The following is a 56,768-nucleotide window of genomic DNA, read 5'->3' on the forward strand; positions in this document are numbered from 1 at the left end:
ACTACGACCCGGTCGGTTATCCACGGACGATCACCAACCCGTTGACCGAGGTCACGAAGTACACCTACTCGTCGATCGGCAGCGTGCTCACCGTCACCGACCCGAAACAGCACACTGCGACCTACACGTACGACAGCCTCGGTCGTCCGTTGACGCAGAAGGTTCCGAAGGACGCCGCAAACGGCGTCTACATCACCACCCCGGCACCGGTCTACGACAAGAACGACAATGTCACCGACCAGACGTCACCGACCGGCGCGGTGACCACCGCGGTCTACGACGCGCTGGACCGGCCGAGCACGGTCACCACACCGAAGGACACCTCCACCTCCGAGGCGTCGACCACCAAGTACGAGTACGACCAGGTGGGCAACGTCATCAAGGTCACCGAGCCGAAGGGCATGCTGACTCCGGCCGACACGCTGGACTACGCCACCGTGTACGTCTACGACGAGCTGAACCGGCCCAAGGAGGTCACCGACGCGCTGACCGGGCGGGTCACCATCGACTACGACCTGGCCGGCAACGTCAGGCAGCAGACCGACCAGCGAAAGAACGCGACGTCCGATCCCAACGACTGGACCGCGCAGTTCACCTACGACCTGAACCGCCGGATCAAGACGACGATCGACCCGAAGGGCAACTCCACGGGCGTCGAGTACGACCGGGACGGCAACCCGACCGTCTCGATCGACCAGGACGGCAACCGGGCGCAGATGAGTTACGACGAACGCTCGGCGCTGATCGAGGAGAAGGTGCCGTACCAGTCGGTCAGTGGCACGATCACCTACCGCACCACAAAGTACGAGTACGACGAGGTCGGCAACCTCAGCCGGCAGATAAGCCCGCGCGGGGTCGAGACCACTGACGATCCGGACGACTTCGCGACCGTCACGCTCTACGACAAGCTGAACCGGGTCCGTGAGGTCCAGCAACCGTACGACCGGGACGACTCTCAGTTTGTCACGCCGCCGGTCACGACGTACCACTACGACGCAACCGGAAACCTCGAGCGAATTTCCGCGCCGCCGTCGAACGGGCAGTCGGCCCGCAACGACACCACGCAGACGTTCTTCGACAACGGCTGGATTCGCAGCTCGAAGGATGTCGGCTGGAACATCACCACCACGTACGGCTACGACGACAACGGTGCGCAGACCTCTCGGTCGGTCGCCGGCGCCAGCGGCACGCCGCGTCAGATGAACTGGACCTACTTCCCCGACGGCAAGAAGAAGACGCAGTCCGACAACGGCGCCGGCTCCAGCACGCCCAGCAAGAACTTCGCCTACGAGTACGACGTCAACAGCAATCTCGCCAAGATGCTGGACACGAGCACCGGGGCGGCGATCGACACGTATGCCGTGTCGTACGACCAGATCAACCGCGTCGCCAGCGTGGAGGAGAAGAAGAGCACGGCGGTCAAGAACACCACCACCTTCACGTATGAGCCCAACGATCTGCTCAAGAAGCGCACCCACGACACGCAGATCTCCGAGTACACCTACGAGGCCGAGCGGGATCTCGCCTCCGAGATCAAGAACTCGACGTCGCCGACGGACCCGAAGCCGAAGTACACGCGCTACACCTACACCAAGCGCGGGCAGACGGCGACCGAGACCAAGGGCAACGGCAATGTCGTCACCACCGACTACTTCCTCAACGGCTCGGTGCAGAGCCAGGTCGAGAAGAAGTCCGGGGGCGCGGTGGTCAACCAACACACGTACGAGTACGCGGCCAACGGGCAGAAGTCCAAGGATGTCTCGCACAAGCAGAACGCGGACAACCGCACCGCGTACGTCGACACCACCAGCACCTTCGCCTACGACCCGCAGGACCGGGTCCGTACGGTCACCAAGACCGGCGGCGGAGCGGGTACAGAGAGCTACGTGCACGACGCCAACAGCAACGTCGTCAAGCAGACCGTCAGCGGTGTCACCACCGACTTCGAGTACGACAAGAATCGCCTGACGAAGGCCACCGCCGACACTGTGGCAGCCACATACGCCTACGACCCGTACGGCCGGCTCAAGACGGTGACCTCGCTCGGGACCACTGTGGAGAGCTACACCTACGACGGCTTCGACCACGTCGTAACCAACGTCAAGAACCCGGGCAACAAGACGACCACCTACACCTACGACCCGTTGGACCGGCAGGCGACCCGAACCTACGGCGGCAAGACCACCACGTACGCGTATCTCGGGCTGACGGGCGACATCTCCGCCGAGTTGGAGGGCACCAAGGTCGTCAAGTCCTACCAGCGCGGTCCTGGCGGTGACCTGTTGTCGCAGGTGAAGAGCAACACGGACAGCACTCAGGAGGACTCGTACGTCGGTTACGACGGGTCGTCCGACGTCGGGCAGATCACCGACGACAAGGGCGACGGTCGGGCCACCTACGGCTACACCGCCTACGGCAAGAACGACGCCGGCCAGTTCACCGGCGTGGACAAGCCCGACGCCGGTAACCCGGAGAACCCGGACAAGGCGCCCTACAACGCGTACCGGTTCCAGTCCAAGCGGTTCGACCAGTCGACCGGCGATTACGACATGGGCTTCCGTGACTACGACCCGGGCATCAACCAGTTCCTCTCCCGGGACTCGTACAACGGGGCGCTTGACGATCTGGGGCTCGCGGTCGACCCGTACACCGGCAACCGGTACGCGTTCGCCGGTGGCAACCCGATCAGCAATGTCGAACTGGACGGCCACAACTGGCTGTCGGACGCCGCGGGCGAGGTCGGTGACTTCGTGAAGGATGCCGCCTCGGCAATCGGCTCCGACGCCAAGGGAGTTGCGGAGGGTTTTGCGCAGACTGTCTACGACACCGCGGTCGGCGGCAACCCCCTGGTCGACAAGGACACCAGCGAGGCGGCCAAGGCTCGCGGCAACGCGCGCGGCGACACGCTGAAGAAGACGCTGAGCAACCCGGGTCAGGCCGTCAAGGACTGGTCCGACGGCCTGACCAACGACGTCAAGTCAGGTCACCCGGGCCGAGCGGCTGGTCACCTGCTGTTCGACGCGTTCAGCATCGCCGCCGGCGGCGGCGGGGGAGGCGCTGCCAAGGGAGGCGCGGCTGCGGGTGCCAAGGGTGGCGTCCGTACCGGGGCCGGTGACGCCGGGAAGCTCGGTTCGCGGACGGGCGCGAACTGCCTGTCCAACAGCTTCGTGCCGGGCACCGCGGTGCTGATGGCCAACGGCAGTACCAAGCCCATCGAGGAAGTCCTCCTCGGCGACCTGGTGCTGGCCACCTCCCCTGAGACGGGCGAGACCGAGGCCAAGCCGGTCACCAGGCTGATCCGCGGTGAGGGCGAGCGGGACCTGGTGGACATCGCCGTCGCCTTGGACGGCGAGGCCGCCGACATCACCGCGACCGCTGGTCACCCGTTCTGGGTGGAGGACGAGCAGCGGTGGATCGAGGCCGGGCAGTTGCTCAACGGTGATCAGGTGGTCAGCTCGGATGGCCGTGAGCTGTCCGTGGTGAGCACGCGCCGGTGGACGGAGTACACGACGGTCTACAACCTCACCGTCGAAGACATCCACACGTATTATGTCGTCGCAGGCGAGACGCCGGTACTCGTTCACAACTGTGGAACATCACTTGACGACCTTGCGGCAGCAGGCAAGGCGCCCGACAAGAATGGCTTCACTCGTGCCGGATTCGAGCAGCAGAAGCACGGCAATCGTGCAACAAATAATGGCCAGTGGGCCGTTCCTGGCGGAAAGAAAAATCCGACCGGCTGGAACGGCGTCGGACAAGACACTTTAGAGGATATTCTCACGCATCCAAAGACGGCCACTCAAAGCTACGCGAACAGGGCTGGCGACAACGTGATGGAATTTCTCCTGCCAGACAAGGGGGCGCAGTTCCGGCAACCCGGTGGTGTCGGTAACTGGGTACTCCACTCCTTCAGGGAGAGCTAGGTCATGACTGTTCACCAATACGGTGATGCTCTCATTGAGATCACTGTGCTCAGCGACAGGGAATCTGATGGCTGGATGGCTGAGGTGTGGGATTTGACGCCCCAGACTGGGGGAGAGGTTATGCATTACCACCAGTCGCCGGCCGGCGAATTATCGATCGACCTGTTGGGAAATCGAGTTCCGGTGGATTTCGTGACGTGGTCCGTGGCGGTAGTGAGGGACGAATTAGCTGACTATCGGTAGGCTTGGCGAACCATTGTTGATGGCTGTGCCGGCGTCAGCGAGTTGGTGCAGCCGTCCGCATGGGACGGAGTGGCCCGGCTTCGGTAGAGGCGCCTTCCCAGGCGTGATGCCAATTCGAGTCCGATCCTTTGAAGATGAATGACTAACCTCGACATGATGTTGGCTACGGTGATCCGGGGTGGACGGCGATGACCGCGCCGTCCACCCCGGCTCGGGGGCGATTTTTGACAGAGCCCGCTCGACATGACTGGCAGGCACTTGTGGAATATCGCGATGACCTCCACGGCAGATGGCGCGGCGAGCGCCCTGTTGTTAATGTCATGGAGAAGGCTGACGTACTAATAGGAAGGACGTCTTTCCGCTAGTCACCTCCATGCTGTGCGAGGCTGCTGAACGAACCAACCGGTTCCATGCCTTCAGCAGAATCATTAGGCGGTTGACGGGAGGCGGCTGACAGGCATGGAAATCCTTCTTAATCAAGAGTTCGACGTGACCGTAAAAGCGATTAGGCCATGGGGAATTGAAGTTGAGTTCCCAGGCGGAATCCGAGGCGTGATCGACAATACCAATTTGGCGTACCGCCTTGCCTGTCTCCAGCGTCCGGACGACTTAGATCTTCTGCGAGAGGCGGCGGCGGATCTTCTCTCATTCGGCCCGGATTGGGACGACCATGCGGAACGACTCAAGGATCAGGCGAACCGATTGATGAAGTAAGATCTGAGGACGGTACGGTCAGGGATTGATACGGACCGGAGGCGCGTCCGGCTCTCCGGAGGCACCACCGGTAGGGTCTGGTCATGGCAGACCTGCTCACCGCGGACGCGGTGCGAGAAGAGCTGAGCCGGTTGCCCGACTGGTCGGGTGACTCGACCGGCATCGGCCGTACCGTCCAGCTCGGCAGTTTCCCGGCGGCCATCGCGGTGGTGGACCGGGTGGCGACGGTGGCCGAGGAGCTCGACCACCATCCCGACATCGACATCCGATGGCGGACCCTGACCTTCCGCTGTGTCACGCACTCGGCCGGTGGGGTCACCCACCGGGACATCGGGCTGGCCCGGCGCATTGACGACATCGTCCGGAGTGCGGCATGAGATTCGAGATCAGCAAGGTTCTGGATGCCATCGAGGGCCGGGTCTGCACGGACCCGTCACTGGCCCGAGCCGTGATCGACCTGGCCGAGGTGATCCGCTACCAGGACATCGACGGTGGTCGGCCGGCCAGCCTGCTACGCCTCGGCATGGTCATCGACGCGCTCTCCCGCGAGCTGGAGGAGGACAGCGTCCAAGTCTACGCGGTGGTGCACCGGGCGTTGCTCTCCGACGCCGACCTCACCTCCAACGAGCGGATGGTCGTCCGCCGCTGGGCCGACGACGGGCTCGTCGAGGTGCTGGACAACCCGGGTGACCGGATGTTGGAGGTCGCCGACCTGCTCGGGTTGCCGGTGCTCAGCCGGGTCCGCTTCGACGGGCTGCGCGGGCGTTTCCCGTGGCTGGTCGAGCAGCCCGGTCGGGTGGTCGCGCCGGTGCCGGGCGCCGGCGGGCCGGTGTTCATCGCGCACGTCGGTGGTGGCCACTCGCCGGTGGCCGGCAAACGGTCGCCGACCGGCGTCAAGCTGCTGGCCCGCCAGTGGCGCTGCCCGGAGTCGGGCTGCGCGCTGTTCGGCGGCGGTGGTGGGGGTGGCGCGTTCGCCGACCTGGCCGGGGGTGCCGACCGCAGCCCCGCCGCGCAGCCGCCGCCCGCGCTGCGCAACGGCGTGCCGACCTGCCCCCGACACGGCGTACGGCTCGGTGACGGCGGCCCGCGTCCGCGTACCGAGGTGCTCGCGGTGCGCGTCGGCGGCCTGGTCCGACGGCGGTTCGTGCTCAGCGAAGAACAGCCGATCGTGGCCGGTCGGGCTCCCGAGCAGGACGGCGGGATCATGCTCGGGCAGTGGCTCAACGACGAGGCCCGTCGTTGGATCAGCCGTGGTCACGTCCGCTTCGAGCTGCGGGTCGGCGAGGTCATCGTGACCGACGTCAGCACCAACGGCTCGGGCATCCGGCCGGGCGGTTCGATGACCGAGTCGGACCGGATCCCGCTGGCGCCGCAGCAGTCCCGGGTGCTGGGCGAGAACGACATGATCGAGCTGTACCCGGGGGTGCAGATCGGTCGGGCCGAGGAGCTGCCCACCGGTGCCCCGTTCACTCCCACCTCGGTGATGGCCGAGGCACCCACGATGGCGATGCGCCTGCCCCGCCCCTGACGCGAAGGGCGGGCGTCGGAATTCCGACGCCCGCCCTTCAGCACGTTCCCTGGTCAGCCGGCCAACACCTCGGCCAGCTGGGTCACCGCCAGGTCGATCTCCTCCTCGGTGATGACCAGGGGTGGGGCGAGCCGGATGGTGGAGCCGTGGGTGTCCTTGGCGAGGACTCCGCGCTCGGCGAGCCGCTCACACGCCTCCCGACCGCTCATCAGCGCCGGGTCGATGTCCAGCCCGGCCCACAGGCCGCGGACGCGTACCCCGACCAGACCCTTGCCGACCAACCCTTCCAGGCCGGCCCGCAGCCGCTCACCCAGCTCGGCCGAGCGGCGCTGGAACTCGCCGGTGGCCAGCAGCCGGACCACCTCGATCGCCACCGCGCAGGCGAGCGGGTTGCCGCCGAACGTGGAGCCGTGCTGGCCGGGCTTGAGCACCCCGAGCACGTCGGCGTTCGCGGCCACCGCGGAGACCGGCACGATGCCGCCGCCGAGCGCCTTGCCGAGCAGGTACATGTCCGGCACGACGCCCTCGTGGTCACAGGCGAAGGTCGCGCCGGTACGCCCCAGACCCGACTGGATCTCGTCGGCGATGAACAGCACGTTGCGGTCGGTGCAGACCTGGCGCACGCCCGGGAGGTAGCCCTCCGGTGGCACCACCACACCCTGCTCACCCTGGATCGGCTCCAGCAGCACGGCCACTGTGTTCTCGTCGATCGCGGCGGTCAGCGCCTCCAGGTCGCCGTACGGCACGACAGTGAACCCCGGGGTGTACGGCCCGAAGTCGGCGCGGGCGTCCTCGTCGGTGGAGAAGCTCACGATGGTGGTGGTCCGGCCGTGGAAGTTGCCCTCGGCGACCACGATGTTGGCCTGACCGGTGGGCACGCCCTTGACCTGGTAGCCCCACTTGCGGGCCACCTTGATCCCGGTCTCCACCGCCTCGGCGCCGGTGTTCATCGGCAGCACGAGGTCCTTGCCGCACAGCTCGGCCAGCTCCCGGCAGAAGTCGGCGAACTGGTCGTGGATGAACGCGCGACTGGTCAGCGTCAGCCGGTCCAGTTGGGCGTGCGCGGCGGCGATCAACTGCGGGTGCCGGTGACCGAAGTTCAGCGCGGAGTAGCCGGCCAGGCAGTCCAGGTAGCGGCGGCCGTCGACGTCGGTGAGCCAGGCGCCCTCGGCGGACGAGATCACCACCGGCAGGGGGTGGTAGTTGTGCGCGGTCCAGCGCTCGGCGTCCCGGACCGCTCCCGGCGTACGCAGCTTGTCATCCACGATCACTTGCTTGCCTTTCCCTGACGGAGTCGCAGCGTGCAGCACTTCGGTCCGCCGCCGGCCTTACGTAGCTCGGACAGGTCGACCCCGATGGTCTCGTAGCCCCGGTCGCGCAGCTTGGCGGCCAGGTCGGTGGCCTGCGCGGGCAGCACAACGTGCCGCCCGTCGCTGACCGCGTTCAGCCCCAGCACCTCGGCGTCCGCCATGGTGGCGTGCACCGCGTCGGGGAAGAGCCGGCGCAGCACGGCCTGGCTGCCCGGGGAGAACGCCTCCGGCAGGTACGCCACGGTCCGCTCGTCGAGCACTGTCAACGCGGTGTCCAGGTGGTAGAAGCGTGGGTCGACCAGTTGCATGGTGATCACCGGGTAGCCGAAGACCTCCTGCAACTGGGCGTGTGCGGCGTGCGCCGTACGGAAGCCGGTGCCGGCCAGCAGGTGGTCACCGGCCAGCAGGACGTCACCCTCGCCCTCGTTGACGTGCTTCGGGTCGTACATCTCGAAGCCGGCGGCCTCGAACCAGGCCCGGAACGCCGGCGCCTCGTCGGCGCGCTGCGGGTCCCGGAACTGCACGGCCATCGCCTTGCCGTCGATCACGGTGCCGCCGTTGGCGGCGAAGACCATGTCGGGCAGGCCGGGCACCGGAGTGATCTCCTCGACGGTGTGGCCCAGGTCAAGGTACGTCTGGCGCAGCTGCTCCCACTGCCGGACGGCCAGCGCGGCGTCGACCGGCGCGTTCGGGTCCATCCAGGGGTTGATCGCGTAGTCGACGGCGAAGTACGTCGGCCGGCACATCAACAGGCGCTGGCTGGTGGCGTCCATCGTCATTGTCCTGCTCCCAGGGGTCGGGCGCGCCCGGCCACCGTGGCCCACGGGCTGGCGCCGTTGCTCAACGGTATGCGGCGTGAGCGGCAGGATCCACCACCAGGAGTTGCGCAGGGCGTAGATCCGTTGCGTGTGGCGAGACCTCTGAGGCGATTCGTTGCGTTGGAGCGTGGAGGTGCCGAGTCTCGTGCCGGTGGCCACGTGGCCCGGAGTCGGGGCCAAGCCGGGAGCGGAGAGCCAGCAGGCGGGGCCGCGAAGCGGGGGATCGCCGGAACGCACTAGTTCGTCGCGGTGACCTGGACCGGAGCCGTCCGACCCTGGAAACACTTCAGGGGCGGCGAACCGCCGCCCCTGAAAGGGTGTCTCCCCGGCCGGTGAACCACCGGACTGATCGGGTTGCCGGCGAACCGCCGGCTGTTCGCCGGTGCATCACCGGCGAGCGGAACAGTGCCCGCTAGAAACGATCGACAAACTGTGAGTCAAGCCACTCCCGGAAGCGCTGCACCCAGTCGCCGTCGGTGGTCGGCCAGTCGAACTGGCCGGTCATCGCGAGCACCCCGATCACGACCGCGGCCAGACCGATCAGCACGCCGAAGAGCGCGTCGGTCTTGCCGGCGACATGCCGGCGGCGGGTTGCCATCAGGCCGAGCACCGACAGTACCGCGCCGAACGCGCCCAGCCCGATGCCGTACCCGGCCAAGGTTCCGGTCAGCACGAACGTCGCACCGACGACCGAGACGATCAGGCCGAGGGTGGCGAGCAGACTGGCCCGCGGCTTCGGGCCACGCGCCACCGGCGGCTCAGGCGTGGCCGCGCCCGGGGTCGGGTCGACAGTGCGGTCCGTGGTGGTCCGGTCGGTGGTGTCGGGCCGACGGGTGGTGCTGTCGAGGTCGGCGTCCCGCTCGGCGGTCCGCTCAGTGGTCGGGGCGACGGCGGGCCGGGCCTCGGTCTCCACCTTGCTGGTGGTGCCGGTGCGGGGCTCCGGCGTGACCGGGCGGGTCGTGCCGTTCACGGGCTCGGGTGCGACCGGGCGGGTCGTGCCGTTCGAGGGCTCGGGCGCGACCGGGCGGGCGGTGCCCCGGGAGTCGACCTCCGCCGGTCGTCCGGTGGCGGCTCGGGCCACCGCCGCCCGCTCGTTGGCCCGCCGCTCGGCCTCACTGGTCTGGCCGTCGGTCGTGCCGGCGCTGCGGTACGTCGTCTGGTCGGCGTCCCGGTCGGTGACCACCGGGCGGCCGACGCTGTCGTCGGACTGGGCGGTCTCGGTGACCGGGGTGTCGCGGCCGTCCACGCGGCCGTCGAGGTTCTCGTCCCGCGTCGGTGCCGGCTCGGACCGGCGGGACAGCGAAGGAATCCTGACCACTACACACCTCCTGATGAATGCGTGGTGGCCGACGGAAAGGGTGGCACCCACGCGGTGTCGGCCCTCAAATACCCACCTGGGCGTTTCCTGACACCAATCCTGGGTACGACCGGCAACACCGGCCTCGGCCGGCCTCGCCGCCTGGCCCGGACCAGCCCCGGCTTGGCCTTGATCGACTCGGTTTCCTGGAAGTCGCGGTCTCCCGTCTCCGCGGACACCCCGATCTCCTGAAACCCGAGTCGATCAACGCGACGGGGACCGGGTCGATCGAGGCGGCGGCGGGCCCGATGCCGATCAGCGCGGCGGTGGGCCCGGTGCCGATCAGCGCGCGGGCCGGTCGGGCGGGGCTGGCTATCCTTGGCACCTGTGCCAGAGGGACACTCGATCCATCGCCTGGCAGCCCGGCACGCCGAGCTGTTCGCCGGGGACAAGCTGCTCGCCGCCAGCCCGCAGGGCCGCTTCGCCGAGGGTGCCGCCCGGCTCTCCGGGACAGTGCTGGAGGGCACCGAAGCGTACGGAAAACACCTGCTGCACCACTACGCCGGCGAGCTGACGTTGCACGTACACCTCGGGTTGTATGGCAAGTTCACCGACGGGCCGGGGGAGCCGCCGGAGCCGGTCGGGCAGGTGCGGCTTCGGCTGGACAGCGACCGGCACTGGCTCGACCTGCGCGGGCCAACGGCCTGTGAGCTGCTCACCCCACCCGAGGTGGCCGCGCTGCGGGACCGTCTCGGGCCGGATCCGTTGCGCGCCGACGCCGACCCGGAGCGGGCGTACGCCCGGATCGCCCGCAGCCCCACCCCTCTCGCCGCGCTGCTGCTGGACCAGTCGGTGGTGGCCGGCACCGGTCTGATCTTCGTGACCGAGGCACTGTTCCGGGCGGGGCTGCCGCCCACGATGCCGGGCCGACAGTTGACCAGGACCGGCTGGGACGCGCTCTGGGCCGACCTGGTCGGCCTGATGCGGCTCGCTGTCGAGCACGGTCGGATCGACACGGTCCGCGACGCGCACCTGCCAGAGGCCATGGGCCGGCCGGCGCGCGTGGACCGGCACGGCGGCGAGGTGTACGTCTACCGCCGCCCGGGAGCACCCTGCCACGTCTGCGGCACCGAGGTCAGTCGCGGCGAACTGGCCGGCCGCAACCTGTACTGGTGCCACACCTGCCAAACCACCTGACCCACCCCAGGCACCCCCGTACCCCACGCCCCGCACCCCGCGCCCCGCGCCCGCCGATCTTGCGGTTTGTGTTGTCGGCATGGGTGGATATGCGCGCTGTGTCGGGACAGAAAGTGCAAGATCGCGGAGTTGGGGCGGGTGTGGGAGGCCCGCGCGCTGCTGGAACTCAGTCGGTGTCGAGCAGCCAGCGGACCACCTCGACCTTCTCGGGGAAGACCGTTTCGTCGGCGACGCTCCAGGACAGGGTGTGTCCGATCGTCCAGGCTCGGACCCGGTCCCGGTCCAGTCCCAGGTCGGTGCTGAGCCGGTCCAGTCGATGCCGGACGGCCGCCGGTGAGTGGCCCAACTCCGGGCCGCGCACCATCGGCACGACCGAGAACTCCCGTTCCCCGGTCAGCGGCTTCGGGTCGATCGCCAGCCACGGCCCTCGATCGCCGGCGAGCCCGTCGCCGGCGAGCCCGTCGCTGCCGAGCCCGTCGCCGCCGAGCGCGTTGGCGGCGAGGATGTTGCCGGCGTGCAGGTCCTGGTTGACCAGCACCTGCTCGCCCTGGCTCGACGCCAGGCCGGTGAGCAGGTCGAGCGCCGCGTCCAGCAGCCGTCGCTCGTACGGTCGGGCGGCCCGTTCCCAGGCCCGGGGCATCCGGTCGATCCAGCCAGCGGCCTCGCGTGCGAGCGGGGTGAACGGCGTGTCGGCCGGTCGCCAGAGCCGGGGGAGCAGTCCAACCACCACGTCCAGCGCTCGGTCCGGCGCAAGGTCGTGCAGGGGAGTGCCGGGCTGGCAGCGTTCGAGCAGCAGGGCACGCCGCCCGGGGTCGTGGGCGAGCAGACGGACCGCCGCGACGCCGTCCCAGAGCGCCAACGCGTCGGCCTCGTGCCGGCTCTCCTCGTCGGGATACTGGAGCTTCAGCACCACAGCGGTGCCATCGGGCAGGTGGGCGGGGAGCGCCAGTGACGCGTACGCCTGCCGGAAGGGTGGCCCGACCCGCAGCGACCAGCGCTCGGCGCACTCGTTCAGCCACGTCGGGAGTGCGGCCAGCCAGGCGCGACCGGCCGGTGATCCTCGTACCCAGTCGAGTCCCTCGGGCAGATCCATCCGGCGCTCCTGAGTCGTGCGGCGATCCGCGGCGGCTGCCAGGTGACTCAGCCGGGCCGCGGCGTTCACACACCGGTCCACAGTGGCTAGCGTGGACGGGTGCAGATTGGTGTGAACGTACCGAACTTCGCTCCGGGCACCGACCCCGACGTGCTGCGTCGGTGGGCGCAGACGGTGGAGGGTCTCGGCTTCGACCTGTTGATGGTCTCCGATCACATCGCGGTGACCCCGGACGTGGCCGAGCAGTATCCGGCGCCGTTCTACGAGCCGTTCACCACGCTGTCCTGGCTGGCCGGGGTGACCAGCCGGGTTCGGCTGGGCACCACGGTGCTCATCGTCCCGTACCGGCACCCGCTGCTCACCGCCCGGATGGCGGCGAACCTCAACCGGCTCAGCGGCGGCCGGCTCGTCCTCGGTGTCGGCGTCGGCTGGGCCCGGCAGGAGTTCGAGGCGCTCGGCGTGCCGTTCCGGCAGCGCGGTGCGCTGACCGACGAGTACCTGCACACGATGCGCGCGGCCTGGCAGGACACCGACGACTACGACACGGCAGCGATCCCGATCTGGGTCGGTGGCAACAGCGAGGCCGGCATGCGCCGCGCGGTACTGCTCGGTGACGCCTGGCACCCGCTGCGGGTCACGCCGGGACGGCTGGCCGACGCGGTCGGACGACTGACGCACATCGCCGGCGAGCTGGGTCGCCCGGTGCCCGCGTTGGTGCCGCGGATCGCGATCCAGGAGACCCGGGAACCGATCACCGACCCGGACCGGCTCGCCGGTGTCGGCACCATCGACCAGATCGCCGCCGACCTGGACCAGCTTCGTGTGCTTGGCGCGGAGACGGTGGTGCTGGACCCGTTCAACGGTGACCTGACCGAGATCCGCCAGCCCGAACGCGCCTGGCGGACCCTTGCGGCAGTGGCCGCACATCACAGAACCCAGGAGGACCGATGACCCCCGACGACGAGAAGTTTCTCCGCCATGCCGTCGAAATCGCCAGGCGGGCGGGGGCTTCCGGCGAACGGCCGTTCGGCTCGTTGCTTGTCGACGCGGCCGGCGTCGTCCTGATCGAGGACCACAACACGGTGGTCTCCGACGCGGACATCAGCGCCCATCCGGAGTTGAAGCTGGCCCGCTGGGCGGCTCGGGAACTCACTCCCGAGGTGGCCGCCGGCACCACCATGTTCACCAGTTGTCAGCCCTGCGCGATGTGCGCGACGGCGATCGACCGGTCCGGCCTCGGGCGGGTGGTGTACGCGCTGTCCACCGAGCAGTTCGAGGAGGTCAAGCCGGCCACCCCGCCGCTGCCCCCGGTCCGCTACGAGGGGCCGGCGCTGTTCGACGAGGCGCGCCGGCCGATCGACGACTACTACTGAGCGGAGCCGCTCCGGGTCGGTGTGACGCAGCCGGAATTGACAGTCGGCCGGCCGCCGGAGCAGGGTTGAGCGGTGACAACGATGTCAACGGTCAATTAGGAGGAAAACCCTCTAGCTGCGCGCCGACCCCTGCCAGTCGATTCGCGGCGTACCGTTGGCAGTTTTGCGGCGCGGACCCGGTCCGTTCGCCGATCCTGGCCGTATGTCCCTTTCCTACCCCACGGTGACCAGCTGAGATGACCGACGTGCCCCGATCCGACGCCGCAACGACCCCTGCTCCGCCGGGGTCACCAGACCTTCCCGAGCTGGACGAGTTCCTCGTCGACCAGACCCGGACGCTGCTCGACACCGCTCGCCGCTCGGTCCGGCCCGAGGGCGGCTTCTGGTGGCTCACCGACGACCGCACCCCGGATCGCGGAGAACCCATCCACACCTGGATCACCTGCCGGATGACCCACGTGGCCGCCCTCGCCCACCGCAACGGCGACCCGGACGCCGCCGCCCTGGTCGACCACGGGATCACCGCGCTCAGCACGCTGCTGCGTGACGACCGGTACGGCGGCTGGTTCGGCGCGGTGGACCAGCAGGGAGTACCCGTCAACGACCGCAAGGCCGGCTACGACCACGCGTTCGTGCTGCTCGCCGCCTCCAGCGCCGTGCGCGCCGGACGCCCCGGCGCGGACCGGCTGCTCGCCGACGTGCTGGCCGTCGTGCGGGACCGGTTCTGGGACGACGACGCCGGCGCTGTCCGCGAATCGTGGAACCGGGACTGGACGGTCACCGAGGACTACCGGGGCGCCAACAGCAGCATGCACATGGTCGAGGCGTTCCTCGCCGCTACCGCCGCCACCAGTGACGCGAGTTGGGCTGACCGGGCCCTGCGGATCGCCACCCACCTCGTGCACGGTGAGGCGGCCCGACACGACTGGCGGCTGCCCGAGCACTTCACCACCGACTGGACGCCGCTGCCCGACTACAACCGGGACCAGCCCGCCGACCCGTTCCGGCCGTACGGCTCCACGATCGGGCACTGGCTGGAGTGGGCCCGACTGCTGCTGGAGTTGGAGGCGGTGCTGCCGCAGCCACCCCGCGGGCTGCTCGCCGACGCCCAGGCCCTGTTCGCCGCCGCCGTGCGTCGCGGCTGGGCGGTCGACGGCGCGGACGGCTTCGTCTACACCATCGACTGGGACGACCAGCCGGTGGTGCGCTCCCGGATGCACTGGGTTCTCGCCGAGGCCATCGGCGCGGCGATCACGCTTCATCGCCGTACCGGGGACGCGGTCTACCTCGACTGGTACCGGGTCTTCTGGGCGTACGCCCGCCGTACTCTCATCGACCAGACCGGATGGCGGCACGAGTTGGACGCGCAGAACCTGCCCGCCGACACGGTCTGGCACGGCCGGCCGGACGTCTACCACGCCTACCAGGCGGTACTGCTGTCCCGCGCGGCCGACGGGCTCGGCGGCCCCGGCCCGCTCGCACCGGGGGAGGTGACCGCGTGATCGTCGTCGCGGGTGAGGCGCTGATCGACCTGGTCGTGACTGCCGAGGGGCAGCGTGCCGTCCCGGGTGGTTCGCCGGCGAACGTCGCCGTCACCCTGGCCCGGCTCGACCAGCCGGTACGACTGCTGGCCCGACTCGCCGACGACGACTACGGTCGGCAACTCGTCGAGCATCTGAGCGCCAACCGGGTGGACCTGGAGTGGGCGGTACGCGCCGCGGAGCCCACGTCGGTGGCGGTCGCCACTCTGAACGCCGCCGGGCAGGCCAGCTACGAGTTCCGGCTGGCCGGTGCGGCCGACTGGCAGTGGACGCCGCAGGAGTTGCCCGAGCTGGCGGGGTCACCGGCGATCGCGCTGCACAGCGGGTCCCTCGCGCTCGCGTTGGCACCCGGCGCGGAGGCGCTGGAGGGCCTGCTCGCCCGGGAACACCAGCGGGACGGGCTCACCGTCTCCATCGACCTCAACCTGCGCCCGAGCATCGTCACCGACCGGGCGGCGGAGCAGGAGCGGGTACGCCGGCAGGTTCGCATCGCGCACCTGGTCAAGGCCAGCGACGAGGACCTCGCCTGGCTCTACCCGGACCGTTCGGTGGCTGACGTGATGACCGAATGGCGTACCGCCGGTGTGTCCTGCGCCGTGGTGACCCGGGGCGGGGAAGGCGCCGTGCTGCTCGCGCCCGACGGCTCGCTGCACGAGGAGCCGGCGGTCCGCACCACAGTGGTGGACACCGTCGGCGCCGGCGACTCGTTCACCGGTGGCCTGCTGGCCGCGCTGGCCGACCTCGACGCGCTCGGCGACCGCCCGGCCGACCGGCTCGCCGCGGTCAGTCCGCAGCAGTGGGGTGCGGTGCTCCGACAGGCCGCCACGGTGGCCGCCCTGACCTGCGCCCGCCGAGGCGCCAACCCCCCGACCAAAGCAGAGGTCGAAGCCCTCCTGACCCCCGCGCCCTGACCCCCGTCCCCGCGCCCTGACCCCCACTCCCGCCCCCGCGATCTTGCACATTCTGTCCCGGCGAAAGGCGCATTGCTGCGCAGGTCGCCAACAGTAAGTGCAAGATCGCGGGGGTCAGGCGGGCGCGCGGGTCAGGTTAGGCCGCGTTTTAGGAGCCTGGTGGGGAGGACCGTCGTGTCGGGTGGGGTGTCGTCTCCGGCGATTCTCTGGAAGAGGCGTTCGGTGGCCACCTTGGCCAGCTCTCTCGTGTCGTAGGCGACGACGGTCAGCGGTCGGGGCATCAGGTGGGCCAGCTCGAAGTCGTCGAAACCGACAAGCGCGGCGTCACTGCCCCGCCGGTGCAACTCCTGGAGCGCGCCGACGGTGAGCCGGTTGTTGGCGCAGAAGAACGCGGTGGGTGGTTCCGGGAGGTCGAGCAGCGCGGCGACCGCTCGGCCGGCCTCCTCTGGCGCGACGAGCCGCTCGCGGATCAGCGACTCGTCCGGTTCGACGCCGGCAGCGTCCAGCGCCGACCGCGCCCCGGCCAGCCGCTCCCGCATGGTGGGCACGCTCGGCGCGCCGAGCAGCAGCCCCACCCGTCGGTGCCCCTCGTCGAGCAGCGCGCTCACCCCGGCGTGGCTGCCACCCCGGTTGTCCAACAGCACGGCGTCGGCGTGCAGCCCCTGCGGCGGCCGGTCCAGGAACACCACAGGCATGCCCAGCTCGACCTCGCGACGCAGGAACGAGTGGTCCAGGCCCGCCGGCACCACCAGCAGACCGTCGACGCGGCGTTGGGTGAAGTCCTGGAGCAGGGCGCGTTCCCGCTCCGGGTCCTCCTCCGACGACGCGGTGATCAGCATGGTGCCGTGCGCGGCGGCGATCTCGGCGGCGACGCTGGCGATGGTCGCGTAGAACGGGTTGGCGATCTCCTCGATCAGCAGCCCGACGGTGGCGTTGAGCTGCCGGGAGCGCAGGTTACGGGCGATGTCGTTGCGTCGGAAGCCCAGCTCGGCGATGGCGGCCAGCACTCGGCCGACCAGTTCCTGCCCCACCGGCTCGTCGTTCACGACCCGGGAGACCGTCTTCAGGCTGACGTCGGCCCGCCGGGCCACGTCCACCATCGTGGGACGCCGACGCACTGTCGGTCGGGTCGGGGTCTGGGTCACGGGGTGGTCCTCCACGGCGGGCGCGGGTCAACGGTCGAGGGCGGCGAGCGCGTCGACCGCTTTTCGGGCGGCGATGAGCACCGGATCCCAGACCGGCGCGTACGGCGGAGCGTAGCCCAGGTCCAGCTGCGTCATATCGTCCACCGTCATGCCGTTCCACAGCGCCACGGCCAGTGTGTCGATCCGTTTGGCCGCCTCGGACCAGCCGACGATCTGCGCGCCGAGCAACCGACCGCTGGGGCGCTCGGCGATCAGCTTGACCGTCATCGGCCGGGCGCCCGGGTAGTAGCCGGCCCGGTTGGTCGACTCGGCGATCACCGAGACGAACTCGAAGCCGGCGGCGGTGGCCTCCCGTTCGCGCAGGCCGGTCCGGCCCACCTCCAGGTCGCAGACCTTGGTGACAGCCGTGCCGATCACGCCGGTGAAGGTGGCGTACCCGCCGCCGATGTTGATCCCGGCGACCCGGCCCTGCTTGTTGGCGTGCGTGCCGAGCGGCACGTGCACCGGCAACCCGCTGACCCGGTGCAGGGTCTCCACACAGTCACCGGCCGCCCAGACGCCGGGGTGCTCGGGCACCCGCATCCGGCGGTCCACCCGGATCGCGCCGGTCGGTCCGAGGGGCAGCCCGGCGGCCTTGGCGAGCGCCGTGTTGGGGCGTACGCCGAGGCCCAGGACCACGACGTCGGTCGGGATCGGCCCCTCGGCGGTGACCACCGCGGAGACCCGGCCGTCCCGCTGTTCCAGGCCAGTCACCGGCAGGCTGGTGCGGATGGTGACGCCGAGGCCGCGCATGGCTTCGGTGACCAGCTCGGCCATGTCGGCGTCGACGGTCGCCATGGGCTGCTCGCCCGCCTCCACCAGGGTCACCGAGAGCCCGCGTTGGATCAGGGCCTCGGCGATCTCGACGCCGATGTACCCGCCGCCGACCACCACGGCCCGGCGCGGCTGCGGGTCGGCGTCCAGCCAGTGTCGTAGCGCAGCGCCGTCGTCGAGGGTCTGCATGCCGAACACGCCGTCCGCGTCGGTGACCGCCCACGACGGCTTGACCGGCACCGCGCCGGTGGCGTACATCAGGTCGTCGAAGCGTTCGCGGACCTCGCCGCCGCCCGTCAGGTCCCGGGCCACGACCTCGCGGCGTTCCAGGTCGATGGCCGTGACCTCGTGGCGCATCCGGACGTCCATCGCGTACTCGGTGCGGAACGTCTCCGGGTCGCGGGCGATCAACGCCTCGGGGCCGGGCACCAGGCCACTGATCCAGTACGGGATGCCGCACGCCGAGTAGGAGGTGAAGTTGCCCCGCTCGAAGACCACGATCTCCAGGTCGCCACGGTCACGGCGGCGGCGGGCCTGGGACGCCGCCGACATTCCGGCGGCGTCCCCGCCGATGACGATCAGCCGTTGCGCCACGGGCTCATCTTGTCACGCGGTGATCAGCCGCGGGTCTGCCGTGCGACGTCCTGCACCACGTCGGTGAGTCGGCCGGTGCGTTCGAACACCGCACGCTGCCGCGCCGCGCCGCTGCCGTGCCGGCGCAAGCCGCCCAGAAGGTCGTTCACCTCGGCCCAGTCGCCGTGCTGCTCCAGCGCCGGCCGCATCCGCTCCACGAACCGGTCCAACAGCTCCCAGGCCGGGCGCAGCTCACCGTTCGTGACGTCGACGGCTTCGCCCTCCAGGCCGTCATGGGCGGCCCGCCAGTGCGCCCCGACCAGCAGGTGGTGGTCGGTCTGCAACGCCGGTCGGCCGGCCTCGACATCCGCCATGGCGGTGGCGACAAGCGCCCGGACCAGCGCGGCGACAAGGACCGCGTCGTCCACCGACGGGCAGACGTCGCCGATCCGCAGCTCGACTGTCGGGTACTTCGCCGACAGGCGGGCGTACCAGTAGAGCATCCCCTCGTCGAGCATCACCCCGCTGGAGATCAACTGGCGGATCAGCCGCTGGTAGTGCTCGTGCGACTCCAGGAACGGGGTCGGCGCCACCGACGGCCAGCGCTCCCATTCGACCGAGCGCCAACTGGCGTAGCCGGTGTCCTCGCCCCGGGAGAACGGCGAGTTGGTGGTCACCGCGTGCAGCATCGGCAGCCACGGCCGTACGTGGTTGAGCACCTGCACGCCGGTGTCCGGGTCGGGCACCCCGACGTGGACGTGCATGCCGTTGTTGCCGGGGCCGGGGACGAGCAGCCGGAACCGCTCGATCATGCGGTCGAAGCGTGGCTTGTCGACCACCGGTGGCACCGGGCCGTCGACCGGGCCGGTACCGATGGCGAGCAGGCGTACGCCGGCCCGCTCGGCGGCGTCGGAGAGCGCCTTACGCAGTACGCCGAGGGAGTGCCGGATCGACGAGAGCTCCAGGCCGGGCGGGCTGCCGATCTCGATCTGACTGGTCTGGAACTCCCGCTCCACCTGCCCGCGAAGTTCGGCCGGCACCTGCTCCATGACGAGGTCCACGGCCGGAACCGCAGCCCCGGTGTGCGGGTCGACGAGCAGGAACTCCTCCTCGACACCCACGGTGAGCAACCCGGTGGCCGCAGCCCTGTCGCTGAGCGCGTCCGCCACCTGACCGGTCATCGACATCACCCGTCCGTTTCTACCGTTCGCGGTCCGTCCGCGTCGGTCCTTCGCTTGGTTACCCAACGTGGCGATGCCGGGAAACGTGGCGGCGGTACGTCGTCCTCGAAGGCGGGCCGCCGGATTCGGCCGGGTGACGAGACAGCGGGTCCTATGCTGAGCCCGTGCCGGTGCTGTTGGGCTGTGTCGGGGTCGCGTGGATGTCCGCGTTCGCCCAGCTCACCCTGCTCGCGGGCCGCCCTGCCGACCTGCTGGCGGGCGCCGCGCTGACCGCCCTGGTGCTGCTCGCGGTGGTGCTCGCGGCCCGGGTGCGCGACCGGGCGGGCGCGCCCGGTGCCGGGCCGCGGTCGGCCGGCCTGCGGGCCCGCTCCCGCAGTCGCCGAATGCCCCGCCAGATCGACCCGGATGCGGCAGGTCGACCTCGTCCCCGTGCTCCGGGGCACCCCTCGGCCGCGTAGCGCCTCGCCGCCGCGCGGCCGATCCCGCCGTCACCGGCCCCCTGCTGGGCGGACGCCGCCCGGGGGAGGGCCTCACCGGAATCGGACCGAGGGGTTTCCCATGCTTGCCTTCGCACCACTGCACGACGCTGTCGCCGCTGCCGGCAGCGCGCTGAGCTGGCTCACCGAGCTGCTCGAACCACTGGCCGGCGGCGGAGCGACAGCCGCCGCCATCGTGCTCCTCACCATCGCCGTCCGCCTGCTGATCTCGCCGCTGACCATCGCGCAGGTCCGCGGTGAGCGGCGCCGTGCGGCGCTCGCCCCGCAGGTGCGTGAGCTTCAGCAGCGGTACGCGGACGACCCGGCGACGCTTCAGCGCGAAGTTTTCACGTTGTACCGCGAGGCCGGCGCGAACCCGGTCGCCGGCTGCCTGCCGCTGCTCATCCAGGCGCCGTTCCTGCTGGTGCTGTACCGCTTGTTCACCACCAGCGAGGGCGGCACCGGGCTGCTGGACGAGCGGTTGGCCGGCGTGCCGCTGGGTCACCATCTCAGCGACGGGCTGGCCGGTGCTGCCGGACCGCTGTTCGGCGTACTGCTGGTGGTGTTGCTGGCGGTGGCCTGGTGGTCGTCGCGGCGGGCCCGGCGGGCGTCGGCGGCGGTGGGCACGGTGGCCGGTACGCCGACCGAGGGGCCGGGGGCGGCCACGCTCGGCCGGCTGCTGCCCCTGCTGCCGTTCACGACGGTGCTGGTGGCGCTGGTGCTGCCGCTCGCCGCGGTGATCTACCTGGTCACCACGAGCGTGTGGTCGGCAGTTGAGCAGGCGGTGCTCCGCCGCCCGCAGGCCTCTCCGACGGGTGCTCTGGACAGAAACAGTTAACTGTCTTAATAATTAGCGGCAACGTTGACGTCCATAAATGCCCGTCCGGGCCCGGAGGGTCGCATGAAACGCTCCAGATCCCTTGTCCTGTCCCTCGTCGCCGCCCTCGCGGCCACCCTCGGCGCGGCCTGGGTGGCGCTGCCCGCGTACGCCGCCGGCGCCACCGCCAGCTTCGTCAAGACCGCCGACTGGGGCTCCGGCTGGGAGGGGAAGTACACGATCACCAACGGCGGCAGCTCGACCATCAACGGCTGGAACCTGACCTTCGACCTGCCGTCCGGCACCACCCTCGGCAGCTACTGGGACGCGTTGCTCAGCTCCACCGGCCAGCGGCACACCTTCACCAACAGGTCCTGGAACGGCACCGTCGCCCCGGGCGCGTCGGTCTCCTTCGGCTTCCTGGCCAGTGGCTCCGGTTCGCCGAATGGCTGCCAGCTCAACGGCGTGTCCTGCGGCGGCGGCACCCCACCCACCACGCCCCCACCCACGACCACGCCTCCGCCGACGACGCCCCCGCCGACCACCCCACCGCCGACCGACCCACCCGCCGGTGGGTTGCCCAAGCACCTGCTCACCGGGTACTGGCACAACTTCGACAACCCCGCCGTCGAGCTGCGGCTGCGCGACGTCCCCACCGAGTACGACCTGGTGGCGGTCGCCTTCGCCGAGGCCACCTCGACGCCCGGCGCGCTCACCTTCGGCGTCGACCCGGGACTGGCCGCCTCGCTCGGCGGCTACACCGACGCGGACTTCACCGCTGACGTCCGCACCCTGCACAGCCGGGGCAAGCGGGTGATCCTCTCCGTGGGCGGCGAGACCGGCCGGGTCACGGTGAACAATGCCGCCTCGGCCACCGTGTTCGCCGACACGGCCGCCGCGCTGATCGCCAGGTACGGCTTCGACGGGATCGACATCGACCTGGAGAACGGACTCAACCCGACGTACATGGCACAGGCGCTGCGCGCCCTGCGGGCCAAGATCGGATCGGGCCTGATCATCGCGATGGCGCCGCAGACCATCGACATGCAGAACCCGGCCGGCGGCTACTTCAAGCTGGCGCTCGACATCAAGGACATCCTCACCGTCGTCAACACCCAGTACTACAACTCCGGCGCGATGCTCGGCTGCGACCAGAACGCCGCGTACGGCCAGGGCACCGTCAACTTCATCGTCGCGTTGGCCTGCATCCAGTTGGAGGCCGGGCTCCGCCCCGACCAGGTCGGCCTCGGTCTGCCCGCCGGAGCTGGGGCGGCCGGCGGCGGCATCGTCGCGCCCAGCGTGGTCAACGCCGCCCTGGACTGCCTGGCCCGGGGCACCAACTGCGGCAGCTTCCGCCCGCCGCGCACCTACCCGGGCATCCGGGGCGCGATGACCTGGTCGGTGAACTGGGACGTCAGCAACGGAAACGGCTTCGCCAACACTGTGGGACCGCACCTGGACAGCCTGCCCTGACCACCCCGCTGGCCTTCCGAAACGCCAGCGGCACAGCGGATCAGCGACCGGCGGTCACCGACCGCCGGTCGTCGCGCTCCCGACGCTTGCGGACCTTACGGATCACCCAACTGACCACCATCACGACGAAGACCGCGACGATCGCGTAGTTGAACCAGTCGCTGTAACGTGCCACGTCCTGCCAGCGGCTCCCCAGCGCGTAACCGGCCCCCACGATGAGACCGTTCCACACGCCGCTGCCGATCGTGGTGAGCAGGATGAACTCACCCATCGGCATCCGGTTGGCCCCGGCCGGCACGGAGACCAGGCTGCGGACCACCGGCACCACCCGGCCGATCAGCACCGCCCACCGGCCGTGCCGCTCGAACCACTTGTCGGCCCGTTCCAGGTCGTCGCTGTCCACCAGGGGAATGTGGTCCAACCAGCGCTTGAGTCGTTCCTCGCCGAGCGCCGCGCCGAGCCAGTAGAGCACCAACGCGCCGACAAGCGAACCGACTGTCGCGGCCAGCACCACGACGAAGACGTTGAACTTGCCCTCGTGCGCGAGGAAACCGGCGAGCGCCAGCACGATCTCACTGGGAATCGGCGGAACGATGCTCTCCAGCGCCACCAGCAGCGCCACCCCGACCGGGCCCATCACCTCGATCACCGAGGCCACCCAACCGGTCAACCCAGTGAATTCGGACGGATCGCCAGTCTGGGCGTACGCCATCGTCGTCCTTCCGGTCGGCTGTCGGGGATCGGAGGGTCATACCCACCCGGGCCCGATTCACACCTCCGGGTGCAGCGCGGTGTCCGCCGGACCCTGCCGCCAACCGGTGAACACCACTGTCAGACCGGCGCGCGACGGCGCGCAGCAGAACGGGCCGGCCAGGGCCTCCGCCGTCGGGTCCAACGGAGCGAGCCGGACCAGTCTCCACGGTTCGTCGTCGACCCGGGCGCGAACGGTCACCGCGTCACCCGCCCGGCTGACCCGGACCGTCACCTCCCGGCCCGCCCACTCCGGCACGGGCGCCACCGACCAGTCGGAGAACTCCCGGGTCACCACAGCGCCGAGCTGCGCCTCGCCGTCGCTCACCTCGACGCCGGCCTTGGTCCAGGTCCGCTCGTCGACGCGGACGAACGCGCCGGCCTGGTCGAACTGCGCCGAGAAGTCGAGCCGGAAGCTCACCTCCATCGCGGTGCCGACCGGCAGCGGCGCCAGCAGGGCCGGGCCGTCGTCGTGCACGAAGCCGTAACTGGTCCGCCGCCAGAAGTCGCTCTCCGCGGCCGGCTCGACGACCAGTTCGCCGACCGGGCCCTCCTCGACGCGTACCGGCGGGTGCAGCCAGCTGCCCCGGGACCAGTCCAACAACTCGCTCGGCGGCACGAGGTCGTTCTCCATGACGGGCACGGTAACCCACGGCGGTCGACGGTCAGCCCGGCTGGTTTGCCGCAATGATCAACTGGAGAGATTTCTTCGGCATGGGTGACCGTTGGTATTCCGAAGCCGTCGTCTACTGCCTCGACATCGACACGTACGCCGACTCCGACGGCGACGGGGTCGGTGACATCCGTGGCCTGATCGGGAGGCTGGACTACCTGGCCCGCCTCGGCGTGACCTGTCTGTGGCTGCACCCGATCCACCCGTCACCCAACCGCGACGACGGCTACGACGTCACCGACTTCTACAACGTGGACCCGCGCTTCGGCACCCTGGGCGACTTCGCCGAGCTGCTGCACCAGGCGCAGAACCGGGGCATCCGCGTGATCATCGACCTGGTGGTCAACCACACCTCCGACGAGCACCCGTGGTTCCAGTCCGCCCGCTCCTCGCCGGACTCGCCGTACCGGGACTGGTTCCTCTGGTCCGACACCGAGCCGGCCGACCGGCACCAGGGCATGGTCTTCCCCGGCGAGCAGAAGGAGACCTGGAGCTACGACCGCACCGCCAAGGCGTGGTTCTACCACCGGTTCTACAAGTTCCAGCCGGATCTCAACTTCGCCAACCCGGAGGTCCGGGCCGAAGTCAAGAAGATCATGTCGTTCTGGCTCCAGCTCGGCGTCTCCGGCTTCCGGATGGACGCGGTGCCGTTCATCATCGAGCTGACCGAGCCGGGCAACCCGAACTCCCCGAAGGACTTCGAGTTCCTCACCGAGATGCGCCAACACGTCCAGTGGCGCCGCGGCGACGCCGTCCTGCTGGCCGAGGCGAACGTCGAGCCGGACCAACTGCCGACGTTCTTCGGCGACGCCAGCGGTTCCGGCAACCGGATCCACATGCTCTTCGACTTCATGCTCAACGGGCGACTCATGCTCGCCCTCGCCCGCGAGGACCCGGAGTCGCTGATCGAGGCGCTGCGCGACACCCCGAAGCTGCCGGTCGGCGGGCAGTGGGCCACCTTCCTGCGTAACCACGACGAGATCGACCTGTCCCGGCTGACCACCGAACAACGCAACCAGGTGTACGCGAAGTTCGGCCCGGACGAGAACATGCGCATCTACGACCGGGGCATCCGTCGCAGGCTCGCCCCGATGCTCGGCAACGACCGGCGGCACCTCGAACTGGCGTACGCCCTCCAGTTCTCGATGCGCGGCACGCCGGTGCTGCGCTACGGCGAGGAGATCGGGATGGGCGAGGACCTGTCGCTGCCCGGTCGAGAGGCGATCCGTACGCCGATGCAGTGGTCGTACCAGCCGAATGCGGGCTTCTCCACTGCGGACCCGGAGAAGCTGGTCCGTCCGGTGATCGACAAGGGTGAGTTCGGCTATCAGAGCGTCAACGTCACGGCCCAGCGCGGCGACGCCAAGTCGCTGCTCGCCTGGTTCGAGCGGATGATCCGTACGCTGCGGGAGGCCCCGGAGATCGGGTCCGGCTCGACGACCCACATCGACGTGGCGATGCCGGCCGGAGTGCTCGCGCACCGGGCCGACGGGCCGACCGGAACGATGGTCTTCGTGCACAACCTCGGCACCGACGACGTCGAGGTGGACCTCAGCAGCCTCGAGCCGGAGGCCGACCTGCCCATCGACGTGCTCGCCGACCGTGGTTACGGAGAGTTGGGCAAGCTCGGCGCGGTCAAGGTCTCCGGCCACGGATACCGGTGGATTCGCCTATGCCGAGGGTCGGCCTGTTGAGGTTAAGCTCCTCCGATCGACCCCAAGTTACCGGGAGGTAATCATGTCGGAGGAGTCCCGCGTCGCCATCGTCACCGGAGCCGCACGCGGCATCGGCGCGGCCACCGCCCGACGGCTGGCCGCCGACGGAATGGCCGTCGCCGTGGTCGACATCGAGGAGGCGGCCACCAAGGAGACGGTGGACGCCATCGCCGGGGCCGGCGGCCGGGCGCTCGGGGTGGGCGCCGACGTGTCCGACCGCGACCAGGTCGAGGCGGCGGTGAGCCGCGTCGCCGCCGAGCTGGGCGCGCCCACGGTGTTGGTCAACAACGCCGGTGTGCTCCGCGACAACCTGCTGTTCAAGATGACCAGTGCCGACTGGGACACGGTGATGGGGGTGCACCTGCGCGGCGCGTTCCTGTTCAGCCAGGCCGCCCAGAAGCACATGGTGGACCGGAAGTGGGGGCGGATCGTCAACCTCTCCAGCACCTCAGCGCTGGGCAACCGGGGCCAGGCGAACTACGCCGCCGCCAAGGCCGGTCTGCAGGGCTTCACCAAGACGCTCGCCATCGAGCTGGGTCCGTTCGGGGTGACGGTGAACGCCGTCGCACCCGGCTTCATCGTCACCGACATGACAGCGGCCACCGCCGCCCGGATGAAGGTCGACTTCGACGACTTCCAGAAGCACGCCGCCGCCGAGATCCCGGTCCGCCGCCCTGGCCGCCCGGAGGACGTCGCGCACACCATCTCGTTCCTGGCGAGCGAGGGCGCCGGCTTCGTGTCCGGCCAGGTCATCTACGTCGCGGGCGGCCCACGGGACTGACCCGTACTCCCGACGAGGGCGCTCCGGCAGACAAGCCGGCGCCCTCGTCGCCGGGTCAGGCGGGTGCGCGGCGGGTGCGCCAGAGCCAGATCAGGCCGAGCACCGGCAGCACCAGCGGGATGTAGCCGTACCCGCTGCCGAACTGCGACCAGACCGTCTCGTCCGGGAAGAGATCCTTGTCGACCAGGCTCAGGATGCCGACCGCGACCACCCCGACCAGCTCCACCGAGCAGCACGCCAGCGCGACCCGACGACCGGTGTGCCCGGCTCGGGCCAACCCCACCGCCGCAACGATGTAGATGAGCGCGGCCACCCCGGAGAGCAGGTACGCCACCGGCGCCTCGTCGAACTTGGTGGCGATCTGCAAACCTGCCCGACTCGTCGCCGCGATAGCGAAGAGCAGGTAGACGGCGATCAGCAGCCGCCCCGGGCCGGAGTTCGTGCGCTGCCGAGCCGATCCTGTCTCAACCACCGAGCACCTCCCAGGTCTGCTGCAACCGGACCACCACCACCGGGGCCACCAGGCAGACCGCGCACACGATCGCCGAGCCCCAGCGGGTCGGTTCCATCCGGGCCAGCACCCAGGCCAGTGGCGGCAGACATACCAGCGTGACCAGGTAGCCGAAGAAGGCGCCGGGCTCGCCAGGCCGATCCCCGCCGCCGACCGCGACGAGCGCCAGCACGCTCAACACCAGCAACGCCACTTCGAGTACGGCCAGACCGACGAACTGCACCCGGTCCGGCGGCCGGTGGCGTAGCGCAGCCACCAGCGCCCACACCGCCACGAGCAGCGACAGCACGATCGGCACTGCCGCGACGATCCCGTCCACCGGCGAATCGGCGCCCACGCTGGTCACCGGCACCACCCGGTCGTTGCCTCGGTCACCGGCACAGCCTACTAACCGTCGTAGTAAAGGGGTGCCCTGCCTCTCCGCGTGTGACGCGCGCCCGTCGAGGGGTCCGCGGCCCCCGGTGCCCACTGGGCGTCAGTCGCCTGCTTGCAGCCAGTAGACGGAGACGGCGAGGAGCGGGTCCGGTCCGTCGTTCCGGATCTGATGCGGCACCCTGCTGTCGAACGCCGCGACGTCGCCGGCCCGCAGGACACGCGCCTGGTCGGCGAACGTCAGGGTTCCGGTCCCGGACACGATGATCCACACCTCACGGGAGCGGTGGACATCCAGGTCGTTGGCGGTGTTCGGGGCCACCGACCAGCGCGCGACCTCGAACGGGGCGGGCGCTGTCGACGGGAACGGCAGCAGCGCGCGGTGCACCGGGCCGCCCTCGGTGAAGTCGTACCAGTGTTCAAAAGCCACGACACCGCTGGTGATCGCTGAATCCGAGCTCCGCATGCCGTCGAGACTGCCCCGCCGTACCTGGTGTGTCTGGCGGTGATCGGACCTGACGCTGCCGACAGCGGCGGGCGGTGCCAGCGGACCGCTGTTCACCGACAGCCGGGCGGGTAGCTCGACCACCGACCCGGAAATGCAAGGTGAGCTGCTTCGATTGGTCGAACCCGCCGCCGTTCCGGCCGCCCGGGCGACTAGCGTGGATCACGTCCGTGGCGTTGTCGCGGTGCGGGGAAACAGCGGAGGTACACGTGCTGCGGTTCGGCTTGTTCGGCACCGGTCACTGGGCGATCGAGACGCACGGGAAGGCGCTGCACGCCCATCCCGACGCGGAGCTGGTCGGTGTGTGGGGTCGCAACCCGGAGCGGGCCTCCGCGCTGGCCGAGCGGTACGGGGTGCCCGCCTACGCCGACGTCGACGCGCTGATCGAGCAGTGCGAGGCGATCGCCGTCGCCCTGCCGCCGGACATCCAGGCCGACATCGCGGTCCGGGCGGCCCGCGCCGGTCGGCACCTGCTGCTGGACAAGCCGCTGGCGCTCAGCGTGGATGACGCCGACCGGGTCGTGGCCGCCGCCGAGGAGTCCGGGGTCGCCTCGGTCGTCTTCTTCACCCAGCGGTTCCAGCCCAACGTGACAGCGTTCCTCGCCGCCACCGCCGCCGCCGGGGGCTGGCAGCACGGCCGGACCACCGCGTTCGCCTCGATCTTCCAGGACGGCAGCCCGTACGGCGGCTCGTTGTGGCGTCGGGAGCACGGTGCGCTCTGGGACATCGCCCCGCACGCGCTCTCGATCCTCCTGCCGGTGCTGGGCCGGGTGACGCAGGTGGCGGCGATGGACGGACCGAACGGGATGGTGCATCTGCTGCTCACCCACGAGGGCGGTGCCACGAGCAGCGCCTCGCTCTCCCTGGACGCCCCGACCGAGTCGATGGCCCGGGAGTTCGTGTTCTACGGCGAGAACGGCATCGAGAACGTCCCGTTCGGCGAGAACGACGCCGCCACGGCGTTCGGCGTCGCCATCGACCAACTCGTCGAGCAGGTGCGGGCGGGTACCCGGGACCACCGCTGTGACGTCCGCTTCGGCCGCGAGGTCGTCGCCATCCTCGCCGCCGCCGAAACCGCCCGAACCGAATCCCGCACCATCCCCCTCCCCTAACAAACCCCACCCCACCCCACGCACCTGCCCGTCGCCCCGGTGATCATGAAGTTAGCGGCGCGACACGCCGTGGTGGATGGCAATAACCTCATGATCACCGGGGCGGGGCGGGGCGGGGCGGGGCGGGGCTGGGTTTAGGTGGGGGTGGTTAGGGCGGCGTTCAGCTCGTCCGGATTGTTGAACTGCTCGGGTGTTAGGGCCTGGAGCATCTGCAACATTGCCGTGCTGGCCCCGTTCTCCTGACCCCAGCGGATCAGGTCCTCCCGGGAGACCGGGTAGTCGAGCCCGGCCAAATACTCCTGCAACTGAACCCCGGTGACGGTCATGTCGGCCGGCTACCCGCTCGCGGTGGTCGTACACCGGCTTGGTCGGAGCCCACGACGGCCCGGCGGCCGGCGTGTCGGCCCGCGACGCGCGCACGGTTTGCCGCAGCGGCGGTCGGGTAGCCGCTGGCATGCTGGTTCAGCGGCTCGGCGCGCCGAGCGATTTCGACCCGTTGCTGGAGCGCGTTCGCAACGCCCGGGTGGTGATGATCGGCGAGTCCACCCACGGCAGTTACGACTACTACCGGTTGCGCGAGCAGCTCACCCGCCGGTTGATCGCGGAGTGTGGTTTCTCCTTCGTCGCGGTGGAGGGTGACTGGCCCGACTGCGATCGGGTGCACCGGTCGGTGACGGCCGCGCCGGGTGGCGCGCTCGAACCGCAGCTCGCACTCGACCAGTTTGAGCGATGGCCGACCTGGATGTGGGCCAATGCCGAGGTGGCCCGGTTCGCCAGCTGGCTGCGGGCCTGGAACCTGGAGCTGCCGGAGGAGCAACGGGCCGGGTTCCACGGCCTCGACGTGTACAGCCTCTGGGAGTCGATGCAGGCGATCTTCGACTACCTGGGGGAGGAGGACCCGAAGTCGCTGGAGGCGGCGCAGGACGCCTACCGGTGTTTCGAGCCGTACGGCAAGAGGGTCGAGGAGTACGGCGCGGCCAGCCGCTTCGTCTCCGCCCGGTGCGAGGAGGAGGTCGTCCGCCTGCTCGCCCGGACCCGTGAACACGCCCTCTCCGACGGCCCGGACCGCTTCTCGGCCTGGCAGAACGCGGAGGTGGTGGCCGGCGCCGAGCGCTACTACCGGGCGATGGTGGCCGGCGGGCCGGACTCGTGGAACATCCGCGACACCCACATGCAGGACACCCTGGACCGGCTGTTGGACCGGTACGGCCCGGACGCCCGGGGCGTCGTCTGGGCGCACAACACGCACGTCGGAGATGCGCGGGCCACCGACATGGCCGCCGACGGGATGGTCAACATTGGTCAGTTGGCCCGGGAGCGGCACGGCGAGGACGCGGTGGCCCTGGTCGGCTTCGGCAGCTACCGGGGCACAGTGATCGCCGCACCCCGCTGGGGTTCGCCGCCCGAGGCGATGGTGGTGCCCCCGGCTCGGGAGGGCTCGGTCGAGCGGCGGTTGCACGAGCTGATGCCGGAGCGGGCGGTGCTGATCTTCGGCGGCGACGATCAGCCGGGCTGGGTCACCGAAACCGTTGACCACCGGGCGATCGGGGTCGTCTACGACCCGTCGTTCGAGTCCTGGGGCAACTACGTGCCCACCCGGCTCGGCGACCGGTACGACGCCTTCATCTGGTGCGACGACACCACGGCCCTGCACCCGCTACCGGTGCCAGCGGCCCCTGGCGAGATGGAAACGTACCCAGCAGGAGTCTGACCCGCGCCCGCTGGCGTCGATCATGGAGTTGTGGTGCTGGACGAAGGCCCCTGATCGGGGCACGACGGGCACCACAACTCCATGATCGACCGGGGTGGTGCGGTCAGACGTGCGTGGGGGTGCGGTCTTCCAGGTGGGTGCGCAGGCCTTCGCCTTCGATGTCCACGTTGGGCAGGGCCCGGTTGAGCCAGCGGGGGAGCCACCAGGCGCGGTCGCCGAGCAGGGACATGACCGCCGGGACGATGGTCATCCGTACCACGAACGCGTCGATGGCCACGCCGATGGCGAGCGCGAAGCCCATCGACTTGATGATCGGGTCTTCGAGGAACACGAAGCCGCCGAAGACCGACATCATGATCAGCGCGGCAGCGGTGACCACCCGGGCACCGTGGCCCATGCCGCTGATCGTGGCCTCACGCGCGGTGTCGCCGTGCACGAAGTCCTCCCGCATCCGGGAGACCAGGAACACCTCGTAGTCCATGGCCAGCCCGAACAGGATGCCGATCAGCAGGATGGGCAGGAAGCTGACCAGCGGGGCCGGGGTGTCCAGGCCGACCAGGTCGGCGAGGTGGCCCTGCTGGAAGATCGCCACCGTGATGCCGAACGTGGCGGCCACGGTGAGCAGGAAGCCCAGCGCCGCCTTGAGCGGCACCAGCAGCGAGCGGAAAACCAGCATCAGCAGGAGCACCGAGAGCCCGACGACCAGCAGCAGGTAGATCGGCAGTGCGTCGGAGAGCTTCTCCGAGACGTCGATACCGATGGCGGTGGCGCCGGTGAGCAGCACCTCGGCGCCCTGCACCCCGCCGACCGCGTCGCGGACGTCGTGCACCAGGGTCTCGGTGGCCTCGTCGGTCGGGCCGGTCTTCGGTACCACACCGAGCAGGGCGGTCCGGCCGTCCGGGCTCAGCTGCGGCGGTGCCACCGCGAGGACGTTCTCGGTGCGCTGGATCATCGCGGTCACCTGCGGCACCGCGGCTGCGGTCGCCTGCGCGTCGTCGCCCGCCACGACCACCGCGAGCCGGCCGGTGAAGCCCGGACCGAAGCCCTCGGTGGTCAGGTCGCTCGCCACCCGGGCCGGGGAGCCCTCCGTCGCCGTACTGGCGTCCGGCAGGGCCAGTCGCATGTCCGGCGTGGGCAGCGCGAGCAGCCCCAGGCCGAGCAGCGCGACCAGGATGACCGGCACCCGGAAGCGGGTGACGAAGCGTGCCCAGCGGAAGCCGAACCCGGAGCGGTCCTCGACCGGCAGCGTCTCTTGGCCCACCGGCTCGCCCGGCGCGGCCGATTCGACAGTGGCGCGCAGCTTGCGCGGGAGCACCCGGTGGCCGGCGAAGCCGAGCAGTGCGGGCTGGAGGGTGATCGCCACGAGTACAGCGATGGTGACAGTGGCGGCGGCGGCGAGACCCATCACGGTGAGGAACGGGATGTTCACCACGGCCAGGCCGGCGAGGGCGATGACCACCGTGGCGCCCGCGAAGACCACCGCGGAACCGGCGGTGCCCACCGCACGGCCGACCGCCTCCTCCGGGGACAGGCCCTCGAGCAGGTTCTGTCGGTGCCGGGAGGTGATGAACAACGAGTAGTCGATGCCGACGGCGAGGCCGAGCATCAGCGCCAGGATCGGCGCGGTGCTGGTCAACTCGATGACGCCGCTCAGCGCGAACAGACCGGCCATGCCGACACCCACGCCGATCAGCGCGTTGAGCATGGTCATTCCGGCGGCGACCAGTGAACCGAACGTGATGATCAGGACGATCGCGGCGACCAGTACGCCGAGCGCCTCGGTGGAGCCGATCTCCGGCTCACCACCCAGCACCTCGCCACCCGGGGCGACCTGCCAACCCTTCGCCTCAACGGCGGCACCGACCTCCTCGTACGCGGTGCGCTGCTCGTCGGTCACCTCGTCGCCGCCGGTGGCGAACTGAACCTGGACCAGCGCGTACCGGCCGTTGGGCGAGACCGCGCCGACCTGGAACGGGTTGACCGCGCCGACCACGCCGGGCAGCGTCGAGGCCTCCTGGACCAGCTCCTGCACCACGGCCTGGCCCTCGGGAGTGGCCAGTTGGCCGTCGGCGGGCGCCTTGACCGCGATGGTGCCGGTGGCGCCGCTGGCCGTGGGGAACTGGTCGGCCAGCAGGTCGAGCGCGCGCTGGCTCTCGGTGCCGGGCATTGTGAAGTTGCTCGCCGTCGGGCCGCGCAGGGTCGCCGCGGCGAGGCCGGCGACGACGAGTACGACTAGCCAGAGCGCGACGACGAGCCGTCGCCGGCGCAACGCGCCCCGGCCGAGCCGGTAGAGCAGGGTGGCCATCAGGAGTCCTTGTCCTCGGTCGTGGGTGAATGGGGCACTGGTACGTCGACGGGTTCGACGGCCCGCCGGGCGAGAGTGAGCAGGGCGAGGCGCAGTTCGTCGTCGGGGATGTCGGCGAACTCGGCGCACGCCTCGGAGATGCCGGCGAGCAGCACCAGCGCGGCGATCCGGGCGCCTGGCCGGTCGGAGTGCCCGGCGAGGGCGTCCCGCAGCCGGTCGGAGATTTCCTGGATGTGCGCGAAGGCGGGCTGGCACAGCAGTTCCGGGAACTCGCCGCGCAGTACGGCGATCTCCTGTCGGAACCGCACCGCGAGGTCGACGAAGCCGCGTGCGGCGACCTCCTGGGCGGCAGCCCCGGTCAGGCCGTTGAGCTGGTCGTCGAGGCTGCGAAGCACCTCGATCGCGGGTGCCATCAGTTCGGCGAGCAGGGCTTCCTTGTTGGCGAAGTGGTAGAGCACGGTGGCCTTGGAGCAGCCGACCTCCCGGGCGATGTCCTGCAGGGAGGTGCCCCGGTAGCCGGTCACCGTGAACTGCCGCGCCGCCGCGGCGAGGATCTCGCCGTGCGTGTCGGGTACCGCTCTGCCCATGCCCGGTCCACCTCCCGCAGACCAGCATGCCTGACCGATCGGTCAGACCCTGACCGATCGGTCAGATGGAAGCGGTGGCGTTCACCACACCCCTGGCGGGTTTCGTCAGGCGTGCTCGGCGTCGTACCTGGTCCGGGCTTCGGCGATGGCCCGCCGATGCCGCTCGGCCCAACTGGTCAGCGCGACCAGCGACTCGTAGAGCTCCAGCGCCATCGGGGTGGCCGTGTATTCGACCTTGGGCGGGACGGTCGGGTAGACGGTGCGGTGCAGCAGGCCGTCCCGCTCCAGGTTGCGCAGCGTCAGCGTGAGCATCCGGCGGCTGATCCCCTCGATGTGCCGCTCCAGTTCGGTGAAGCGCACCGGTCCGTGCGAGGCGGCCACCAGGATGCCGATGCTCCACTTGCCGCCGACCCGGTCGAGCACCTCGCGGACGGTGCACGCGCGAGCCTGGCCCGGGGTGAACGGCACGTTCTCGGCCGAGCAGGTCAGCTCGGCCGAGCAGGTCAGCTCGGCCGAGACCAGCGCGGACACATCGCTGTTCCTCTGGGACATCAAAGTGCCTCCTTCCGCCGTGGTTAATGGTCACAGACGATGACCTCGGTAACAAACCGTGCACCAAGGAGGGGTTCCGTGGAACGTGTCGTCCCATCCCGCTGGCCGGCGCTGCTGGTGCTCTGCGCCGGCAGCCTGATGATCATCCTGGATGGCACCGTCGTCGCGGTGGCGCTGCCCGCCATCCAACGCGACCTGGGCTTCAGCGCCACCGACCTGGCCTGGGTGGTGAACGCCTACCTGGTCGCGTTCGGCGGGCTGCTGCTGCTCGCCGGCCGGCTCGGAGATCTGCTGGGCCGGCGCAGGGTCTTCCTGGCCGGCGTCGCGACGTTCACAGTCGCCTCGCTGGCCTGCGCGGTCGCCACCGGGCCGGCCCTGCTGGTGGGCGCGCGGTTCGGGCAGGGCATCGGCGGCGCTCTGGCCATGGCGGTCAGCCTCGGCATGATCGTCCGGCTCTACCCCGAAGCGGCCGAGCGGGCCCGCGCCATCTCCGTCTTCAGCTTCACCGGCGCGGCCGGTGCGTCGGTCGGCACGGTCGCCGGAGGGGTGCTCACCGAGGCCGCCGGATGGCGGACCATCTTCCTGGTCAACGTGCCGATCGGGGCGGTCATCCTCATCGCGTCCCTCCGCCGGCTGCCGGCCGAACGAGGGATCGGCCTGCGCGCCGGCCTGGACCTGCCCGGCGCGCTGCTCGCCACCGCCGGCCTGATGGCCGCCGTGTTGGGCATCGTCGGAACGGGCGAGCACGGCTGGACCAGCCCCCGGACGCTCGGCGCGGTGGCCCTCGCGGTGCTGCTGCTCGGCGGGTTCGCGCTGCGCCAACGGGTGGCGGCGGCCCCGCTCGTGCCGTCCCGGGTGCTGCGCGTCCCGGGCCTGGTGGCGGCGAACGCCGTGCAGTTCCTCATGGTCTGCGCGTACTTCGGGTTCCAGTTCCTGCTCGCCGTGGAGCTGCAACTGGTGCTGGGGTTGGATGCCGCCGCGACCGGCTGGGCCTTCCTGCCCACCCCGGTCGTGATCGCCGTGGTCTCGCTCGGCCTGGCCGGTCGGCTGATCGCCCGCTTCGGTGCCCGGACGGTCCTGCTGGTCGGGCTCGGTATGGCGAGCGTCGGCTTTCTCCTGCTCGCCCGGCTGCCCGCCGACGGTGCCTACGTCGCTGACGTACTCCCCGCGATGTTGATCTTCGGCGTGGCCGGCGGCCTGACCCTGCCGGCGGTCACCACGGTGGCCATGGCCGGCGCGACCGACACCGACGCCGGGCTCGCCTCCGGCCTGGTCAACACCACCCAACAGGTAGGCGGAGCGGTCGGCCTGGCCGCGCTGGCCACAGTTGCCGCCACCCGCACCGACGGGCTGCGGGCCGCCGGCTGGGCCGAGACCGCCGCGCTCGCCGGCGGCTACCGGACGGCGTTCGCCGTGGCCGTGGGTCTCGTGGTCGCCGCGTGGCTGGTGGCGCTGACCACACTGCCCCGACGCCCGGCCCGGCCGTCGTCGGCGGCCGACCCGTCGGAGCCGGCCGGGGTGGGTGCCGGAATCGATCCGTAGCGAAGCGCCGCGTCCAGTTGACCGACGGCGGTGCGGCCGGGAGGGTGGTCGGGTGAGCAAGGCTGACGAGACCCGGGACGGCGTGGCCCTGACCAACCTGGACCAGCCGCTGTCCGACCGGGACGACGCGACGAAGCGTGACCTGGTCGACTACCTCGACGCGGTCCGGGACCGGATCCTCCCGCAGTTGCGGGGCCGGCCGCTGTCGGTGATCAGGGTCCGCCCCGGCCAGCCGCCGTTCATGCAGAAGAACCTGCCCCGCTACACCCCGGACTGGGTCCGCCGGGCGCCGGTCTGGGCGGAGGCGTCGCACCGGGAGATCTCGTACGCCCTCTGCGACGACCGCCGCACCCTGCTCTGGTTCGCCAACCAGCGGGCGGTGGAGTACCACCCGACGCTGGCCACCGTGGCGGATCTGCATCGCCCGACCCACCTGATCCTCGACCTGGACCCGCCGGACGGCGACGGGTTCCGCGCGGCGGTCGACGCCGCCCTGCTGGTCCGTCAGGCGCTCGCCGACGCCGGCCTGGCCGGTGCGGTCAAGACCAGCGGCGCCAAGGGCGTGCACGTCTTCGTTCCGGTGACCGACGAACCAACGGCCGAGGAGCTGGCCGCCGCCACCCGGGCGCTCGCCGTCCGCGCCGAGCGGCTCGACCCGGCGCTGGCCACCACCGCGTACATCAAGGAGGACCGGGGCGGCCGGGTCTTCGTGGACGCCACCCGGGCGGGCGGGGCGACGGTGGCAGCGGCGTACAGCCCCCGGTTGCGCCCCGGGATGCCGGTCTCGTTCCCGGTCGACTGGGCGGACCTGACCGAGGTGACCCCCGCCGACTTCACCATCCGGACCGCGCCCGCGCTGCTCGCCGACGGCGACCCGTGGGCCGCGCTGATGCCGGCTCCACAACCGCTCCCCGCGGACCTGGTCGCCGAGGGCCGGACCATCCCGGTCGCCCGGGTGCAGGCCATGCACGAGGGGAAGCGCCGGGCCCGCGCCCGCCGCGAGGCCGGCTGACCGGCCCGCCGGCCCCCGCCCGGCGAGCGGCGGATTGTCGGTGGGTTGTGGCACGATTTCGCAGGTGAGCAGCAAATCCGACGCGACCCAGCGACTGGCCGACCTGGCGCGGCTGCGCCGGGTCCGTGACCGGATCGACCGGGAGTACGCGTCTCCGTTGGACGTCGAGGCACTCGCCCGTGGCGCGCACATGTCGGCCGGGCACCTCAGCCGTGAGTTCCGGCTCGCCTATGGCGAATCTCCCTACAGCTACCTCATGACCCGGCGGATCGAGCGGGCGATGGCCCTGTTGCGCCGTGGCGACCTGAGCGTCACCGACGTCTGTTTCGCTGTCGGTTGCTCGTCGTTGGGCACCTTCAGCACCCGCTTCACGGAGCTGGTGGGCGTTCCGCCCAGCGTCTACCGGCGGCAGGCGGCGCAGGCGACGGCCGGCATGCCCTCGTGCGTGGCGAAGCAGGTGACCAGACCGGTCAGGAATCGAGAAGCGCGGGTCGCCGAGCCGCAACTAGCGTGACCAGCATGAACATCACCATTCATTCGAGTTTCCTGCCGCACACCGACCCGGAGGCCTCGCTGGCCTTCTACCGCGACATCCTCGGCTTCGAGGTCCGCCTCGACGTCGGGTACGAGGGGATGCGGTGGATCACGGTCGGGCCGGTCGGCCAACCCAGCACCGCCATCGTCCTGCACCCGCCGGCCGCCAACCCCGGCATCACCGACGACGAGCGGCAGACCATCCTTGAGCTGATGGCCAAGGGCAGCTACTTCGGCGTCAACCTGGCCACCACCGACCTCGACGCCACCTTCGCCAAGTTGGAGGCCAGCGACGCCGAGGTCGTCCAGGAGCCGACCGATCAGCCGTACGGCGTGCGCGACTGTGCCTTCCGGGACCCGGCGGGCAATATGGTCCGCATCCAGGAAGTGCGCTGATTCCTGCGCGCCCGACAGATGGAGACACGATGAGCACGGCCATTCAGCGGTCCGCGCCGCACGTCGCCGACAGCCACGACCTGATCCGGGTGCAGGGCGCGCGGGTGAACAACCTCAAGGACGTCAGCGTCGAGATCCCGAAGCGGCGGCTGACGGTGTTCACCGGTGTCTCCGGTTCCGGCAAGAGCTCGCTGGTGTTCGGCACCATCGCGGCCGAGTCGCAGCGGATGATCAACGAGACCTACAGCGCCTTCGTGCAGGGCTTCATGCCGACGTTGGCGCGGCCCGAGGTCGACCTGCTGGATGGCCTGACCACGGCGATCATGGTGGACCAGGAGCGGTTGGGCGCCAACTCCCGCTCCACCGTCGGCACCGCCACCGACGCCAACGCGATGCTGCGCATCCTGTTCAGCCGGCTCGGGCAGCCGCACATCGGCTCGCCCAACGCGTACTCCTTCAATGTTCCCTCGGTGAAGGCGACCGGGGCGATCACCGTCGATCGCGGCGCCGGCAAGACGAAGACCGAGAAGGCGACCTTCAACCGTCTCGGCGGCATGTGCCCACGGTGCGAGGGCATGGGTGCGGTGACCGACATCGACCTGTCGGCGCTCTACGACGACAACCTCTCGCTCAACGAGGGTGCGATCACCATCCCGGGTTACAGCATGGAGGGCTGGTACGGCCGGATCTTCCGGGGCTGCGGCTACTTCGACCCGGACAAGCCGATCGCCAAGTTCACCAAGCGGGAGCTGCACGACCTGCTCCACCGGGAGCCGACCAAGATCAAAATTGATGGCATCAACCTGACGTACGCGGGCCTCATCCCGTCGATCCAGAAGTCCTTCCTCGCCAAGGACATCGACGCCCTGCAGCCGCACATCCGCGCCTTCGTGGAGCGCGCGGTGACGTTCACGACCTGCCCCGAGTGTGCCGGCACCCGGCTCAGCAAGGAGGCCCGGTCGTCGAAGATCAAGGGCAGGAACATCGCCGACGCGTGTGCGATGCAGATCAGCGACCTGGCCGCCTGGGTCCGCGGGATCGACGAGCCGTCGGTGGCCCCGCTGCTGGCCGGCCTGCAACATCTCCTCGACTCGTTCGAGGAGATCGGGCTGGGCTACCTGTCCCTCGATCGACCGTCGGGCACCCTCTCCGGCGGAGAGGCGCAGCGCACCAAGATGATCCGCCACCTCGGCTCCTCGCTCACCGACGTCACGTACGTCTTCGACGAGCCGACGATCGGGCTGCACCCGCACGACATCCAACGGATGAACGAGCTGCTGCTCCAGTTGCGCGACAAGGGCAACACCGTGCTGGTCGTGGAGCACAAGCCGGAGGCCATCGCCATCGCCGACCACGTCGTCGACCTCGGGCCCGGCGCAGGCACGGAGGGCGGGGCCGTCTGCTACGAGGGCACAGTGGAAGGTCTGCGGGCCAGCGGCACCATCACCGGCCGCCACCTCGACGACCGGGCGGCCCTCAAGGAGACGGTACGGACGCCCACCGGCAAGCTGGAGATCCGCGGCGCCACCGCCAACAACCTCCAGGACGTGGACGTCGACGTACCCCTCGGGGTGCTCGTCGTCGTGACCGGCGTCGCCGGCTCCGGCAAGAGTTCGCTGGTGCACTCCTCGATCCCGGCCGGCGCGGGCGTGGTCTCGATCGACCAGGGCGCGATTCGCGGCTCACGGCGCAGCAACCCGGCCACCTACACCGGGTTGCTCGACCCGATCCGCAAGGCGTTCGCGAAGGCCAACGGGGTGAAGCCGGCGCTGTTCAGCGCCAACTCCGAGGGCGCCTGCCCGAGCTGCAACGGCGCCGGCGTCATCTACACCGACCTGGGGATGATGGCGGGCGTCGCCGCACCCTGCGAGGACTGCGAGGGCAAGCGGTTCCAGGCGTCGGTGCTGGAATACCGCTTCGGCGGCCGGGACATCAGCGAGGTGCTCGCGATGTCGGTGACGGAGGCCGAGAAGTTCTTCGGCGCCGGCGAGGCGCGTACGCCGGCTGCGCACGCCATCCTCGAGCGGCTCGCCGACGTCGGGCTCGGCTACCTGAGCCTGGGGCAGCCGCTCACGACTCTCTCCGGCGGCGAGCGGCAACGGCTCAAGCTGGCCACCCACATGGCCGAGAAGGGCGGCGTCTACGTCCTCGACGAGCCGACCACCGGCCTGCACCTGGCCGACGTCGAGCAACTGCTCGGCCTGCTCGACCGCCTGGTCGACGCCGGCAAGTCGGTGATCGTCATCGAGCACCACCAGGCGGTCATGGCGCACGCCGACTGGATCATCGATATCGGCCCCGGTGCCGGCCACGACGGTGGCCGGATCGTCTTCGAGGGCACACCCACGGACCTCGTCGCCGCCCGCTCCACCCTCACCGGCGAGCACCTGGCGGCGTACGTCGACAGGTGAGATCAGCGCTCCGCTCGGCGTGGCCTGCTGATGGGGGCGCTGAGCATTCCGGTGATGGCGTCGACGAGGAAGTCACCGACCTCGGGCCATCGCGGGTCTTCGCCGTCGCGCTCGGCGCGTGCCTCGACCTCGGCCGTCGCGGTGCTGACGATGCGAGTGATCAGGCGCGCCCGGCCGGCGACCACCTCCGGGTCGAGGTGCCGTAGCCGCGCGGCCAGTGACTCGCGCAGCTCCAGTGCCTGTGGCGTGGTGTCCTGCGCTTCCCGCATGATCGGCTGGGTGGCGGGGTTGTGCAGCACGTGGTCGAGAAACCGGGCCCGCCAGCTCGGGCGCGGTAGCTGGTCGAGGACCCGCATGCTCGGTGCCACGAGACCGCGTATGTCGCCGAGGACGGAGTCCTCGGCTGGGGGCATTCCCTCGCGTTGTTCCGACACGTCGCGCACGTGGCGGGCCAGGAGCGCCTTCAGCAGGCCCTCGCGCCCGCCGAAGTAGTAGCGCACCGCCGAGTGGTTGGTGTTGCCGGCCGCCTCGGCCACCCTGCGGTCGGAGACCTCGGCGACTCCCGACTCGGCGAACAGCCGCTCCGCCGCGTCCAGCAGCGCGGTGCGTGCCGCCTCGGACCGCCTCATGACCGGCCCCCTCGTGTGTCCTCGCCCGGATGTGACTCAGGTCAACCTAGCCGGATTCCCGGTCCTGGCATCCGCCGCCTACAGTTTGTAAGTCAATTGGCGTACAAACATGAGCTGGAGCGTGCATGGATACCGAAGCCGTGATCGAGGCTGCCGACGTGGTGGACGGCCGCCCGCCCGGCGCGGACCGCAAGGAACAGATCATCCGAATGGTCGCCCTGTTCGTGATGCCGTTTCTCATGGTCACGATGATGTTCGCGACCTACATGTCGACCATGCACTCACCGCACCCCCGGGACATGCCGGTCGCGGTCGTCGGCAGCGGCGCCACGGCGCAGGCAGTGGTCGACGGGCTCAACGCGGGTGAGAGCACCGAGGCCACGCTGGTGACCACCCGCGACGACGCCGTCGACCTGCTGCACGACCAGGAAGCCGCCGGCGCGCTCGTCCTGCCCACCGACGGCAGCGCCAACGCGACAATCCTCACCGCCTCGGCGGCCGGAGCCTCGCAGAACGCCACCGTTCAGCAGTTGCTCGCGCCCGTGGTCTTCCAGAACAGCTTGCAGTCCACCACCGAGGACGTCGCACCGCTACCCGCGGGTGACTCGGCCGGCATCGCGGTCCTGTTCGCGGCGATGGGCATGATGCTGGCCGGTTACGTGCCCTTGAGCATCATGGTGATGGGCGTCCCGCACCTGCTGCGGCTGCGACGGTTCCTGCCCGTGCTGGCCGGCTGGTCCGCGCTCACCAGCTCGATCATCTGGCTCATCCTCGGGCCCGTCGTGGGTGCCGTCGACGGCCACTACCTCACCTTCCTCGGCGTCGGCATGCTCGCCACCGCGGCCGTCGGCCTGGCCCAGCTGCTGCTCTCCAAGCTGATCGGGCCCCTCGCGGTGCTGCCCGGCATGCTGCTCTGGGTCGTGTTCGGCATGCCCGCGTCAAACCTGGCCCTGTCCGTGCACAACATGCCCGGGTTCTTCCAGTTCCTGCATGGCGTGCTGCCGCTCCCGGCGGCCGGTGAGGCGCTGCGCTCGGTCCTGTACTTCGACGGCAACGGCCTGGGCACCCACCTGATCGTCCTGGCTGTGTGGATCGTGGCCGCCCTCGCGCTCTGCCTCCTCAAGGAGCGCAGCGCGAGCGGGAACATGATCCCCGGCGTCCCGCCGATCACCGACCCCGACTCGAAGGCCCCCGCTCTGGCCGGCGGGCCGCCGCGCTCCAAGCGATTCCGGTACGTGGCCGCGGCCGGCTTCCCGCTGGCCATCCTCGTGGTCGTCGTGGGTGCCATGGGGTTCTCCATGCACAAACCGCAACCACACGACATCCCGGTAGTCGTGGTCGCCGCCGCCCCGGGGCAGGCTCAGCAGACCGCTGCCGGCCTCAACGCACAGCTCGACGGCATTCTCGACGTCACCGTCGCCGAAACCGTGGATGAGGCCACCGAGCAGATCCGCTCCCGTGACGTGGTCGCCGCCTTCGTCCTGCCGTCGGCACCGGACACTCCGGCGACGCTGTACTCGGCGTCCGCAGCCAACGCCAGCCAGCAGTCCGCGATCCGCGCGATCTTCCAGCCGATCACCGCCGCCCAGGGCCTCCCGCTCACGGTCACTGACGTGCAACCCCTGAGCGAGACCGACACCGGCGGCAGCAACAGCATGTACGTCGGCATGTCCTGGATCATGGCCGGCTTCCTGTTCCTGGCGGTCCTGCGCGGCGGTGCCCCGCACGTGCGCCGCCTGCGCCAGTTCCTGCCGCTGCTGGGCGGCTGGGCGATCGGCATGTCCGTCTGGCTGTGGTTCCTCTTCGACGTCCTCATCGGCGCGATCAGCGGCAACGCCCTGGAGACGATCGCCTACGGCACCCTGACCATCTTCTCTGTCTCCCTGGCCACCGGAGTGCTCACCCGCACCGTCGGCCTGGCGGGCATCATCCCGATGATGGTGGTGCTCATGATGGCCGGCGTACCCGCCTCCGGCGGTGGCATGTCGGTGTACCTGGTCCCCGAGGTGTTCCGCCCCCTCCAGGACGTGCTGCCGCTGCCCGCGGCGGTCGACATCGCCCGATCGCTTCGGTACTTCGACGGCGTCGGCGTGGGACAGAACCTGCTGGTCATCGCCATCTGGGGCGCTGTCGGGCTGGTCCTGAACCTGGTGATCGACCAGTGGCTCAAACGCCGCGAGCGCCGCTCGGACTCCGGCGGCCCGGATGCGGGTGCGGCACCCGAGCCGCACCTGAGACTGGTGCCGGCCGAGGCGCACTGAGCGGCACCGCAGCCCACCGCCGATCCCTCGCGATCGGCGGTGGGCTGCTCCTTCTGGTCAGGCGGGCTTGTACTCGACGGCGACGTCGAGCACCCAGGTGACGCCGAACGGGTCGGTGAGCATGCCGTAGAGGGGACCCCAGCCGGCCGGCGCGAGGTCGACCAGGACGGTCGAGCCCTCGCTGAGCTTCTTCCAGTAGCCGGTGATCTCGTCGGCGTCGCTGCCCCGGACCGAGACGAAGAACGGGCTCTCGCCCTGGCTCCACGGCCGCGCCGACGGCACGTCGTACGCCATGATCTGGAAGCCCTCGGCGGACGTGACCTGACCCCACATGACCTGGTCGGCCTCATCCGGGCTCTGCACGTTGTGGGCGTCGGCGTAGGTCACCGCGGCGAGGTCCCCGCCGAAGACGGACCGGTAGAAGTCGAGGGCGGCCCGAGCGTTGCCCCGAAGGTTGATGTGCGCGACGGTGTTGATGCTCATTGCTGCTCCTCGTGTGACGTGACCCGTGGCTGGTGCCCCGGGTGCAACGCCGACGATGGCAGGGGTAGCGGTCAGGTTGTGGCCGCTACCTGGGGCAGACTCGGATGCATGGCCACGACCTCCGCGAGACTGCTGTCGCTGCTCTCGCTCCTCCAGGCCCGACGTGACTGGCCGGGTGGCCTCCTGGCCGAGAGGCTGGACGTGAGCCCGCGAACGGTGCGCCGCGACGTCGACCGGCTGCGCGAGCTCGGCTACCCGATCAGCGCGTTCAAGGGGCCGGCCGGCGGGTACCGGCTCGACGCCGGTGCCGAACTGCCACCGCTGCTGTTCGACGACGATCAAGCCGTGGCAATCGCCGTCGCACTCCAGGTGGCAGCCCTCTCCGGGGCGGACATCCAGGAGGGCGCGGCGCGAGCGCTGAACACCATGCGGCAGGTCATGCCCAGCCGACTGCGGCACCGCATCGACGCTCTCCAGGTCACCGCCGTCGGAAAACCCACCACCGGGCCGGACTCCCCGGTCGACCGCACCGTGCTGACAGCCATCGGCGCGGCCGTCCACGCCCACGAGGTTCTGCGCTTCGACTACGCCTCGACGAGCGCCGCCACCGACGCGCCGCCCCGCCGCGTGGAGCCCCACCACCTCGTCACCTGGAATGGGCGCTGGTATCTCGTCGCCTGGGACCTCGACCGGGACGACTGGCGAACCTTCCGCTGTGACCGGGTCAGCCCGCGTACCCCGACCGGACCACGCTTCACCCCACGACAACTACCCAGGGGAGACGTGGCCACGTACGTCACGGGCCGCTTCCGAGGTTCCACCGAAAGCTCAGCGTGGCCCTGCGTAGGCGAGGTCATCATCAACCTTCCCGCCGCCGTCGTCGCCGCGTACACCCGCGACGGGCTTGTCGAAGAACTCGACCCCGACCGCTGCAGGCTCGCACAGGGCTCCTGGTCCTGGGTCGGCCTCGCAGCCGCGCTCGGCAGGTTCGGCGCGGACATCGAGGTGATCGGTCCGGTCGAGCTCAAGGCCGCCTTCGCGGGACTCGCCCGCCGCTACGCCGACGCGGCCCGTCCGAGACTAGACGCCCGGCGGCCGTGCGCGTCGTGTCGTCGCGGCGGCGAGGACTCCGCAGCTGGCGGTGATCAGCCCGAGGACGGGTGTGACCTGGTTGACGTACCCGGGCACGGATGAGGTGACGTACGTGCCGCCGCCGCTGAGGTGGCACTCGAAGCGGAGCGGTACGTAGCTGACTCCGTACCCGTCGACCTGGCTCGCCAGCTGCGATCCGCCCTCCCTGCAGGGTTCGATCGGGAAGGAGCCGGCTCCGCCGTCCTCCGCCCGCATCACCGCGTAGCCGAGGTGGAGCAGACCCCACGCGTACACGGCGACGGCGCCCGCACCGGCGAGAAGCGCCGCCGCCCGCAACCAACCCGGCCGGGAGCGTTCGCCTTTCCTGAGCACCGCGCCGAGCCCACGTACGGTGAGGATCGCCGCGGTGGCGGCTCCGCCCAGCGCGGCGAGGAGCAGCCCGAGAAACAGCATGACGACATCATGGATCTTGCGGGTTCGCGTGCCCTCGTCGGGGCGGCCGGGCGGAGCGGCGGGCCGGAGGCCTGAGCCGGCTGATGCGGTGCTTCCCCTGGTCAGGGAGTGGCTGCTGGACCGCCGCGCGGGGCGCACGTCCACCCGGGTGCCTGTTGCGGGCTTCGGCGAGTGGTAACGCAAAACCGGGCGCGTGGAGGCTGTATCCCCCCTGCGCCCGGCAGTGTCGTGTGAAACTTTTCCTGGTGCCCCCGGCAGGATTCGAACCTGCGCCCCCGCCTCCGGAGGGCGGTGCTCTATCCCCTGAGCTACGGGGGCTCAGCGACTGGAGAAGACTAGCAAACCTCCCCTGCGTACGCCGAATCGGTATCGGGTGAGCCGATCGTGTCCGATCGGCTCACCCGGTGCTCAGGCGGCTACCGCCCGCCCGCAGCTGGGCAGCGGGTGCAGGACGATTCGCCGAGGGAGCCGACGCGGCCACTCGTTGCGTGGCCAGGAGCCGTCGACGATCAGGTGGACGGTGCGCTGCTCCTCGCCACTGAGCCGCAGCACGAAGTCGCGGGGGAGCGGCGGGTCCACCGTCGGAGTAGTGATCATGAAGCGCACCCGACCGCGGGACGAGACGGCGGAGATCACGTCGGCGGCCGGCATCGTGCCGCGCAGTCGGACCCGGCCGATCCAGTAGACCTCCGCGAGGTGCTCCTGGGCGGCCCGGGTGATCCCCGGGTACTCGCTGCGGACCCAGCGCTCCACCGCGCTGACGCAGAGCCCGCAGGCCCGCTCCCGCGGTTCCCGCGGACCCAACCCCCAGGCCCGCAGGTACGCCCCGACCGCGCCGGTGTCCAGCGGCAGCTCGAAGCGCCGCTGGATGAGCGTGGTCAGGCTCTGCCGCGTCCACAACTCCTCGTCCAGGCCGAACTCGTCGGGATGGACGCCCCGCAGCATGTCGATCAACTCGAGTTCCTGTTCGCGGCTGAGCATTCCCGGCTCGCCCTGCCGCTGTCCGCGACGGACGGCTGCCACCGCCCCGTCACCACCGATGGTGTGGCGTCGGCACCAACTGGTGACCGAACGCCGTGCGTCTCTGAGTGCAACCCCCACGTCTTGGGCAACGAGCCCGAATCGCAACTGGTCACGATATGTGGGGAGAAAACTCTCTAAGCAACGTAATCGCCTGTGCCACGCAAAACGCCCAGAAGGGACGAGAGGGGTGTTCAGGTCATACGTGGCGGGTTTGGCCTCCTTGATCGACTCGGGTTCCTGAAACTCGGGGCGTGGCGATCGCGTGGACGGCGCGGTTTCCTGCAACCCGAGTCGATCAAGGCCGTGCGGGGTCGGGAGACATGGTGCGGCCCGCGTCACCGCCACGGATCGGCGGGGACGCGGGCCGGTTGCGCCCGTCCGGTCGGTCAGCCCTTGGCCTGCGCCTGGAGCTGCCGGAGATTGTTCAGCTCGCTCTGCTGGGTGTTCTTCATGGTCTGGGCCACCCGTACGACCTCGGCGTTGTCGGTCTCGTCGAGCGCCGCGTCGATCATGTGGATGCCGCCCAGGTGGTGGTCGTACATCAGGGTCAGGAACTGCCTGTCGACCTCGATGCCCTGAGCGTTGCGCAGGGCGGTCATCTGCTGCGGCGTGGCCATGCCCGGCATCAGACCGTCCTTGACGGTGGCCCCGTCGGACATCCACGACATCGGCGGGTTCGACCCGGTCGGGCTGAGGCCCCACTCGCGCAGCCAGGTCTGCATCGCGCCGATCTCGCCCTGCTGCCCGGTGGCGATGTCCACGGCGATCTGCCGCACCTCGGGGAGGGTCGCCGACCGGTACGCGATCAGGCTCATCTCCACCGCCTGTGCGTGGTGGGTCGTCATGTCCCGGGCGAAGCCCGCCTCGACCGAGGCATCACCGGGTCGGGTGATCCGTGGGGTGAGCAGACCGCCCGCGTAGCCGAGGAGGAGCCCCACCACCAGCATGATCGCGAGCGCCAGGACGCCGTAGCGCGACGCCGGGGCCCGGCCGCCCTCGTCCGGGGCGGCCGGGATCTCGTCGTACTCGCTGTCGGTGGTCGCCGGAGCGGTCATTGCCGTCCTTACTGGGTGGGCTGCTGCTGGAGCTCACGCGGCGTGGTGCCGGTGGCGGTGATGCCGGTGTTGCAGAGCGCCGTCGGGCCCTCGACCGAGGCGTTCACCCGCAGGTCCTTGATGAACTCGTCGATCCGCGAGTCGTCGGCGTTGTCGAGCTTGAGCTGGTAGCCCCAGGCCTGCAGCGAGATCGGCTTGTCCAGGCCCTCGTACGGGCTCATCAGCATCTTCTCGACGCCGCGCACCTTGCCGGCGAGCTTGTCGACCTGGTCCTTGGGCAGGTCCGGGCGGTAGGTGACCCACACCGCGCCGTGCTCCAGGCTGTGCACCGCGTGCTCGCTGGCGATCGGGGCGTCGTAGACGTCGCCCATGCAGTTCTGCCAGGCGGCGTTGTGCACCCCGCCCACCGGCGGCGAGTACTTGTAGGTCAGCGGGCCCGACTTGTGCGACTCGTAGTCGAGGCTCGTCTTGTCGGTCTTGCGGATGTTGACGATGCCCTCGATGGCGTCGGCCCGCTTGTCCCAGGGCTTGGAGCCCTGGAACGACGCCCAGGCGCCGTAGCCGATGATGCCGGCCGCGAGCACGCCCACCGCGACGAAGAGCGCGATGGGGCCCCACGCGCGGCCCTGGCTCACCTTGACCGGTGTGACCGGCTTGCGCGGGCCCTTGCCACCGGCCCGGGGGGAGCCCGCGGGCTTGCCGGAAGTGGCCTTCGCGCCGGACGCCGGCCGGCCCGCGGCCGGCTTCTTGCCGGTGCTGACCACGGTCGGGCGGCGCTCAGGGCCACCCGGGGTGCTGATGCTCATCGTGCCTCGTCAAGTCGGTCGGTCAGGGGAGTGGCGGGCCGGATGACGCGCAGGGGAGCCGCCGAGTGCCCGAGTCTACCCCCGATAACATGGTTGGGTGACTCCTGCAGAACTAGCCTCGGTCGTCCTTGCCGCCGCCCACGCCGTCTTCGAGCAGCGTGGGCTCGACCGCGCCGCGCTGCCGGCGAGCACTGTGGTGGAGCGACCGCGCAACCCCGAGCACGGCGACTACGCCTCGACGCTCGCGCTGCAGTTGAGCAAGAAGGTCGGCGTTCCGCCCCGGGATCTGGCGGGTGCCCTGGCGGACGAACTGAGCCGGGCGGAAGGTGTCAAATCGGTCGAGATCGCCGGGCCGGGGTTTCTGAACATCCGGCTCGACGCGGCGGCCGCCGGTCAGCTCGCCCGGGTGATCGTCGAGGCCGGCGCGGAGTACGGCCGCAGCGACCGGCTCGCCGGCGAAAAGATCAACCTGGAGTTCGTCTCGGCCAACCCGACCGGGCCGGTGCACATCGGCGGGGTTCGCTGGGCGGCCGTCGGTGACGCGCTGAGCCGACTGCTGCGGGCCACCGGCGCCGACGTCGGCACGGAGTACTACTTCAACGACGCCGGTTCGCAGATCGACAGGTTCGCCCGGTCGCTGCTCGCCGCCGCCAAGGGCGAGCCGGCGCCGGAGGACGGCTACGGCGGGGCGTACATCGCCGAGATCGCCGCCGAGGTGCGGGCCCGCCGGCCGGAGGTGTCCTCGCTCGACGACGATGCCGCCCAGGAGGTCTTCCGGGTCGAGGGCGTCGCGCTGATGTTCGACGAGATCCGCTCCTCGCTGCGCGACTTCGGGGTGGAGTTCGACACCTACTTCAACGAGAAGGACCTGCACGACCGGGGTGAGCTCGACCTGGCGCTGAACCGGCTGCGCGAGCAGGGGCACCTCTACGAGTCCGAGGGCGCCACCTGGCTGCGCACCACCGACTTCGGCGACGACAAGGACCGGGTGCTGCGCAAGTCCAACGGCGAGTGGACGTACTTCGCCGCGGACTGCGCCTACTACCTGGACAAGCGCGAGCGCGGCTTCGAGCGGGTCGTGATCATGCTGGGCGCCGACCACCACGGCTACATCGGCCGGATGAAGGCGATGTCCGCCTGCTTCGGCGACGACCCGGAGCGCAACCTGGAGATCCTCATCGGGCAGCTGGTCAACCTGCTGCGCGACGGCGCCCCGATGCGGATGAGCAAGCGGGCCGGCACCGTGATCACCCTGGAGGACCTGGTCGACGCGATCGGCGTGGACGCCTCCCGATACGCGTTGGCCCGCTACTCCAGCGACTCCCCTATCGACATCGACATCGAGCTGTGGACCCGGGCGACCCGCGACAACCCGGTCTACTACGTGCAGTACGTGGCAGCCCGGACGGCGGGCGTGGCCCGCAACGCCGCCGAGGTGGGGCTGGTTCCGGGCGACGCCGACGCGTTCCGCCCCGAGCTGCTCGCCCACGAGAAGGAGAACGAGCTGCTCAAGGCGCTCGCCCAGTTCCCCGCGGTGGTGGCGACGGCCGCCGAGCTGCGGGAACCGCACCGGGTGGCCCGCTACCTGGAGGAGAGCGTCGCCGCCTCCTACCACCGGTTCTACGACAACTGCCGGGTGCTGCCGCTGGGCGACGAGGAGATCACCGACCTGCACCGCGCACGGCTCTGGCTCAACAACGCCACCCGCACGGTGATCGCCAACGGCCTGCACCTGCTCGGCGTCTCCGCACCCGAGAGGATGTGACATGAGGGCTCATGAGGCTGGTGCGCTGCACGCGGACATCAGCAACCAGGGGCCGGCCTGGCTGCGTACACCGGCCGACGTCAACGCCCTCGTGCCGGCGCTGTGGCCACGCAGCGTGACGCGCGGCGCGGACGGCGCGGTCGCCGTCGCGGGCCTCAGCGTCCGCGACATCGCGGCCGAGTTCGGCACCCCGGTGTACGTCCTCGACGAGGCCGACCTGCGCTCGCGCTGCCGCGACTTCCGGGCGGCCTTCCCGACCGAGGACATCTTCTACGCGGGCAAGGCGTTCCTGTGCCGGGCGGTGGTCCGGATGATCGCCGAGGAGGGGCTGTTCCTCGACGTCTGCACCGGCGGCGAGCTGGCCACCGCCCTGTCGGCCGGGATGCCGCCGGAGCGGATCGGCTTCCACGGCAACAACAAGTCGGTCGCCGAGCTGGGCCGGGCGCTGGACGCCGGGGTGGGCCGGATCATCGTCGACTCGTTCACCGAGATCGACCGGCTCACCACGCTGGCCCGCGAGCGCGGGGTCCGGCCCCGGGTGCTGGTCCGGGTCACCGTGGGCGTCGAGGCGCACACCCACGAGTTCATCGCCACCGCCCACGAGGACCAGAAGTTCGGCTTCTCCCTCGCGGGCGGTGCCGCAGCGACCGCCGCGTTCAAGATCCTCGACGAGGGCGTGCTGGAGCTGCGCGGCCTGCACTCGCACATCGGGTCGCAGATCTTCGACGCCAGCGGCTTCGAGGTCTCGGCCCGTCGGGTGCTCGCCCTGCAGGCGCAGATCCGCGACGCGCGCGGGGTGGAGCTGCCCGAGCTGGACCTGGGGGGCGGCTTCGGTATCGCGTACACCACCCAGGACGACCCGGCGACCCCGCAGGATCTGGCCAAGCGGCTTCGCAAGATCGTCGATTCGGAGTGCGCGGCGGAAAATCTGGCCGTGCCGCACCTGTCGATCGAGCCGGGCCGGGCCATCGTCGGCCCGTCCGTGTTCACCCTCTACGAGGTCGGCACGGTCAAGGACCTCGACGGCCTCCGGACGTACGTCAGCGTCGACGGCGGGATGAGCGACAACATCCGCACCGCCCTCTACGACGCGTCCTACTCGGCGACCCTGGCCTCGCGGGCCTCGACAGCGCAGCCGTTGCTCGCCCGCGTGGTGGGAAAGCACTGTGAGTCCGGGGACATCGTGGTGAAGGATGAATTCCTGCCCGCCGACGTGCAGCCCGGAGATCTTGTCGCAGTGCCCGGCACCGGTGCGTACTGCCGAAGCATGGCCAGCAACTACAACCATGTGCCCCGGCCACCGGTGGTCGCGGTGCGCGACGGCCAGGCGCGCCTGATCGTCCGGCGGGAAACCGAAGAGGACCTGCTCGCATTGGATGTTGGATGACGTCACCTGTGCGCTTGGCGCTGCTCGGCTGTGGCACTGTCGGCCAGGAGGTGGTCCGGCTGCTGCACGAGCAGTCGGCCGACCTCACCGCGCGGATCGGCGCCCCGCTGGAGATCGCCGGCATCGCCGTCCGTCGGCTCGGCCGCGACCGGGGTGACCTGCCGGTCGACGAGGACCTGTTCACCACCGACGCGCTCGGCCTGATCAAGCGCGACGACGTGGACGTGGTCATCGAGGTGGTCGGTGGCATCGAACCGGCCCGGAGTTGGCTGGTCGAGGCGTTGCGCGCCAGCAAGAGCGTGGTCACCGCCAACAAGGCGCTGCTGGCCGAGGACGGCGTGGCCCTGCACGAGGCGGCGGCCGAGGGCGGCGGCGACCTCTACTACGAGGCGTCCGTGGCCGGGGCCATCCCGCTGCTGCGCCCGCTACGGGAGTCGCTGCACGGCGATCGGATCAACCGGGTCACCGGCATCGTCAACGGCACCACCAACTTCATCCTCTCCGCGATGGACGCGACCGGCGCAGGCTTCGCCGAGGCCCTTGAAGAGGCCACCGCCCTGGGGTATGCGGAGGCCGATCCGACCGCCGACGTGGAGGGCTTCGACGCGGCGGCGAAGGCGGCGATCCTCGCCTCGCTGGCGTTCCACACCCGGGTCGGCGCCGCCGACGTGCACCGCGAGGGCATCACCGAGGTGACCGCCGCGGACATGGCCAGCGCCCAGGCGATGGGCTGCACGATCAAACTGCTCTGCATCGCGGCCCGGGGTGTCGACTCCACCGGCCAGGAGACGGTCAGCGTCCGGGTGCACCCGGCGATGATCCCGCGCAGCCACCCGCTGGCCAGCGTCGGGGACGCGTTCAACGCGGTCTTCGTGGAGGCCGACGCGGCCGGGCAGTTGATGTTCTACGGTCGGGGCGCCGGTGGCGCGCCCACCGCCAGCGCGGTGCTCGGTGACGTGGTCGCGGTGTCCCGCAACCGGCTCGCCGGGGTGCGCGCGGCCAGCGAGAGCGCGTACGCGGACCTCGCGGTCCGGCCGATGGGTGAGGCGCTGACCCGCTACCACGTGAGCCTCGACGTGGCCGACCGCCCGGGTGTGCTGGCGTCGGTGGCGAGCGTGTTCGCCCGGCACGACGTGTCGATCGCGACGGTGCGGCAGGGCTCGGCGGGTGGGCCGGCGGGCCGCGACGGCGACGCCGAGCTGGTCATCGTCACCCATGTGGCACCGGACGCCGCGCTCGCCGCGACCGTCGGCGAGCTGCGCGGTCTGGACATCGTCCGGTCGGTCACCAGTGTGCTGCGGGTCGAGGGCGGTGCCTGAGTCGTTGCATCATCGACGGGGCGGCGCGCGCGTCCCGCCAGGTGGGTAGGCGGGGGTGTGCCATTGACCACTCCAGCAGGCTGGTCCAAGGTGGCCCTGACAATCGGGCGGGCACGGCGGTAGAGGCGAGGAGAGCGACATGTGGCGGGGTCTGATCGAGGCGTACCGGGATCGGCTGCCGGTCACCGCGGCCACGCCGGTCGTCACGCTGCACGAGGGCAACACCCCGCTGTTGCCGGCGCCGGTGCTGTCCGCCCGGCTCGGTTGCGACGTGCACCTCAAGGTGGAGGGCGCCAACCCGACCGGCTCCTTCAAAGACCGGGGGATGACCCTCGCGGTGTCCAAGGCGGTCGAGGCCGGCAACAAGGCCATCATCTGCGCCTCCACCGGTAACACCAGCGCCTCCGCCGCGGCGTACGCGGCCCGGGCCGGGTTGACCTGCGCCGTGCTGGTGCCGCAGGGCAAGATCGCGTTGGGCAAGTTGGCCCAGGCGCTGGTGCACGGCGCGAAGCTGCTCCAGGTGAGCGGCAACTTCGACGACTGCCTCGCGACGGCCGCCAAGCTCGCCCAGGACTACCCGGTCGCGTTGGTCAACTCGGTCAACATCGACCGGCTGCACGGCCAGAAGACCGCGGCCTTCGAGATCGTCGAGGCGCTCGGCGACGCGCCCGACATCCACTGCCTGCCGGTCGGCAACGCCGGCAACATCTCCGCGTACTGGATGGGATACGCGGAGGATCGGGCCGCCGGTGCCACCACCCGCACCCCGAAGATGTACGGCTTCCAGGCGGCCGGCGCGGCCCCGATCGTGACCGGCCAGGTGGTGCCGGAGCCGTCCACCATCGCCACCGCGATCCGGATCGGCAACCCGGCGAGCTGGACCAAGGCACTGGATGCCCGAGACGCCTCCGGTGGCCTGATCGCGTCGGTGACCGACCGGGAGATCCTCTCCGCGTACCGTCTGCTCGCCCGTGAGGTGGGGGTCTTCGTCGAGCTGGGCAGCGCGGCCAGCGTGGCCGGCCTGTTGCAGCAGGCCGCGGCGGGCGCGGTGCCGCCCGGCTCCACAGTGGTCTGCACGGTGACCGGCCACGGGCTGAAGGACCCGGAGTGGGCGATTTCCACCGCGCCGGCACCGGTGACCATCGCCAACGACCCGCTGGCCGCGGCGCGCGCCCTCGACCTGGCCTGAGCGCGCCGCCGTCCGGGCGTCTGTTCGACGGCGGGCAGCTGAACGGCGCGACGGCCCGGGGGCGGCGGGGGCCGAGGTATGCGAGTCCGGCACACTTTCGGGTATCCCCGCCCGCATTCTCGTTCAGGAGTGAGCCAGGCCGATGTCGCTGCTCGCCAGATTCAGCCTCGCCAACCGAGGGCTGATTGCCCTCATCGCGGTGGTGACCACGGTGTTCGGAGTGTTCGCCGTGCCGTCGCTGAAGCAGCAACTGCTGCCGTCGCTCGAGTTCCCGGCCGCGTTCATCGTGGCTCCCTTCCCCGGTGCCGGCCCCGAGATCGTCGAGTCGCAGGTGACCGAGCCGATCGAGAACGCCCTCCAGGGCATCCCGGGGCTGGACCAGGTCACCTCCACCTCCCGCGAGGGGGCGGCCACCGTCCAGGTGACGTACGAGTTCGGCACCGACCTCGACGACGTCGTCAACAAGATGCAGACCGCGTTGAGCCGGATCGACTCCCAACTGCCGGAGGGCGTCGACCCGCAGGTCATCGCGGGTAGCACCGACGACCTGCCGGCGGTGGTGCTGGCCGCAACCGGCACCGCGGACGAGCGGGCGCTGGCCGAGAAGCTGCGCGCGACTGTGGTGCCGGAGCTGGAGGGCATCGAGGGGGTACGCACCGTCGAGGTGACCGGCACCCGCGACGACGTCGTGGTGGTCACCCCGGACCCGGCGAAGTTGGCCGCCGCGAAGATCCAGCCGACGGCGATCGGCGCGGCGCTGAAGACCAACGGCGTGGCGGTTCCGGCCGGCGCGGTGACCGACGGAGCGTTGGCCCTCCCGGTGCAGGTCGGCACGCCGATCGCCACCCTGGAGGAGCTGCGCGGCATCGTGGTCGTCCCGGCTGCGGCACCCGTTCGCCTCGGTGACGTGGCGACGGTCGAGCAGCAGCTCGCCCCGGCCACGGCGATCACCCGGACCAACGGCAAGGACAGCCTCGGTATCGCGGTCACCGCGGCACCGGACGGCAACGCCGTGGAGATCTCGCACGAGATCCGGGACCGGCTCGACGACCTGAAGGACGCCTCCGGCGCGGAGCTGACAGTGGTCTTCGACCAGGCGCCGTTCGTCGAGAAGTCGATCGAGTCGCTGACCACGGAGGGCCTGCTGGGCCTGGTGATGGCGGTCATCGTCATCCTGGTCTTCCTGCTGTCGGTGCGCTCGACGGTGGTCACCGCGGTCTCCATCCCGCTCTCCGTGCTGGTGGCGTTGATCGCCCTGTGGATCGGTGACTACTCGCTCAACCTGCTCACCCTCGGCGCGTTGACCATCGCGGTCGGTCGGGTGGTCGACGACTCGATCGTGGTGTTGGAGAACATCAAACGACACCTTGAGTACGGCGAGGAGAAACGGCACGCCATCATCACCGGCGTCCGGGAGGTCGCCGGTGCGGTGACCGCGTCGACCCTCACCACGGTGGCGGTGTTCGCGCCGATCGCGCTGGTCGGCGGGTTCGTGGGCCAGCTCTTCGCGCCGTTCGCGATCACCGTGACGGTGGCCCTGCTCGCCTCGCTGCTGGTGTCGCTGACAGTGATCCCGGTCCTCGCGTACTGGTTCCTCAAGCCGCGCGGCGGCACCGCTGACGACGAGGCGGTACGGCACGCGGCGGAGGAGAAGGAGCTGCGCAGCCCGTTGCAGCGGGCGTACCTGCCCGTGATCGGGTTCGCCACCGGCAAGCGGTCGACCCGTTGGATCACCGTCGGGCTCGGCCTGCTGGTTCTCTTCGGCACCTTCGGTCTGGCGCAGAAGTTGGAGACCAACTTCCTGGACGACTCCGGCCAGGACACCCTCAACATGAGCCAGGAGCTGCCGGCCGGCAGTGGCCTGGCGGCCACCGACGCGGCGGCCAAGCAGGTCGAGTCGGTGCTGTCGAACACCGACGGCGTCGAGACGTACCAGGTGACCGCCGGCGGTGGGGACAACCCGTGGGCGGGCGGCGGCGGCAACAACGTCGCCAGCTGGTCGCTGGCGCTCGACGGTGACACCGACGCGAAGCAGATGCGTGAGGTGCTGCGCAAGGAGTTCGACAAGCTCGGCGCCGGTGTGGGTGAGATCAGCTTCGGTGGCGGGCAGGAGGCGTCGACCAGCCAGCTGGAGGTGATCGTCCAGGCCAGCGACCCGGAGGCGCTGACCCGGGCCGCCGAGGAGGCGCGAGCCGCGATGGCCGGCCTGCCGGACGTCGAGGACGTCTCCACCAGCCTGGCCGCGCGGGTGCCGCGGGTCGACGTGGTGGTGGACCGGGTCGCCGCCGGTCGGGTCGGCCTCACCGAGGCCGCCGTGGGGCAGCTCGTGTCGCAGGCGTTCCGGGGAGCGCCGCTGGGTCAGGTCGCGCTCGACGGCCAGCAGCAGAACGTGGTGCTGCGGTTGGGCACGCAGCCGCCGATGACGGTGGAGGAGCTGCGGGCGCTGCCGGTTGGTCCGGTCAAGCTGGGCGACATCGCGCAGGTCACCCAGGGCGAGGGCCCGCAGCAGGTCACCCGCATCGACGGTGAGCGCAGCGTGTCGGTGACCGGCGCGGCGACCGGCTCGAACCTGGGCGCGACCAGCACCGAGTTGCAGAAGCGGCTGGACGGCCTCAACGTGCCGGGTGCGAGCTTCACCATCGGTGGTGTCAGCGCGGATCAGGCGGACGCCTTCGCGGACCTGGGCCTGGCGGTGCTGGCCGCGATCGCCATCGTCTTCCTGATCATGGTGGCCACGTTCCGTAGCCTCACTCAGGCGCTGATCCTGCTGATCTCCATCCCGTTCGCGTCGACCGGTGCCATCGGTCTGCTGTTGATCACCGGGACGGCGCTCGGTGTGCCGGCGCTGATCGGTGTGCTGATGCTGGTCGGCATCGTGGTGACCAACGCGATCGTGTTGCTCGACCTGATCAACCAGTACCGGGCGCAGGGCATGGGGGTCCGGGAAGCGGTGGTCGAGGGTGGCCGTCGCCGGCTGCGCCCGATCCTGATGACGGCGGTAGCGACGATCTTCGCGCTGCTGCCGATGGCGTTCGGGTTGACCGGTGAGGGCGGCTTCATCTCTCAGCCGCTGGCGGTCGTGGTGATCGGTGGTCTGCTCAGCTCGACGCTGCTCACGCTGATCCTCGTGCCGACGCTCTACACGATGGTGGAGCACACCAAGGAGTCGCTGCGGGCTCGGCGCGCACGACGGCGTTCCGGCGGGTCGGCGGTGACCACGACGACGGAGGCCGACGAGGCGCCAGCGCCGAACCAGGTCGCGGTGCCGAGCGGCGCACCCGCCCCGGTCGCGACCGAGGGTGTGCAGCCGGCCGCGCGACCCGCGCCGTCGGCCGCGCTGGTGGAGGGTACGGACCAGTTCGAGGTGCTGCGGTTGCCGCGTAGCCGTACCTCCCCGCTGCCTCCGGCGGA

General features: G+C 70.4%; 50 protein-coding genes and 1 tRNA gene (2 of these 51 running past the window's edge). 28 read left to right on the forward strand and 23 right to left on the reverse strand.

What is annotated here, in order from left to right; all coding sequences use genetic code 11:
• The 4 genes from ACGF3C_RS09515 to ACGF3C_RS09530 form a co-directional block, all read left to right on the forward strand.
• On the forward strand, positions 1-3,923 hold the 3' portion of the coding sequence (locus ACGF3C_RS09515; protein ID WP_393220344.1) for a DNRLRE domain-containing protein. Its footprint begins 4,711 nt before the window's first position; the window shows 3,923 of its 8,634 coding nt (coding positions 4,712-8,634); its start codon lies off the left edge, out of view; it ends in the stop codon at positions 3,921-3,923.
• 702 nt (positions 3,924-4,625) lie between these two features.
• On the forward strand, positions 4,626-4,880 hold the full coding sequence (locus ACGF3C_RS09520) for a hypothetical protein (protein ID WP_357226796.1): 255 nt from the start codon (positions 4,626-4,628) through the stop codon (positions 4,878-4,880).
• An 83-nt stretch (positions 4,881-4,963) separates the two neighbouring features.
• Positions 4,964-5,257: a 4a-hydroxytetrahydrobiopterin dehydratase gene (locus tag ACGF3C_RS09525; RefSeq protein WP_357226799.1), complete on the forward strand. Its 294-nt coding sequence runs from the start codon at positions 4,964-4,966 to the stop codon at positions 5,255-5,257.
• The gene (locus ACGF3C_RS09530; protein ID WP_357208564.1) at positions 5,254-6,408 is read left to right on the forward strand and encodes an FHA domain-containing protein; all 1,155 of its coding nucleotides are present in this window, start codon (positions 5,254-5,256) and stop codon (positions 6,406-6,408) included. Before ACGF3C_RS09525 ends, ACGF3C_RS09530 begins: the two co-directional genes overlap by 4 nt.
• 53 nt (positions 6,409-6,461) lie before the next feature.
• Here the strand turns inward: ACGF3C_RS09530 and rocD are convergent, their stop codons facing one another.
• From rocD to ACGF3C_RS09545, 3 genes are all read right to left on the reverse strand, one after another.
• Positions 6,462-7,676, reverse strand: a complete 1,215-nt coding sequence (gene rocD, locus ACGF3C_RS09535; protein WP_357226815.1) for an ornithine--oxo-acid transaminase — start codon at positions 7,674-7,676, stop codon at positions 6,462-6,464.
• Complete coding sequence (ddaH, locus tag ACGF3C_RS09540; RefSeq protein ID WP_357195694.1) at positions 7,676-8,491, reverse strand: dimethylargininase; 816 nt, start codon at positions 8,489-8,491, stop codon at positions 7,676-7,678. Before ddaH ends, rocD begins: the two co-directional genes overlap by 1 nt.
• A gap of 457 nt (positions 8,492-8,948) precedes the next feature.
• A complete protein-coding gene (locus tag ACGF3C_RS09545) occupies positions 8,949-9,854 on the reverse strand; it encodes a thrombospondin (RefSeq protein WP_393220349.1) in 906 nt (301 codons plus the stop codon).
• A 366-nt stretch (positions 9,855-10,220) separates the two neighbouring features.
• On the opposite strand from ACGF3C_RS09545, the gene ACGF3C_RS09550 reads away from it, so the two are divergent.
• The gene (locus ACGF3C_RS09550; RefSeq protein WP_393220352.1) at positions 10,221-11,030 is read left to right on the forward strand and encodes an Fpg/Nei family DNA glycosylase; all 810 of its coding nucleotides are present in this window, start codon (positions 10,221-10,223) and stop codon (positions 11,028-11,030) included.
• Positions 11,031-11,196: 166 nt separating this feature from the next.
• Here the strand turns inward: ACGF3C_RS09550 and ACGF3C_RS09555 are convergent, their stop codons facing one another.
• Positions 11,197-12,123 carry an aminoglycoside phosphotransferase family protein gene (locus ACGF3C_RS09555; RefSeq protein WP_393220355.1) on the reverse strand — a complete coding sequence of 309 codons (927 nt, stop codon included), beginning with the start codon at positions 12,121-12,123 and terminating at the stop codon, positions 11,197-11,199.
• A 99-nt stretch (positions 12,124-12,222) separates the two neighbouring features.
• On the opposite strand from ACGF3C_RS09555, the gene ACGF3C_RS09560 reads away from it, so the two are divergent.
• From ACGF3C_RS09560 to ACGF3C_RS09575, 4 genes are all read left to right on the forward strand, one after another.
• Positions 12,223-13,074, forward strand: a complete 852-nt coding sequence (locus ACGF3C_RS09560; protein ID WP_393220358.1) for an LLM class flavin-dependent oxidoreductase — start codon at positions 12,223-12,225, stop codon at positions 13,072-13,074.
• Positions 13,071-13,496, forward strand: a complete 426-nt coding sequence (locus ACGF3C_RS09565) for a nucleoside deaminase (protein WP_355008115.1) — start codon at positions 13,071-13,073, stop codon at positions 13,494-13,496. Before ACGF3C_RS09560 ends, ACGF3C_RS09565 begins: the two co-directional genes overlap by 4 nt.
• 236 nt (positions 13,497-13,732) lie before the next feature.
• Entirely contained in the window at positions 13,733-14,998 is a 1,266-nt protein-coding gene (locus ACGF3C_RS09570; protein WP_393220361.1) for an AGE family epimerase/isomerase, read from the forward strand.
• A complete protein-coding gene (locus tag ACGF3C_RS09575; RefSeq protein ID WP_393220364.1) occupies positions 14,995-15,948 on the forward strand; it encodes a carbohydrate kinase in 954 nt (317 codons plus the stop codon). Before ACGF3C_RS09570 ends, ACGF3C_RS09575 begins: the two co-directional genes overlap by 4 nt.
• 131 nt (positions 15,949-16,079) lie before the next feature.
• Here ACGF3C_RS09575 and ACGF3C_RS09580 read toward each other — a convergent pair whose 3' ends face one another.
• The 3 genes from ACGF3C_RS09580 to ACGF3C_RS09590 all read right to left on the reverse strand — a co-directional run bounded on the left by ACGF3C_RS09580 (position 16,080) and on the right by ACGF3C_RS09590 (position 19,660).
• Positions 16,080-17,048 carry a LacI family DNA-binding transcriptional regulator gene (locus ACGF3C_RS09580; RefSeq protein ID WP_393220783.1) on the reverse strand — a complete coding sequence of 323 codons (969 nt, stop codon included), beginning with the start codon at positions 17,046-17,048 and terminating at the stop codon, positions 16,080-16,082.
• Between the two features lie 72 nt (positions 17,049-17,120).
• Positions 17,121-18,500 (reverse strand): FAD-dependent oxidoreductase, encoded by a 1,380-nt coding sequence (locus tag ACGF3C_RS09585; RefSeq protein WP_357231609.1) that lies wholly within the window; start codon positions 18,498-18,500, stop codon positions 17,121-17,123.
• Between the two features lie 23 nt (positions 18,501-18,523).
• Positions 18,524-19,660: a glutamate--cysteine ligase gene (locus tag ACGF3C_RS09590; RefSeq protein ID WP_357195599.1), complete on the reverse strand. Its 1,137-nt coding sequence runs from the start codon at positions 19,658-19,660 to the stop codon at positions 18,524-18,526.
• A 164-nt stretch (positions 19,661-19,824) separates the two neighbouring features.
• Here ACGF3C_RS09590 and ACGF3C_RS09595 point away from each other — a divergent pair, with 164 nt between their 5' ends.
• The 3 genes from ACGF3C_RS09595 to ACGF3C_RS09605 all read left to right on the forward strand — a co-directional run bounded on the left by ACGF3C_RS09595 (position 19,825) and on the right by ACGF3C_RS09605 (position 22,426).
• Complete coding sequence (locus ACGF3C_RS09595) at positions 19,825-20,118, forward strand: DUF6412 domain-containing protein (RefSeq protein WP_393220370.1); 294 nt, start codon at positions 19,825-19,827, stop codon at positions 20,116-20,118.
• 100 nt (positions 20,119-20,218) lie between these two features.
• Positions 20,219-20,974 carry a YidC/Oxa1 family membrane protein insertase gene (locus ACGF3C_RS09600; protein WP_393220373.1) on the forward strand — a complete coding sequence of 252 codons (756 nt, stop codon included), beginning with the start codon at positions 20,219-20,221 and terminating at the stop codon, positions 20,972-20,974.
• Positions 20,975-21,037: 63 nt separating this feature from the next.
• Positions 21,038-22,426 carry a cellulose binding domain-containing protein gene (locus tag ACGF3C_RS09605; protein ID WP_357228246.1) on the forward strand — a complete coding sequence of 463 codons (1,389 nt, stop codon included), beginning with the start codon at positions 21,038-21,040 and terminating at the stop codon, positions 22,424-22,426.
• A gap of 40 nt (positions 22,427-22,466) precedes the next feature.
• Here ACGF3C_RS09605 and ACGF3C_RS09610 read toward each other — a convergent pair whose 3' ends face one another.
• Together ACGF3C_RS09610 and ACGF3C_RS09615 are read right to left on the reverse strand one after the other, a co-directional pair.
• Positions 22,467-23,138 carry a DedA family protein gene (locus ACGF3C_RS09610; RefSeq protein WP_357228250.1) on the reverse strand — a complete coding sequence of 224 codons (672 nt, stop codon included), beginning with the start codon at positions 23,136-23,138 and terminating at the stop codon, positions 22,467-22,469.
• Positions 23,139-23,195: 57 nt separating this feature from the next.
• Positions 23,196-23,810, reverse strand: a complete 615-nt coding sequence (locus ACGF3C_RS09615; RefSeq protein ID WP_357228253.1) for a DUF1349 domain-containing protein — start codon at positions 23,808-23,810, stop codon at positions 23,196-23,198.
• Between the two features lie 80 nt (positions 23,811-23,890).
• On the opposite strand from ACGF3C_RS09615, the gene ACGF3C_RS09620 reads away from it, so the two are divergent.
• Positions 23,891-25,543, forward strand: coding sequence for an alpha-amylase family protein (locus tag ACGF3C_RS09620; protein WP_357228261.1), 1,653 nt, complete (start codon positions 23,891-23,893; stop codon positions 25,541-25,543).
• 43 nt (positions 25,544-25,586) lie between these two features.
• The gene (gene fabG / locus ACGF3C_RS09625; protein WP_393220378.1) at positions 25,587-26,345 is read left to right on the forward strand and encodes a 3-oxoacyl-ACP reductase FabG; all 759 of its coding nucleotides are present in this window, start codon (positions 25,587-25,589) and stop codon (positions 26,343-26,345) included.
• 55 nt (positions 26,346-26,400) lie between these two features.
• On the opposite strand, the gene ACGF3C_RS09630 is transcribed toward fabG, so the two are convergent.
• The 3 genes from ACGF3C_RS09630 to ACGF3C_RS09640 form a co-directional block, all read right to left on the reverse strand.
• The gene (locus ACGF3C_RS09630; protein WP_355008104.1) at positions 26,401-26,817 is read right to left on the reverse strand and encodes a hypothetical protein; all 417 of its coding nucleotides are present in this window, start codon (positions 26,815-26,817) and stop codon (positions 26,401-26,403) included.
• A complete protein-coding gene (locus ACGF3C_RS09635; protein WP_357235322.1) occupies positions 26,810-27,202 on the reverse strand; it encodes a hypothetical protein in 393 nt (130 codons plus the stop codon). Before ACGF3C_RS09635 ends, ACGF3C_RS09630 begins: the two co-directional genes overlap by 8 nt.
• A 129-nt stretch (positions 27,203-27,331) precedes the next feature.
• A complete protein-coding gene (locus ACGF3C_RS09640; protein ID WP_393220382.1) occupies positions 27,332-27,694 on the reverse strand; it encodes a cupin domain-containing protein in 363 nt (120 codons plus the stop codon).
• Positions 27,695-27,942: 248 nt separating this feature from the next.
• Between ACGF3C_RS09640 and ACGF3C_RS09645 the strand changes: the two genes are divergently transcribed.
• Positions 27,943-28,845, forward strand: a complete 903-nt coding sequence (locus ACGF3C_RS09645) for a Gfo/Idh/MocA family oxidoreductase (protein WP_357225253.1) — start codon at positions 27,943-27,945, stop codon at positions 28,843-28,845.
• Between the two features lie 134 nt (positions 28,846-28,979).
• On the opposite strand, the gene ACGF3C_RS09650 is transcribed toward ACGF3C_RS09645, so the two are convergent.
• Positions 28,980-29,171 carry a DUF2795 domain-containing protein gene (locus ACGF3C_RS09650; protein WP_393220385.1) on the reverse strand — a complete coding sequence of 64 codons (192 nt, stop codon included), beginning with the start codon at positions 29,169-29,171 and terminating at the stop codon, positions 28,980-28,982.
• 128 nt (positions 29,172-29,299) lie between these two features.
• Here ACGF3C_RS09650 and ACGF3C_RS09655 point away from each other — a divergent pair, with 128 nt between their 5' ends.
• Complete coding sequence (locus tag ACGF3C_RS09655; protein ID WP_393220388.1) at positions 29,300-30,556, forward strand: erythromycin esterase family protein; 1,257 nt, start codon at positions 29,300-29,302, stop codon at positions 30,554-30,556.
• A 103-nt stretch (positions 30,557-30,659) separates the two neighbouring features.
• On the opposite strand, the gene ACGF3C_RS09660 is transcribed toward ACGF3C_RS09655, so the two are convergent.
• From ACGF3C_RS09660 to ACGF3C_RS09670, 3 genes are all read right to left on the reverse strand, one after another.
• Positions 30,660-32,861: an MMPL family transporter gene (locus ACGF3C_RS09660; RefSeq protein WP_393220391.1), complete on the reverse strand. Its 2,202-nt coding sequence runs from the start codon at positions 32,859-32,861 to the stop codon at positions 30,660-30,662.
• Positions 32,861-33,448, reverse strand: coding sequence for a TetR/AcrR family transcriptional regulator (locus ACGF3C_RS09665; protein WP_357225207.1), 588 nt, complete (start codon positions 33,446-33,448; stop codon positions 32,861-32,863). Before ACGF3C_RS09665 ends, ACGF3C_RS09660 begins: the two co-directional genes overlap by 1 nt.
• A 105-nt stretch (positions 33,449-33,553) precedes the next feature.
• Entirely contained in the window at positions 33,554-34,003 is a 450-nt protein-coding gene (locus tag ACGF3C_RS09670) for a winged helix-turn-helix transcriptional regulator (RefSeq protein ID WP_393220394.1), read from the reverse strand.
• Between the two features lie 75 nt (positions 34,004-34,078).
• Here ACGF3C_RS09670 and ACGF3C_RS09675 point away from each other — a divergent pair, with 75 nt between their 5' ends.
• The 5 genes from ACGF3C_RS09675 to ACGF3C_RS09695 all read left to right on the forward strand — a co-directional run bounded on the left by ACGF3C_RS09675 (position 34,079) and on the right by ACGF3C_RS09695 (position 39,895).
• Positions 34,079-35,542 (forward strand): MFS transporter, encoded by a 1,464-nt coding sequence (locus tag ACGF3C_RS09675; RefSeq protein ID WP_393220397.1) that lies wholly within the window; start codon positions 34,079-34,081, stop codon positions 35,540-35,542.
• Between the two features lie 52 nt (positions 35,543-35,594).
• Positions 35,595-36,554, forward strand: coding sequence for an ATP-dependent DNA ligase (locus tag ACGF3C_RS09680; protein ID WP_357195642.1), 960 nt, complete (start codon positions 35,595-35,597; stop codon positions 36,552-36,554).
• A 64-nt stretch (positions 36,555-36,618) separates the two neighbouring features.
• Positions 36,619-37,068, forward strand: a complete 450-nt coding sequence (locus tag ACGF3C_RS09685) for a helix-turn-helix transcriptional regulator (RefSeq protein ID WP_355008093.1) — start codon at positions 36,619-36,621, stop codon at positions 37,066-37,068.
• Positions 37,069-37,073: 5 nt separating this feature from the next.
• Complete coding sequence (locus ACGF3C_RS09690; RefSeq protein WP_357225224.1) at positions 37,074-37,484, forward strand: VOC family protein; 411 nt, start codon at positions 37,074-37,076, stop codon at positions 37,482-37,484.
• A 29-nt stretch (positions 37,485-37,513) separates the two neighbouring features.
• The gene (locus ACGF3C_RS09695) at positions 37,514-39,895 is read left to right on the forward strand and encodes an ATP-binding cassette domain-containing protein (protein WP_393220402.1); all 2,382 of its coding nucleotides are present in this window, start codon (positions 37,514-37,516) and stop codon (positions 39,893-39,895) included.
• 2 nt (positions 39,896-39,897) lie between these two features.
• Here ACGF3C_RS09695 and ACGF3C_RS09700 read toward each other — a convergent pair whose 3' ends face one another.
• Positions 39,898-40,524 carry a TetR/AcrR family transcriptional regulator gene (locus ACGF3C_RS09700; RefSeq protein ID WP_393220405.1) on the reverse strand — a complete coding sequence of 209 codons (627 nt, stop codon included), beginning with the start codon at positions 40,522-40,524 and terminating at the stop codon, positions 39,898-39,900.
• Positions 40,525-40,649: 125 nt separating this feature from the next.
• Between ACGF3C_RS09700 and ACGF3C_RS09705 the strand changes: the two genes are divergently transcribed.
• On the forward strand, positions 40,650-42,785 hold the full coding sequence (locus ACGF3C_RS09705; protein ID WP_393220408.1) for an ABC transporter permease: 2,136 nt from the start codon (positions 40,650-40,652) through the stop codon (positions 42,783-42,785).
• A gap of 57 nt (positions 42,786-42,842) precedes the next feature.
• Here ACGF3C_RS09705 and ACGF3C_RS09710 read toward each other — a convergent pair whose 3' ends face one another.
• Entirely contained in the window at positions 42,843-43,268 is a 426-nt protein-coding gene (locus ACGF3C_RS09710) for a VOC family protein (protein ID WP_393220410.1), read from the reverse strand.
• A 108-nt stretch (positions 43,269-43,376) separates the two neighbouring features.
• Between ACGF3C_RS09710 and ACGF3C_RS09715 the strand changes: the two genes are divergently transcribed.
• Positions 43,377-44,462 carry a transcriptional regulator gene (locus tag ACGF3C_RS09715; protein ID WP_357225242.1) on the forward strand — a complete coding sequence of 362 codons (1,086 nt, stop codon included), beginning with the start codon at positions 43,377-43,379 and terminating at the stop codon, positions 44,460-44,462.
• On the opposite strand, the gene ACGF3C_RS09720 is transcribed toward ACGF3C_RS09715, so the two are convergent.
• From ACGF3C_RS09720 to ACGF3C_RS09740, 5 genes are all read right to left on the reverse strand, one after another.
• A complete protein-coding gene (locus ACGF3C_RS09720; RefSeq protein ID WP_357225246.1) occupies positions 44,349-44,813 on the reverse strand; it encodes a hypothetical protein in 465 nt (154 codons plus the stop codon). The two genes, ACGF3C_RS09715 and ACGF3C_RS09720, sit on opposite strands and share 114 nt — an antisense overlap.
• A gap of 243 nt (positions 44,814-45,056) precedes the next feature.
• Positions 45,057-45,131 (reverse strand) — tRNA-Arg (locus ACGF3C_RS09725).
• 90 nt (positions 45,132-45,221) lie between these two features.
• Positions 45,222-45,914 (reverse strand): winged helix-turn-helix domain-containing protein, encoded by a 693-nt coding sequence (locus ACGF3C_RS09730; protein WP_366608139.1) that lies wholly within the window; start codon positions 45,912-45,914, stop codon positions 45,222-45,224.
• Positions 45,915-46,222: 308 nt separating this feature from the next.
• Positions 46,223-46,891, reverse strand: coding sequence for a DUF305 domain-containing protein (locus ACGF3C_RS09735; protein WP_357229251.1), 669 nt, complete (start codon positions 46,889-46,891; stop codon positions 46,223-46,225).
• 8 nt (positions 46,892-46,899) lie between these two features.
• Positions 46,900-47,697, reverse strand: a complete 798-nt coding sequence (locus ACGF3C_RS09740; RefSeq protein ID WP_357229248.1) for a DUF3105 domain-containing protein — start codon at positions 47,695-47,697, stop codon at positions 46,900-46,902.
• Positions 47,698-47,794: 97 nt separating this feature from the next.
• On the opposite strand from ACGF3C_RS09740, the gene argS reads away from it, so the two are divergent.
• The 5 genes from argS to ACGF3C_RS09765 form a co-directional block, all read left to right on the forward strand.
• Entirely contained in the window at positions 47,795-49,462 is a 1,668-nt protein-coding gene (gene argS / locus ACGF3C_RS09745; protein ID WP_357229246.1) for an arginine--tRNA ligase, read from the forward strand.
• 1 nt (position 49,463) lies between these two features.
• A complete protein-coding gene (gene lysA / locus ACGF3C_RS09750) occupies positions 49,464-50,849 on the forward strand; it encodes a diaminopimelate decarboxylase (protein WP_357229243.1) in 1,386 nt (461 codons plus the stop codon).
• Positions 50,850-50,857: 8 nt separating this feature from the next.
• Complete coding sequence (locus tag ACGF3C_RS09755) at positions 50,858-52,168, forward strand: homoserine dehydrogenase (protein ID WP_393220787.1); 1,311 nt, start codon at positions 50,858-50,860, stop codon at positions 52,166-52,168.
• A gap of 139 nt (positions 52,169-52,307) precedes the next feature.
• A complete protein-coding gene (gene thrC / locus ACGF3C_RS09760; RefSeq protein WP_357229240.1) occupies positions 52,308-53,357 on the forward strand; it encodes a threonine synthase in 1,050 nt (349 codons plus the stop codon).
• 142 nt (positions 53,358-53,499) lie between these two features.
• Positions 53,500-56,768, forward strand: the 5' portion of a protein-coding gene (locus ACGF3C_RS09765; protein WP_393220420.1) for an efflux RND transporter permease subunit. It continues 13 nt past the right edge of the window; 3,269 of the gene's 3,282 nt are visible here — the first part of the coding sequence; it begins with the start codon at positions 53,500-53,502; the stop codon falls past the right edge of the window.

Origin of the sequence: Micromonospora sp. NPDC047762, assembly GCF_043204655.1 — a bacterium.
Classification (GTDB): Bacteria; Actinomycetota; Actinomycetes; order Mycobacteriales; family Micromonosporaceae; genus Micromonospora.

What these genes read in the sequence shown, in the direction of transcription:
- ACGF3C_RS09520 (WP_357226796.1), top strand. Translation starts at nt 4,626, where the DNA reads ATGGAAATCCTTCTTAATCAAGAGTTCGACGTGACCGTAAAAGCGATT.
- ACGF3C_RS09525 (WP_357226799.1), top strand. Translation starts at nt 4,964, where the DNA reads ATGGCAGACCTGCTCACCGCGGACGCGGTGCGAGAAGAGCTGAGCCGG.
- ACGF3C_RS09530 (WP_357208564.1), top strand. Translation starts at nt 5,254, where the DNA reads ATGAGATTCGAGATCAGCAAGGTTCTGGATGCCATCGAGGGCCGGGTC.
- ddaH (WP_357195694.1), bottom strand. Translation starts at nt 8,491, where the DNA reads ATGGACGCCACCAGCCAGCGCCTGTTGATGTGCCGGCCGACGTACTTC.
- ACGF3C_RS09555 (WP_393220355.1), bottom strand. Translation starts at nt 12,123, where the DNA reads ATGGATCTGCCCGAGGGACTCGACTGGGTACGAGGATCACCGGCCGGT.
- ACGF3C_RS09565 (WP_355008115.1), top strand. Translation starts at nt 13,071, where the DNA reads ATGACCCCCGACGACGAGAAGTTTCTCCGCCATGCCGTCGAAATCGCC.
- ACGF3C_RS09570 (WP_393220361.1), top strand. Translation starts at nt 13,733, where the DNA reads ATGACCGACGTGCCCCGATCCGACGCCGCAACGACCCCTGCTCCGCCG.
- ACGF3C_RS09580 (WP_393220783.1), bottom strand. Translation starts at nt 17,048, where the DNA reads ATGGTGGACGTGGCCCGGCGGGCCGACGTCAGCCTGAAGACGGTCTCC.
- ACGF3C_RS09590 (WP_357195599.1), bottom strand. Translation starts at nt 19,660, where the DNA reads ATGACCGGTCAGGTGGCGGACGCGCTCAGCGACAGGGCTGCGGCCACC.
- ACGF3C_RS09600 (WP_393220373.1), top strand. Translation starts at nt 20,219, where the DNA reads ATGCTTGCCTTCGCACCACTGCACGACGCTGTCGCCGCTGCCGGCAGC.
- ACGF3C_RS09605 (WP_357228246.1), top strand. Translation starts at nt 21,038, where the DNA reads ATGAAACGCTCCAGATCCCTTGTCCTGTCCCTCGTCGCCGCCCTCGCG.
- ACGF3C_RS09610 (WP_357228250.1), bottom strand. Translation starts at nt 23,138, where the DNA reads ATGGCGTACGCCCAGACTGGCGATCCGTCCGAATTCACTGGGTTGACC.
- ACGF3C_RS09615 (WP_357228253.1), bottom strand. Translation starts at nt 23,810, where the DNA reads ATGGAGAACGACCTCGTGCCGCCGAGCGAGTTGTTGGACTGGTCCCGG.
- ACGF3C_RS09620 (WP_357228261.1), top strand. Translation starts at nt 23,891, where the DNA reads ATGGGTGACCGTTGGTATTCCGAAGCCGTCGTCTACTGCCTCGACATC.
- fabG (WP_393220378.1), top strand. Translation starts at nt 25,587, where the DNA reads ATGTCGGAGGAGTCCCGCGTCGCCATCGTCACCGGAGCCGCACGCGGC.
- ACGF3C_RS09640 (WP_393220382.1), bottom strand. Translation starts at nt 27,694, where the DNA reads ATGCGGAGCTCGGATTCAGCGATCACCAGCGGTGTCGTGGCTTTTGAA.
- ACGF3C_RS09650 (WP_393220385.1), bottom strand. Translation starts at nt 29,171, where the DNA reads ATGACCGTCACCGGGGTTCAGTTGCAGGAGTATTTGGCCGGGCTCGAC.
- ACGF3C_RS09655 (WP_393220388.1), top strand. Translation starts at nt 29,300, where the DNA reads ATGCTGGTTCAGCGGCTCGGCGCGCCGAGCGATTTCGACCCGTTGCTG.
- ACGF3C_RS09660 (WP_393220391.1), bottom strand. Translation starts at nt 32,861, where the DNA reads ATGGCCACCCTGCTCTACCGGCTCGGCCGGGGCGCGTTGCGCCGGCGA.
- ACGF3C_RS09665 (WP_357225207.1), bottom strand. Translation starts at nt 33,448, where the DNA reads ATGGGCAGAGCGGTACCCGACACGCACGGCGAGATCCTCGCCGCGGCG.
- ACGF3C_RS09690 (WP_357225224.1), top strand. Translation starts at nt 37,074, where the DNA reads ATGAACATCACCATTCATTCGAGTTTCCTGCCGCACACCGACCCGGAG.
- ACGF3C_RS09695 (WP_393220402.1), top strand. Translation starts at nt 37,514, where the DNA reads ATGAGCACGGCCATTCAGCGGTCCGCGCCGCACGTCGCCGACAGCCAC.
- ACGF3C_RS09700 (WP_393220405.1), bottom strand. Translation starts at nt 40,524, where the DNA reads ATGAGGCGGTCCGAGGCGGCACGCACCGCGCTGCTGGACGCGGCGGAG.
- ACGF3C_RS09705 (WP_393220408.1), top strand. Translation starts at nt 40,650, where the DNA reads ATGGATACCGAAGCCGTGATCGAGGCTGCCGACGTGGTGGACGGCCGC.
- ACGF3C_RS09710 (WP_393220410.1), bottom strand. Translation starts at nt 43,268, where the DNA reads ATGAGCATCAACACCGTCGCGCACATCAACCTTCGGGGCAACGCTCGG.
- ACGF3C_RS09715 (WP_357225242.1), top strand. Translation starts at nt 43,377, where the DNA reads ATGGCCACGACCTCCGCGAGACTGCTGTCGCTGCTCTCGCTCCTCCAG.
- ACGF3C_RS09720 (WP_357225246.1), bottom strand. Translation starts at nt 44,813, where the DNA reads ATGCTGTTTCTCGGGCTGCTCCTCGCCGCGCTGGGCGGAGCCGCCACC.
- ACGF3C_RS09735 (WP_357229251.1), bottom strand. Translation starts at nt 46,891, where the DNA reads ATGACCGCTCCGGCGACCACCGACAGCGAGTACGACGAGATCCCGGCC.
- ACGF3C_RS09740 (WP_357229248.1), bottom strand. Translation starts at nt 47,697, where the DNA reads ATGAGCATCAGCACCCCGGGTGGCCCTGAGCGCCGCCCGACCGTGGTC.
- lysA (WP_357229243.1), top strand. Translation starts at nt 49,464, where the DNA reads ATGAGGGCTCATGAGGCTGGTGCGCTGCACGCGGACATCAGCAACCAG.
- thrC (WP_357229240.1), top strand. Translation starts at nt 52,308, where the DNA reads ATGTGGCGGGGTCTGATCGAGGCGTACCGGGATCGGCTGCCGGTCACC.